This window comes from Aeromonas veronii (assembly GCF_040215105.1).
GTDB lineage: Bacteria > Pseudomonadota > Gammaproteobacteria > Enterobacterales > Aeromonadaceae > Aeromonas > Aeromonas veronii_G.
The window spans coordinates 65,001-121,893 of record NZ_CP157875.1 but is presented as its reverse complement, the minus strand read 5'-3'; the positions used below and the strand labels follow the sequence as shown (position 1 = coordinate 121,893).

General features: G+C 62.3%; 48 protein-coding genes, 1 tRNA gene and 2 rRNA genes (1 of these 51 running past the window's edge). 16 read left to right on the top strand and 35 right to left on the bottom strand.

Annotation, left to right across the window (positions count from 1 at the left end):
* The 6 genes from tnaA to norV form a co-directional block, all read right to left on the bottom strand.
* A protein-coding gene (gene tnaA / locus ABNP46_RS00555; RefSeq protein ID WP_349920537.1) for a tryptophanase crosses the window boundary here: on the bottom strand, nt 1-1,421 show its 5' portion. The gene continues 46 nt to the left of window position 1, outside the view; only the first 1,421 of its 1,467 coding nucleotides appear in the window; the start codon lies at nt 1,419-1,421; the stop codon falls past the left edge of the window.
* A 201-nt stretch (nt 1,422-1,622) separates the two neighbouring features.
* Nucleotides 1,623-1,730, bottom strand: a complete 108-nt coding sequence (gene tnaC / locus ABNP46_RS00550; RefSeq protein WP_349920536.1) for a tryptophanase leader peptide — start codon at nt 1,728-1,730, stop codon at nt 1,623-1,625.
* 128 nt (nt 1,731-1,858) lie between these two features.
* On the bottom strand, nt 1,859-3,076 hold the full coding sequence (locus tag ABNP46_RS00545) for a 4Fe-4S binding protein (protein ID WP_349920535.1): 1,218 nt from the start codon (nt 3,074-3,076) through the stop codon (nt 1,859-1,861).
* A gap of 156 nt (nt 3,077-3,232) precedes the next feature.
* On the bottom strand, nt 3,233-3,574 hold the full coding sequence (locus ABNP46_RS00540; RefSeq protein WP_349920534.1) for a DUF1971 domain-containing protein: 342 nt from the start codon (nt 3,572-3,574) through the stop codon (nt 3,233-3,235).
* A 52-nt stretch (nt 3,575-3,626) separates the two neighbouring features.
* Nucleotides 3,627-4,778 carry an NADH:flavorubredoxin reductase NorW gene (gene norW / locus ABNP46_RS00535; protein WP_349920533.1) on the bottom strand — a complete coding sequence of 384 codons (1,152 nt, stop codon included), beginning with the start codon at nt 4,776-4,778 and terminating at the stop codon, nt 3,627-3,629.
* The gene (gene norV / locus ABNP46_RS00530) at nt 4,775-6,268 is read right to left on the bottom strand and encodes an anaerobic nitric oxide reductase flavorubredoxin (RefSeq protein ID WP_349920532.1); all 1,494 of its coding nucleotides are present in this window, start codon (nt 6,266-6,268) and stop codon (nt 4,775-4,777) included. The genes norW and norV overlap by 4 nt, the downstream gene beginning before the upstream one ends.
* Nucleotides 6,269-6,437: 169 nt before the next feature.
* Between norV and norR the strand changes: the two genes are divergently transcribed.
* Nucleotides 6,438-7,964, top strand: coding sequence for a nitric oxide reductase transcriptional regulator NorR (norR, locus tag ABNP46_RS00525; protein ID WP_349920531.1), 1,527 nt, complete (start codon nt 6,438-6,440; stop codon nt 7,962-7,964).
* A gap of 78 nt (nt 7,965-8,042) precedes the next feature.
* On the opposite strand, the gene ABNP46_RS00520 is transcribed toward norR, so the two are convergent.
* Nucleotides 8,043-9,047 (bottom strand): substrate-binding domain-containing protein, encoded by a 1,005-nt coding sequence (locus ABNP46_RS00520; protein WP_349920530.1) that lies wholly within the window; start codon nt 9,045-9,047, stop codon nt 8,043-8,045.
* Between the two features lie 435 nt (nt 9,048-9,482).
* On the opposite strand from ABNP46_RS00520, the gene ABNP46_RS00515 reads away from it, so the two are divergent.
* The 6 genes from ABNP46_RS00515 (at nt 9,483) to ABNP46_RS00490 (ending at nt 15,438) form a co-directional block, all read left to right on the top strand.
* Nucleotides 9,483-10,604, top strand: a complete 1,122-nt coding sequence (locus ABNP46_RS00515) for a branched-chain amino acid ABC transporter substrate-binding protein (RefSeq protein ID WP_349920529.1) — start codon at nt 9,483-9,485, stop codon at nt 10,602-10,604.
* A 66-nt stretch (nt 10,605-10,670) separates the two neighbouring features.
* On the top strand, nt 10,671-11,597 hold the full coding sequence (livH, locus tag ABNP46_RS00510; RefSeq protein WP_349920528.1) for a high-affinity branched-chain amino acid ABC transporter permease LivH: 927 nt from the start codon (nt 10,671-10,673) through the stop codon (nt 11,595-11,597).
* Between the two features lie 97 nt (nt 11,598-11,694).
* Nucleotides 11,695-12,963, top strand: coding sequence for a high-affinity branched-chain amino acid ABC transporter permease LivM (locus tag ABNP46_RS00505; protein WP_349922331.1), 1,269 nt, complete (start codon nt 11,695-11,697; stop codon nt 12,961-12,963).
* Between the two features lie 100 nt (nt 12,964-13,063).
* On the top strand, nt 13,064-13,837 hold the full coding sequence (gene livG, locus ABNP46_RS00500; RefSeq protein ID WP_349920527.1) for a high-affinity branched-chain amino acid ABC transporter ATP-binding protein LivG: 774 nt from the start codon (nt 13,064-13,066) through the stop codon (nt 13,835-13,837).
* Nucleotides 13,838-13,848: 11 nt separating this feature from the next.
* Complete coding sequence (locus tag ABNP46_RS00495) at nt 13,849-14,550, top strand: ABC transporter ATP-binding protein (RefSeq protein WP_349920526.1); 702 nt, start codon at nt 13,849-13,851, stop codon at nt 14,548-14,550.
* 36 nt (nt 14,551-14,586) lie between these two features.
* Entirely contained in the window at nt 14,587-15,438 is an 852-nt protein-coding gene (locus tag ABNP46_RS00490) for an AraC family transcriptional regulator (RefSeq protein ID WP_349920525.1), read from the top strand.
* On the opposite strand, the gene ABNP46_RS00485 is transcribed toward ABNP46_RS00490, so the two are convergent.
* The 5 genes from ABNP46_RS00485 to ABNP46_RS00465 form a co-directional block, all read right to left on the bottom strand.
* Nucleotides 15,404-16,000, bottom strand: a complete 597-nt coding sequence (locus ABNP46_RS00485) for a LysE family translocator (protein WP_349920524.1) — start codon at nt 15,998-16,000, stop codon at nt 15,404-15,406. The two genes, ABNP46_RS00490 and ABNP46_RS00485, sit on opposite strands and share 35 nt — an antisense overlap.
* Nucleotides 16,001-16,137: 137 nt before the next feature.
* Entirely contained in the window at nt 16,138-17,880 is a 1,743-nt protein-coding gene (locus ABNP46_RS00480) for an ABC transporter ATP-binding protein (protein WP_349920523.1), read from the bottom strand.
* 2 nt (nt 17,881-17,882) lie between these two features.
* A complete protein-coding gene (locus ABNP46_RS00475; protein WP_349920522.1) occupies nt 17,883-19,688 on the bottom strand; it encodes an ABC transporter ATP-binding protein in 1,806 nt (601 codons plus the stop codon).
* Nucleotides 19,675-20,529, bottom strand: coding sequence for an AraC family transcriptional regulator (locus ABNP46_RS00470; protein ID WP_349920521.1), 855 nt, complete (start codon nt 20,527-20,529; stop codon nt 19,675-19,677). The genes ABNP46_RS00475 and ABNP46_RS00470 overlap by 14 nt, the downstream gene beginning before the upstream one ends.
* A 22-nt stretch (nt 20,530-20,551) precedes the next feature.
* Nucleotides 20,552-20,941 carry a hypothetical protein gene (locus ABNP46_RS00465; RefSeq protein ID WP_349920520.1) on the bottom strand — a complete coding sequence of 130 codons (390 nt, stop codon included), beginning with the start codon at nt 20,939-20,941 and terminating at the stop codon, nt 20,552-20,554.
* A 267-nt stretch (nt 20,942-21,208) separates the two neighbouring features.
* Between ABNP46_RS00465 and glpE the strand changes: the two genes are divergently transcribed.
* Both glpE and glpG read left to right on the top strand, forming a co-directional pair.
* Nucleotides 21,209-21,532 carry a thiosulfate sulfurtransferase GlpE gene (gene glpE, locus ABNP46_RS00460; protein WP_005330007.1) on the top strand — a complete coding sequence of 108 codons (324 nt, stop codon included), beginning with the start codon at nt 21,209-21,211 and terminating at the stop codon, nt 21,530-21,532.
* 29 nt (nt 21,533-21,561) lie between these two features.
* Nucleotides 21,562-22,395, top strand: coding sequence for a rhomboid family intramembrane serine protease GlpG (gene glpG, locus ABNP46_RS00455; protein WP_349922329.1), 834 nt, complete (start codon nt 21,562-21,564; stop codon nt 22,393-22,395).
* Between the two features lie 80 nt (nt 22,396-22,475).
* Here the strand turns inward: glpG and ABNP46_RS00450 are convergent, their stop codons facing one another.
* On the bottom strand, nt 22,476-24,893 hold the full coding sequence (locus ABNP46_RS00450; protein WP_349920519.1) for a VolA/Pla-1 family phospholipase: 2,418 nt from the start codon (nt 24,891-24,893) through the stop codon (nt 22,476-22,478).
* A 303-nt stretch (nt 24,894-25,196) separates the two neighbouring features.
* Here ABNP46_RS00450 and ubiK point away from each other — a divergent pair, with 303 nt between their 5' ends.
* A complete protein-coding gene (ubiK, locus tag ABNP46_RS00445) occupies nt 25,197-25,454 on the top strand; it encodes a ubiquinone biosynthesis accessory factor UbiK (protein ID WP_349920518.1) in 258 nt (85 codons plus the stop codon).
* Between the two features lie 224 nt (nt 25,455-25,678).
* Here the strand turns inward: ubiK and fre are convergent, their stop codons facing one another.
* The 5 genes from fre to trxA all read right to left on the bottom strand — a co-directional run bounded on the left by fre (nt 25,679) and on the right by trxA (nt 31,020).
* Nucleotides 25,679-26,377 (bottom strand): NAD(P)H-flavin reductase, encoded by a 699-nt coding sequence (gene fre / locus ABNP46_RS00440; RefSeq protein WP_349920517.1) that lies wholly within the window; start codon nt 26,375-26,377, stop codon nt 25,679-25,681.
* 217 nt (nt 26,378-26,594) lie between these two features.
* A complete protein-coding gene (gene ubiD, locus ABNP46_RS00435) occupies nt 26,595-28,064 on the bottom strand; it encodes a 4-hydroxy-3-polyprenylbenzoate decarboxylase (RefSeq protein ID WP_349920516.1) in 1,470 nt (489 codons plus the stop codon).
* A 30-nt stretch (nt 28,065-28,094) separates the two neighbouring features.
* Nucleotides 28,095-29,099: a hypothetical protein gene (locus tag ABNP46_RS00430; RefSeq protein WP_349920515.1), complete on the bottom strand. Its 1,005-nt coding sequence runs from the start codon at nt 29,097-29,099 to the stop codon at nt 28,095-28,097.
* 122 nt (nt 29,100-29,221) lie between these two features.
* Nucleotides 29,222-30,487 carry a transcription termination factor Rho gene (gene rho / locus ABNP46_RS00425; protein ID WP_042079206.1) on the bottom strand — a complete coding sequence of 422 codons (1,266 nt, stop codon included), beginning with the start codon at nt 30,485-30,487 and terminating at the stop codon, nt 29,222-29,224.
* 206 nt (nt 30,488-30,693) lie between these two features.
* Nucleotides 30,694-31,020, bottom strand: a complete 327-nt coding sequence (gene trxA / locus ABNP46_RS00420; protein WP_025328829.1) for a thioredoxin TrxA — start codon at nt 31,018-31,020, stop codon at nt 30,694-30,696.
* Between the two features lie 113 nt (nt 31,021-31,133).
* On the opposite strand from trxA, the gene rhlB reads away from it, so the two are divergent.
* From rhlB to ABNP46_RS00405, 3 genes are read left to right on the top strand one after another with little or no spacing between them, the layout of a single operon-like run.
* Nucleotides 31,134-32,420 carry an ATP-dependent RNA helicase RhlB gene (gene rhlB, locus ABNP46_RS00415; RefSeq protein WP_349920514.1) on the top strand — a complete coding sequence of 429 codons (1,287 nt, stop codon included), beginning with the start codon at nt 31,134-31,136 and terminating at the stop codon, nt 32,418-32,420.
* A gap of 14 nt (nt 32,421-32,434) precedes the next feature.
* Nucleotides 32,435-33,925 (top strand): guanosine-5'-triphosphate,3'-diphosphate diphosphatase, encoded by a 1,491-nt coding sequence (gene gppA / locus ABNP46_RS00410; protein WP_349920513.1) that lies wholly within the window; start codon nt 32,435-32,437, stop codon nt 33,923-33,925.
* A 20-nt stretch (nt 33,926-33,945) separates the two neighbouring features.
* Entirely contained in the window at nt 33,946-34,188 is a 243-nt protein-coding gene (locus tag ABNP46_RS00405) for a Rho-binding antiterminator (RefSeq protein ID WP_349920512.1), read from the top strand.
* A 54-nt stretch (nt 34,189-34,242) separates the two neighbouring features.
* Here ABNP46_RS00405 and ABNP46_RS00400 read toward each other — a convergent pair whose 3' ends face one another.
* The 4 genes from ABNP46_RS00400 to ABNP46_RS00385 form a co-directional block, all read right to left on the bottom strand.
* A complete protein-coding gene (locus ABNP46_RS00400; RefSeq protein ID WP_434476166.1) occupies nt 34,243-35,001 on the bottom strand; it encodes a class I SAM-dependent methyltransferase in 759 nt (252 codons plus the stop codon).
* 51 nt (nt 35,002-35,052) lie between these two features.
* Entirely contained in the window at nt 35,053-37,617 is a 2,565-nt protein-coding gene (locus tag ABNP46_RS00395; RefSeq protein WP_349920511.1) for a putative bifunctional diguanylate cyclase/phosphodiesterase, read from the bottom strand.
* Between the two features lie 205 nt (nt 37,618-37,822).
* Nucleotides 37,823-39,865: an oligopeptidase A gene (gene prlC, locus ABNP46_RS00390; RefSeq protein WP_349920510.1), complete on the bottom strand. Its 2,043-nt coding sequence runs from the start codon at nt 39,863-39,865 to the stop codon at nt 37,823-37,825.
* Between the two features lie 143 nt (nt 39,866-40,008).
* Entirely contained in the window at nt 40,009-41,463 is a 1,455-nt protein-coding gene (locus tag ABNP46_RS00385) for a PLP-dependent aminotransferase family protein (protein WP_349920509.1), read from the bottom strand.
* Nucleotides 41,464-41,596: 133 nt separating this feature from the next.
* On the opposite strand from ABNP46_RS00385, the gene ABNP46_RS00380 reads away from it, so the two are divergent.
* The gene (locus tag ABNP46_RS00380; RefSeq protein WP_349920508.1) at nt 41,597-42,637 is read left to right on the top strand and encodes a TlpA family protein disulfide reductase; all 1,041 of its coding nucleotides are present in this window, start codon (nt 41,597-41,599) and stop codon (nt 42,635-42,637) included.
* A gap of 66 nt (nt 42,638-42,703) precedes the next feature.
* A complete protein-coding gene (locus ABNP46_RS00375; protein ID WP_349920507.1) occupies nt 42,704-44,734 on the top strand; it encodes a protein-disulfide reductase DsbD family protein in 2,031 nt (676 codons plus the stop codon).
* Nucleotides 44,735-44,786: 52 nt separating this feature from the next.
* Here ABNP46_RS00375 and hemB read toward each other — a convergent pair whose 3' ends face one another.
* From hemB to ABNP46_RS00325, 10 genes are all read right to left on the bottom strand, one after another.
* Nucleotides 44,787-45,809: a porphobilinogen synthase gene (gene hemB, locus ABNP46_RS00370; protein ID WP_349920506.1), complete on the bottom strand. Its 1,023-nt coding sequence runs from the start codon at nt 45,807-45,809 to the stop codon at nt 44,787-44,789.
* 3 nt (nt 45,810-45,812) lie between these two features.
* Nucleotides 45,813-46,598, bottom strand: coding sequence for a TatD family hydrolase (locus tag ABNP46_RS00365; protein WP_349920505.1), 786 nt, complete (start codon nt 46,596-46,598; stop codon nt 45,813-45,815).
* A 135-nt stretch (nt 46,599-46,733) separates the two neighbouring features.
* Entirely contained in the window at nt 46,734-47,489 is a 756-nt protein-coding gene (gene tatC / locus ABNP46_RS00360) for a twin-arginine translocase subunit TatC (RefSeq protein ID WP_349920504.1), read from the bottom strand.
* Entirely contained in the window at nt 47,486-47,950 is a 465-nt protein-coding gene (gene tatB, locus ABNP46_RS00355) for a Sec-independent protein translocase protein TatB (RefSeq protein WP_349920503.1), read from the bottom strand. The genes tatC and tatB overlap by 4 nt, the downstream gene beginning before the upstream one ends.
* 3 nt (nt 47,951-47,953) lie before the next feature.
* Nucleotides 47,954-48,202 (bottom strand): Sec-independent protein translocase subunit TatA, encoded by a 249-nt coding sequence (gene tatA, locus ABNP46_RS00350; protein ID WP_349920502.1) that lies wholly within the window; start codon nt 48,200-48,202, stop codon nt 47,954-47,956.
* Between the two features lie 54 nt (nt 48,203-48,256).
* Nucleotides 48,257-49,897, bottom strand: coding sequence for a ubiquinone biosynthesis regulatory protein kinase UbiB (gene ubiB / locus ABNP46_RS00345; RefSeq protein WP_349920501.1), 1,641 nt, complete (start codon nt 49,895-49,897; stop codon nt 48,257-48,259).
* Complete coding sequence (locus tag ABNP46_RS00340; protein ID WP_349920500.1) at nt 49,897-50,505, bottom strand: ubiquinone biosynthesis accessory factor UbiJ; 609 nt, start codon at nt 50,503-50,505, stop codon at nt 49,897-49,899. The genes ubiB and ABNP46_RS00340 overlap by 1 nt, the downstream gene beginning before the upstream one ends.
* Before the next feature lie 8 nt (nt 50,506-50,513).
* Complete coding sequence (ubiE, locus tag ABNP46_RS00335) at nt 50,514-51,266, bottom strand: bifunctional demethylmenaquinone methyltransferase/2-methoxy-6-polyprenyl-1,4-benzoquinol methylase UbiE (RefSeq protein ID WP_349920499.1); 753 nt, start codon at nt 51,264-51,266, stop codon at nt 50,514-50,516.
* Nucleotides 51,267-51,419: 153 nt separating this feature from the next.
* Complete coding sequence (gene crcB / locus ABNP46_RS00330) at nt 51,420-51,797, bottom strand: fluoride efflux transporter CrcB (protein ID WP_349920498.1); 378 nt, start codon at nt 51,795-51,797, stop codon at nt 51,420-51,422.
* Nucleotides 51,798-51,887: 90 nt separating this feature from the next.
* On the bottom strand, nt 51,888-53,153 hold the full coding sequence (locus ABNP46_RS00325) for a cytosine deaminase (protein ID WP_349920497.1): 1,266 nt from the start codon (nt 53,151-53,153) through the stop codon (nt 51,888-51,890).
* A 148-nt stretch (nt 53,154-53,301) separates the two neighbouring features.
* Between ABNP46_RS00325 and ABNP46_RS00320 the strand changes: the two genes are divergently transcribed.
* Entirely contained in the window at nt 53,302-53,505 is a 204-nt protein-coding gene (locus ABNP46_RS00320) for a hypothetical protein (protein WP_349920496.1), read from the top strand.
* A 41-nt stretch (nt 53,506-53,546) separates the two neighbouring features.
* On the opposite strand, the gene ABNP46_RS00315 is transcribed toward ABNP46_RS00320, so the two are convergent.
* The 3 genes from ABNP46_RS00315 to ABNP46_RS00305 all read right to left on the bottom strand — a co-directional run bounded on the left by ABNP46_RS00315 (nt 53,547) and on the right by ABNP46_RS00305 (nt 56,792).
* Nucleotides 53,547-53,622: transfer RNA gene (locus ABNP46_RS00315), tRNA-Thr, on the bottom strand.
* A 47-nt stretch (nt 53,623-53,669) separates the two neighbouring features.
* Nucleotides 53,670-53,784: ribosomal RNA gene (gene rrf, locus ABNP46_RS00310) — 5S ribosomal RNA — on the bottom strand.
* A gap of 119 nt (nt 53,785-53,903) precedes the next feature.
* Nucleotides 53,904-56,792, bottom strand: a 23S ribosomal RNA gene (locus ABNP46_RS00305).
* Between the last annotated feature and the right edge of the window lie 101 nt (nt 56,793-56,893).

Here is a 56,893-nt window from a genome sequence, read left to right as displayed (position 1 = left end):
TGATTGTCGACTTCTTTGAGCCTAGCGGTGAAGTGGCGTAATACCGCCGGTTCGTAGATGAAGTCCAGACCCTTCACGTTGCTGGCGTTCTTCTTCACCTCGCCGAAGGCCTCGATGACGAAGTCCATGTGGGTTTGGGTATAGGTCGCACGGGGGATGGTCAGGCGCAGCAGCTCCGCCGGGCAGGGGTGCTGTTTGCCGGTGGCGGGGTCGCGCCCCAGCAGCAGGGAGCCAATCTCCACCGCCCGGATGCCGGCCACCTTGTAGAGCTCGCACGCCAACGCATGGGCCGGGAACTGATCCGCCGGGATGTGGGGCAGCAGCTTGCCCGCATCCACGAAGGCCGCATGGCCCCCGGCCTGCTGGCACACCACGCCGATGGCCTCGAGGCCATCCACCAGGTACTGCACCTGGCCGATACGATAGGCCAGCCAGTCCTGGCGCATGCCGTCACGCAGTCCCACCGCGAGCCGCTCCATGGCACCCCCTTCCAGGCCGCCGTAGGTCGGGAAGCCCTCCTGCACCACGCACAGGGTGCGGCACTCGGTGTAGACGTCCAGCATGCTGTCGTCCTTGAAGCAGAGCAGGCCGCCCATCTGTACCATGGCATCCTTCTTGGCGGACATGGCGAGACCGTCCGCGTACTTGTAGGACTCCAGGGTGATCGCCTCTATGGACCAGTCGGCGTAGCCGGGTTCGCGCTGCTGGATGAAGTAGGCGTTCTCCGCGAAGCGGGCCGAATCCATGATCACCGGGATGTCGTACTTGCGGGCGATCGCGTATACCGCCTTGAGGTTGGCAATCGACACCGGCTGGCCGCCGGCGGAGTTGCAGGTGATGGTGCTGACGATGTAGGGCACGTTGGCCGGGCCCGCCTCCAGGATCGCCTCCTCCAGTTTCACCAGATCGAAGTTGCCCTTGAAGTCGGCGGTGACCGAGGTATCGAACGCCTCCTGGGTGTAGACGTTCTTGGCCACGCAGCAGTTGATCTGGGTGTGGCCCTGGGTGGTGTCGAAGAAATAGTTGGAAAGCGCCACCATCTTCTTGCGATCCAGCCCCTTCTCCTGCTCCCGCTTCTTGATGAGCACGGGGATGTAGATCTGCTCGGCACCGCGCCCCTGGTGGGTGGGGATGGTGAGGGCATAACCGAAGATGGCCTGCACCGCCTGCTGCAGGGCGTAGTAGCTGCGGCTGCCGCTGTAGGCCTCGTCACCGCGCAGCATGGCGGCCTGCATGTCCTGGGTGATGGCACCTGTGCCGCTGTCGGTCAGCAGATCGATGAACACATCCTCGCTGTCCAGCAGGAAGGGGTTCATGCCTGCGCGGACGATCGCCTCCTCCCGGTAGGCGCGGGTGGTGCGTTTGACCGGTTCGATGACACGGATGCGGAACGGCTCGGGCAGATGCTTGAAGTTTTCCATGATATGAAGATCCATATTTCAATATTCAGGATGAATCTCACCCTCCACCAGAAATAATATTCAGGCAGATATATATGAGTGAGATCAGGGGGCACGTCAGCGTCTCGCCAATCTATTTGGCGAGCAAGCTTGAATGCTATTTAAAATCGGGATGGGTGCGGGCCATCATATTGTCAGCAATATGAAAGACACCGCGAAATATTACAGCGGGAAGAAGAAGGCGATCTTGTGATCCAGGGTGAACCATTTCGGTGAGGCGATCATGGTAGCCATGTTGTTGCTCATCTGGTTGGAATGAATAACGCTCAATTAACGTACTCCATTATGGTGTACGTTAATTGATTGGCAATTATGAAATGAACAATTTGGGATGACGCTAACAGTTTTATCGGCGTCGCTGATCTTCCTCGCCGCCCCCTGGGGCGGCGAGTGCCCAGTCAGTGGCTCAACCCGGGCAACATCTGCAGCAGGTAGGCGCGATCGGACAAGGGAGTCTGGCTGACCCAGGTATCCAGCAGGCCATGGGAGAGCAGCGGCAGCACCAGCAACAACAGGCAGAGCAGGGCCAACAGCCAGGCCGGGCTGAGCCGGCGTTGCCGGGTGCCGAGGTGGAGCGCATCGGCCCGCTTGGGGCAGGCGGCCACGCAGCTCATACAACTGGTGCACTCCAGGCTTCGCACCGCAATCAGCTGATGCACCTGGATGCGCGACGGGCAGGCCCGGCTGCACTTGTCACAGTCGTGGCCCTGGTTTCGCAGGCAACGAGCCGGGTCACGGCGGATGCGCAGGGGCGTGAGCAGCCCGAGCAGAGCCAGCCAGGCGCCATAGGGGCAGAGGTAGCGGCAGAATCCCTGCCTGAAGGCCGCCGTGAGCAGCAGCACCCAGCCCAGACACAGACCGGAGATCAGGGTCAGGTTGAAGAAGAAGGCCCCCATCTTCATGTCGGCGGCCTGATGATAGGGACTGGCGAGATAGCCCGGCAGGGCGGCGGTCGGCACCGCGATCAGCACGATGAACAGCAGGAAAGCCAGCACCAGAAATTTCTGGCCGCGCAGGACGAGATCCAGCCAGCGCGGCGGCGTCCACTCTCCCGGCAGCAGGCGCGCGCGCAGGCCGTGCAGCCACTCCCCCACCAGCCCGAGGGGGCAGAACCAGGCACAGAAAGCCCGCCCCAGCAGCAGAGCCGACAGACAGAGCACCAGCACGGTGACGGTGGCCGCCGGATGGTGGGGATCCACCAGCCCCTGGGTCAGCCAGGCCCGCAGCCCGAGCCCGCCGGCAATGGGCAGGAAGCCGTCCACCACGTCCGGACGCATCAACCAGGGGGTCATCCCCGGCCCGAGCTGCTCGATATGGACGACATATTGCACTGCCACCAATCCCCAGCACAGCATCAACAACTGCCTGGTCGTGGTTCTAAGACGCTGGCTATCCATGGAAGCCAGGATTGGCAGGGGTTGATGTCGCCGCCACAGGGCGAGCCCCGTGGCCACCAGCCCCAGCGCGAGCCAGAGCACGGAGTCCGCCGCCAGCAACCAGAGGACAGCGGCCAGCAACAGGGATAACGTCCAGCCCCAACCACGGCGACGCTGCCATAGCAGCAGGATCAGATAGACCAGACCAGTGGTCATGGTCAGGGCTTCCAACAGGCTCATGCTTCCCTCTCAGTGCTCATCCGAATCGAGGGAGCAGGATAACGAACATCTGAATTGACAATTTTGATCTGCATGGGCAGGGGGAGCGATTTCTCCCCCCTGCCCCACGCTCACGCTTTGCGACGGCCGAACGCGGTTATTGGCGGCTGTTGAACCCTATGCTTTTCGGCTATTGAACAGCGGCTGATCCGATTCGGCCTGCTCGGCCCAGAAGTGAATGTTGAAGCGGGCATCCTCCGACAGCTCGACCCTGTGCCAATACTGGGGCGGACTGGTGGCGAACTCCCCGGCCCGGATCACCAGGCTTATCTCCGGCTCCTCGGCTTGCTCGTCGGCGAAGCCGTGGTAGGTGACGCTGCCCTCCATCACGCAGAGCTGACCGAACACCCCGGCGGCGGTGTTGTGATGGGTCAGCAGGGCGGCGGGCACGTTGTCACGGGTGAAGAAGGGGGTGGAGCGACGCACCACCCAGTGGGACGGGATCAGTTTCATGGACATGGCCATTCTCCTCAATCTGGCCGGGTCATCCCGGCCTTGGCATATTGAACAATCAACGGGGCAGCTGGCGCAGCAGGGGGAAGGCAGCGCTCATCTGATCGCCTCCCACCACAAAACCGCACAGCTCTCCATCGGCACCGCGGGCCTCGGCCACCATACCCAGGTGGTTCCAGCGGCACTGCCAGGCGAGATCGTCGCCCCGGGTGCGGCCCGCCAGTTGCAGCGGGTAGTGCGGTGTCTTCACCTTCACCAGCATGGGGGGCAGGGTCAGTGCCGTCGGGGTGCCGAGCAGGGTCTTGGCCAGGGCGTTGGCCCCCAGCACGATGGGCTGCAGGAAGGGTAGCAGTTCCCCCCGCCATTCAATGCCATCCCCCAGGGCATAGATATGGGGATCGCTGGTTCCCAGGCTGTCATCGACCCGAATGCCCCGTCCCACCTCGAGTCCGGCGTTCTCGGCCAGGGCGAGATTGGGGCGCAGGCCGATGGCGGCGATCACCAGATCCTGCGAGCTGGTCTGGCCGTCATCCAGAGTGACTCGCCAGCCCTCACCGGGCAGCGGATCGATCCCGCTGATGCCCTGCCCCAATTTCAGGCTCACTCCCAGCGCGCGCAGCGCCTGTTGCAGCGGCTGACTCAGGGTCGCTGGCAGCAGGCTGGCGAGCGGGCTGGGAGCCATATCCATCAGGGTGACCGCTTTCCCTGCGCTCGCCATGTCCATCGCCAGCTCGCAGCCGATGAGGCCGGCGCCCAGTACCAGGATGCGGTTGGCCCCGCGGATCCGCTCCTCGGCGGCGGCATACTCCTGCTGGCTGTTGAGGGTGATCAGGTAGTCGCTGCCCGGGATGTCGGGACGCACCGCACTGGCCCCCGTGGCCAGCACCAGCTTGCCGTAGGGATGCTCCCCCTCGGCGGTCTGCACCAGACGGCGAACGGGGTCGATGGCGAGCACGGGGCTGTGAGGCAGCAGCGTGATGCGCTGCTGCTCGGCGAACTCTGCCCCGGAGAGCCGGGTCATGGCGGCGGCGCTGCAATCCCGGCTCACCACGTGGCTGAGATCGGGCTTGTTGTACTCGTCACCACCGTCGGCGGTGATGAGGCGGATGGGCTTCTCACCGTCGAGCTTGCGCAGGCTCTTGACCAGCTGCTGGGCGGCGAAACCGCTGCCGATCACCACTATCTCGTCACTCTTGGGAAGCAGGCTCATACGCAGGCCTCCACCGCGCAGGGTTCGAACACCTCCTTGCCGATGCCGCAGCCCGGGCAGAGGAAGCTGTCCGGCACCTGGGCCCAGGGGGTACCCGGCGCCACCAGCTGATCCGGCTCACCCAACGCCGGGTCATAGACCCACTGGCAGACGGTGCAGAGCATGGCCTGATCGTCATCCCACTCTGCAGCCACCGGTGCGGCTTGCGGCGCCGGGGTCACCGTAGCCGCCATCGCGGGAGCCGGTGCCTTTTCGGCCTGGGTTGTGGTGATCGGACGGGGCGCCTCCAGCGAATGCAGCGCCCACTGGCGAGCGATATGGCGGCCGTGCTCGCGGCATTCGGCCAGGGCAGAACCGTCAGGGCGCCACTTGGCCTTGAGGGAGAGACTGATGTCGAAGCCTGCGTCCATCAGCCGGGTCTGGATGCGATCCACGGCACCACCGGTCCAGCCGTAGCTGCCGAAGGCGGCGGCACGCTTGTTTCTAAAACGCAGGCCGGTGATCTCTTCGAGCATGCCCGCCACCTTGGGCATCATGACGTTGTTCATGGTGGAGGAGCCCACCAGAATGCCCTTGGAGCGGAACACCTGGGTCAGGATCTCGTTCTTGTCGTGGCGCGCCACGTTGTAGATCTTCACCGCCACGCCGGGGTCCACCTCGTGGATCCCCTGGGCGATGGCGTCGGCCATCATGCGGGTGTTGTTGGACATGGAGTCGTAGAACAGGGTGATGCGATCCTCCTGGTAGTTGTCCGCCCACTCCAGGTATTTGAGGATGATCTGGGTGGGATCCTCGCGCCAGACGATGCCGTGGGAGGTGGCCACCATGCTCACCGGCAGGTTGAAGCCCAGCACCTCCTTGATCTTGGCAGTCACCAGCGGGCTGAACGGGGTGAGGATGTTGGCGTAATAGCGCTGGCACTGCTCCATCAGCTCGGTCTGATCCACCTCGTCGTTGAACAGGTGCTCGTCGCAGTAGTGCTGACCGAAAGCGTCGTTGGAGAAGAGCACGGCATCCTCGGTCATGTAGGTCATCATGCTGTCGGGCCAGTGCAGCATGGGAGTCTCGATGAACACCAGTTGCTTGCCGTTGCCGATATCCAGGCTGTCACCGGTCTTGACCGGCTGGAAGTTCCACTCCGGGTGGTGATGGTGACCGGTGATGGAGTCGATGGCGTTGTGGGTGCAGTAGATGGGGGTGCCGGGGATGCGGGCCATCAGCTCGGTCAAGGCACCGGCGTGGTCCTCTTCGGCGTGGTTGATCACCACATAGTCGATGGAGGCGAGATCGATCTCGGCGGCCAGGTTCTGCACGAACTCGCGGCTGAATTTGTGATCGACGGTATCGATCAGCACGTTCTTCCCTTCACGGATGAGGTAGCTGTTGTAGCTGGTGCCCTTGTGGGTCTTGTACTCGGTGCCGTGGAAGTCGCGCACTTCCCAATCCCGTTGACCGACCCAGTGGATGTTGTTCTTGACGTGAATGCTCATCTGGCTGTTCCTTGAATGCAAAGTGTATGTTCGACTGAACTGGCTATTGCAGCGGACGTGCCAACTTGTAACTCATTGTTTTTAAACAACACACACATCAATCATTGTCATTAAGACACTTCGTCATTATAGTCAAAACAACAAACACACTGTCATTTGGACAATTACCGTGATCTCGACCGACAGCCTGGCGCGCATCGCCCTCGACCTGCAACTCGGCATCTCCCATCAGGACAGATTCCATCGTCTGATCCAGAGCGTGCGCAGCCTGCTTAACTCCGATGCCTCGGCCCTGCTGCGCTACGAGGGGGGGCAGTTCGTGCCGCTCGCCATCGACGGCCTGATGCAGGACGTGCTGGGGCGCCGTTTCGCCTTGCGGGATCATCCGCGCATGGAGGCCATCGCCCGCGCTGGCGACGTGGTGCGCTTCCCCGCCGACAGCTTGCTGCCCGACCCCTATGACGGCCTGATCCCGGATCACGACGACTTCAAGGTACATGCCTGCGTCGGCCTGCCCCTGTTCGCGGATCAGACGCTGATCGGCGCCCTGACCATAGACGGCATGAACCCGACCCAGTTCGACGACATCAGCGACGAGGAGCTGCGGCTGGTGGGCGCCCTGGCGGCGGCGGCCCTCAGCAACGCCCTCTTGCTGGAGCGGCTCGCCCGCCAGAGCAGCGAACCCATCGCACCGGGCCCGCAGGCCGGCCAGGGCCAGCCGGAGATGATTGGCCAGTCCCCCGCCATGGCGAGGTTGCGCCACGAGATAGAAGTGGTGGCGAGTTCGGAGCTGAACGTGCTGATCCTGGGGGAGACGGGGGTCGGCAAGGAGCTGATCGCCAAGGCGGTGCATCAGGGCTCCCAGCGGGCTGACAATCCCCTGGTCTACCTCAACTGCGCCGCCCTGCCCGAATCGGTGGCGGAGAGCGAACTGTTCGGGCATGTGAAGGGGGCCTTCACCGGCGCCATCCACAACCGGGCGGGCAAGTTCGAACTGGCGGACAGGGGCACCTTGTTTCTGGACGAGATCGGCGAACTCTCCCTGGCGCTGCAGGCCAAGCTGCTGCGGGTGCTGCAATACGGCGATCTGCAGCGCATCGGCGACGATACTCCCCTCAAGGTGAACGTGCGCATCCTGGCGGCCACCAACCGGGATCTGAAGCAGGCTGTGGTAGAGGGGGCCTTCCGGGCCGACCTCTACCACAGGCTGAGCGTGTTCCCGATCCATGCCCCGGCCCTGCGGGAGCGCACCGGCGACATCCCCTTGCTGGCGGGTTACTTCTGCGAGCGCTGCCGGGTCAGCCTGGGGCTGGAGCGGCTGCGCATCCAGCCCCAGGCCCTGCAACTGCTCGAGCACCACGACTGGCCGGGCAACGTGCGGGAGCTGGAACACGCCATCCATCGCGCCGCCGTGCTGGCGCGGGCCGAGCAGGGCAGCCAGACCCCCAGCCTCGCCAGCCACCACTTCACGCTGGGAAACGGTGCCCCGCCGTCCACCAGCCCCAGTGTGACGCCCATCCAGCCACCCTTGCCCGCAGGCCTGGGGCTGCGCGCCGCCACCGACGCCTTCCAGCTCGCCCTGATCGAGCGCACCCTGGCCGCCCACAATGACAATTGGGCCGCCACCGCCCGGGCCCTCGAACTCGACAGCGGCAATTTGCACCGCCTCGCCCGGCGGCTCGGCCTCAAGGCCTGACCCTCCTGCAGCAGACGATAAATCCCAAAAACAAAAACCCCCTCGCGAGGGAGGGGGTCTGGGGCAACCGGGGTGGGGTCAGCGCAGGGATTTGACCGAGCTGCGCACGATGAGCTCGGGCTGCACCGTCATGGACTCCACTTCCAGCTCCTTGTTGCGGATCCGGCTCACCAGCTGCTGCACCGCCAGCAGACCGAGTTCGGCCTTGGGGTGACGGATGGTGGTCAGCGGCGGGCTGGAGAAGCGCGCCATCTCGATGTCGTCATAGCCGATCATGGAGATGTCGTCCGGCACCTTGACCCCGGCTTCCCAGGCGGCGCAGATGGCACCGATCGCCATGGGATCGTCGAAGGCGAAGACGGCGGTGGGACGCGGCTGGAGTGCCAGGATGCGCTGCATGGCATCGTAGCCGCTCTGGCTCTCGTAATCCCCCTCGAAGATCTGCTCGTCCTTCAGGGTCAGTCCCTGCTCGGCCAGGGCGTCGCGCACCCCGTCCAGTCGCTGCTGGGTGGTGGGCTTGGCGAGATGGCCGGTGATGCAGACGATCTCCCGGTGGCCCAGCTCCAGCAGATGGCTCACCGCCAGACGCGCGCCGATGCGGGCGTTGTCGTTGATCACGTTGGCAAAATCACACTCGTTGCCCCAGTCCAGCACCACCTGCGGCACATTCTTGTGGATCCGCAGCATGTCCCGGAACTGGGTATCGATGTCGGTCCCCAGCACCAGCAGACCATCCACCCGCTTCTCCATCAGCATGCGCAGATAGTGCTGCTGACGGGGCGGCTGGTTCTCGGTGTTGCACAGGATCAGGCTGTAACCCTGCTCGAAGCAGTAGGCTTCCACTCCCTGTACCACTTCCGCGAAGAAGGGGTTGGCACTGGTAGTCACCAGCATGCCAATGGTCTTGGTCGAATTGATCTTGAGACTGCGCGCCACCGAGTTGGGCGCGTAGTTCAGCTCTGCCACCGCCTCAAGCACCTTCTGGGTCGCGTCTTCGCTGACCCGGCGGGTGTGATTGAGTACATGTGAGACGGTGGAGATGGATACGCCTGCGCGCGAGGCGACATCCTTGATAGTTGCCATCTCTGTCTCCTGAATAACAAAGGCGGAACAGTAGCAGATTTCCCGAATAAAGGCTTGGTTTTAACGGGCACTGCCAGTGAATTGTCAATCTCGGCTAATCTAGGCGGTCGTTTCTATTTGCGCAAACGAATTTTGGTCAAAATGAGAGCAGGCGCAGAACGAAATGTCGTCAGTTTTTTACTCTGAAAATTGTCACCATGACAATTTGTTGTCAGTATGTTAACTGGCGTTGGCGATATTAAATTCCACAAACGAAACTTAAACAGGGCTTTTGTTTCATAAAACCCCTGCCCTACCCGCTCCGGTTAGTATCTTTAACATCTTGTTATTGCCTGGCGAGGAATGATAGAACCTTACCTATTACCGGGCCCGCCGGATACAGGCTCGGAATGATGCCCATAAAACGAAACAATTCACTGATTAAGGGACGAATCAATGCATAACTTCAGTAAAATTGCAGTCAGAGCAGCGGTTTCTTTGGCTCTGTTTGGCTCGGTTTCCATCGCCAATGCCGCCGATACCATCAAGATCGGCATCGCCGGCCCCCTGACCGGCCCGGTCGCCCAGTACGGTGACATGCAGTTCACCGGCGGCAAGATGGCGGTCGAGCAGATCAACAAGGCGGGTGGCATCAAGGGCAAGCAGATCGAAGCCGTCATCTATGACGACGCCTGCGATCCCAAGCAGGCCGTGGCCATCGCCAACAAGGTGATCAACGACGGCGTCAAGTTCGTGGTCGGCCACCTCTGCTCCGACAACACCCTGCCCGCCTCCGACATCTATGAAGATGAAGGCGTGCTGATGATCACCCCGGCCTCCACCAACCCCAAGATCACCGAGCGTGGCTACCAGCTGACCATGCGCACCATCGGTCTGGACAGCGATCAGGGCCCGACCGCCGCCAAATACATCATCGAGCAGGTCAAACCCCAGCGCGTGGCCGTCATCCACGACAAGAAGCAGTACGGTGAAGGCATCGCCTCCAGCGTGAAAGCCGCACTGGACAAGGCCGGCGTCAAGGTCGTGGCCTTTGAGGGCATCACCGCCGGGGACAAGGACTTCTCCGCCCTGATCGCCAAGCTGCAGAAAGAGAACGTGGACTTCGTCTACTACGGTGGCTACCACCCGGAACTGGGTCTGATCCTGCGCCAGGCTGGCGAGAAGGGTCTGAAGGCCAAGTTCATGGGTCCGGAAGGGGTGGGTAACAAGGACATCTCCGCCATCGGCGGCCCGGCTTCCGAAGGCCTGCTGGTCACCCTGCCGAACAAGTACGACCTGGTGCCGGCCAACGCCCCCATCGTCGCCGCGTTCAAGGCCAAGGGTCAGGACTCCTCCGGCCCGTTCGTCTGGACCACCTATGCCGCGGTACAGACCCTGGCTGCCGGTATCGCCAAGGCGGGTGAGGATGATCCCGCTGCCGTGGCGGCTGCCATCAAGGCCGCGCCGATCGACACCGTCATGGGCCCCCTGAGCTGGGCACCGAACGGTGACCTGAAAGGCTTCGAGTTCGGCGTCTTCCAGTGGCACGCCGACGGCACCTCCACTCAACTCAAATAATCTGCCGGTCGGGGGTGACAAGCGTCACCCCCTCCTTTCTTTGCGGGCAAGTACAGGGAACGCAGTATGTCCGAACACCTTCTTTATCTGGTTCAGCAGCTGCTGAACGGATTGACCATAGGTAGCACCTATGCGTTGATCGCCATCGGCTACACCATGGTCTACGGCATCATCGGCATGATCAACTTCGCCCACGGCGAGGTCTACATGATCGGGTCCTATGTCGCCTTCATGGTGATGGCCGCCCTCATGATGATGGGCATCGACAGCACTGTCCTGCTGCTGGGAGGCGCCTTCCTGGTCAGCATCATCATCACCGGCAGTTATGGCTGGACCATAGAGCGGGTCGCCTATCGCCCGTTGCGAGGCGGCAACCGCCTCATCCCTCTCATCTCCGCCATCGGCATGTCGATCTTCTTGCAGAACATGATGCGGATGGCCCAGGGCTCGCGTGACATCGCCATGCCCAACCTGATTTCCGGGGGCTGGTCCCTCGGCGCCGAGGATGGCTTCCAGGCCAGCCTCTCCTACATGCAGCTCATCATCTTCGTGGTGACCTTCGTCACCATGCTGGCGCTGACCCAGTTCATCGGCCGCTCCCGCATGGGCCGCGCCTGCCGCGCCTGCTCGGAAGACATCAAGATGGCCAACCTGCTGGGGATAGACACCCACGTGGTCATCTCCATCACCTTCGTGCTGGGGGCCACCCTGGCCGCCGTGGCCGGGGTGCTGCTCGGCATGTATTACGGCGTGATCAACCCCTACCTCGGCTTCATGGCCGGGCTGAAGGCCTTCACCGCCGCGGTATTGGGCGGCATCGGCAGCATTCCTGGCGCCGTCATCGGCGGCCTGCTGCTCGGGGTGGTGGAAGCCCTCACCGCTGGCTACCTCAGCACCGAATACAAGGATGTGATGGCGTTCGCCCTGCTCATCTTTGTGCTGCTCTTCATGCCGACAGGCATCCTGGGCCGCCCGGAGGTCGAAAAGGTATGATGCAACATCAATTTATTCATGCACCTATCACCTGTCTGATGCCGCTGTTCATGTCCATATGCAGCATCCTGGGTCGCCCGGAGGTCGAAAAGGTATGATGAAACGTCAATTTATCCATGCCTGCATCTCCAGCCTGATGCTGCTGGTGCTCTCCTTCTGGCTGCTCGGCTTCAAGCTCGAGACGGAAGGCTCCCGCCTGCTGGTGGTGAGTCGCCTCGATGTCTCCCTGGCCTGGCTGCTGGGGGGCACCACCATCGTCTTCTGGTTCCAGATGCTGCGCGGCCAGATTTCCAAGCTGTTCCAGGCCTCCATCAGCGGCTTCTCTGTCGGCTTCACCAAGCTGGTGCTGCCCAGCCCCGAGGAGGCCCCCAAGCTCTACAACCTCACCGCCGTGCTGGTGCTGTTGTTCGCGGTGAGCTGGCCCTTCATGGCCTCCCGCGGGGCCATCGATCTCGCCACCCTGGCGCTCATCTACATCATGCTGGGTCTGGGCCTCAACGTGGTGGTGGGCCTCGCCGGCCTGCTGGATCTCGGCTACGTCGGCTTCTACGCGGTCGGTGCCTACAGCTATGCCCTGCTCAACACCTACTTCGGTCTGAGCTTCTGGGAGTGTCTGCCCATCGCCGGTCTGATGGCGGCCACCTTCGGCTTCCTGCTCGGCTTCCCGGTGCTCAGGCTGCGAGGGGACTATCTGGCCATCGTCACCCTGGGCTTTGGTGAGATCATCCGCATCCTGCTCAACAACATGACCAGCCTGACCGGCGGCCCCAACGGCATCTCCGGCATTCCCAAACCGACCCTGGGGGGCCTGGAGTTCAACCGCACCGTCAAGGACGGGGGCTTCGAGACCTTCCACGAGTTCTTCGGCATCGCCTACAACGCCAACCACAAGGTGATCTTCCTCTACCTGATGGCACTGGTGCTGGTGATCGCCACCCTGTTCGTCATCAACCGCCTGCTGCGCATGCCGCTCGGCCGCGCTTGGGAGGCGCTGCGGGAAGACGAGATCGCCTGCAAGTCCCTGGGCCTCAACCCCACCATCATCAAGCTGACCGCCTTCACCATCGGCGCCTGCTTCGCGGGGTTCGCCGGCAGCTTCTTCGCCTCGCGCCAGGGCTTCATCAGCCCGGAATCCTTCGTGTTCATCGAGTCGGCCATCGTGCTCGCCATCGTCGTGCTCGGCGGCATGGGCTCCCAGATCGGCGTGGTGCTGGCCGCCATCGTCATGACGGTGCTGCCGGAGCTGGCCCGTGAATTCAACGAATACCGCATGCTGATGTTCGGCCTGCTGATGGTGTTCATGATGATCTGGCGACCCCAGGGTCTGTTGCCCATGAGCCGTCCCCATCTGGAGATCCGCAAATGAGCAGCCATCAAAGATTGCCGACAGTCCCCGCACTGTCGATGCGCTCCCTTGCAGGAGTGCTGCCCATGAGCCGTGCCCCCCGTATGCTGGAGATCCGCAAATGAACAATCATCAGAAGTTGTTGGAAGTCTCTGATCTGTCCATGCGTTTCGGGGGATTGCTGGCGGTCAACGGCGTCAAGCTGGACGTGGACAAGGGGGAAGTGATCTCCATCATCGGTCCCAACGGCGCGGGCAAGACCACCATCTTCAACTGCCTGACCGGCTTCTACCGTCCGAGCGGCGGCGTCATCCGCTACCGGGGAGAGGAGATCCAGGGGCTGCCCGGCCACCTCATCGCCCGCAAGGGCATAGTGCGGACATTCCAGCACGTTCGTCTGTTCAAAGAGATGACAGCAGTGGAAAATCTGCTGGTAGCCCAGCATCGCCACCTCAATACCAGCTTCATCGCCGGTCTGTTCAAGACCCCGTCCTTCCGCCGCGCCGAGAAAGAGGGGCTGGAGCAGTCCGCCTTCTGGCTGGAGAAGGTGGGCCTCAAGGAGCTCGCCAACCGCGCCGCCGGCAACCTGGCCTATGGTCAGCAGCGTCGCCTCGAGATCGCCCGCTGCATGGCTACCCGTCCCGACCTGCTGATGCTGGACGAACCGGCTGCCGGCCTCAACCCCAAGGAGACCGATGAGCTCAACGAGCTTATCTCCAACCTGCGGGACGAGTTCGGGGTCTCGGTGCTGCTCATCGAGCACGACATGAAGCTGGTGATGGAGATCTCCAACCGCATTTTCGTGGTCAACCAGGGCACACCGCTGGCTCACGGCAAGCCGGATGAGATCCGCAGCAACCCGGACGTGATCAAGGCCTATCTGGGCGAGTCATAGGAAGAAGCAAGATGTTAGAACTTCGCAACGTATCGACCCATTACGGCAAGATCCAGGCGCTGCACGATGTCAGCGTCGAAGTCAAAGAGGGCGAGATAGTCACCCTGATCGGCGCCAACGGCGCCGGCAAGACCACCCTGTTGATGACGCTCTGTGGGGAACCCAAACCCAGCAGTGGCAGCATCTGGTTCGAGGGGGAGCAGATAGACTCCCTCACCACCGCCAGCATCATGCGCAAGGATATCGCCGTGGTGCCGGAGGGGCGCCGCATCTTCTCCCGCCTGACGGTGGAGGAGAACCTGATGATGGGAGCCTTCTTCGTCGACAAGCAGGAGCAGAACGGGCTGCTGGATCAGGTGTTTACCATGTTCCCCCGGCTGCATGAGCGACTGGAGCAGCGGGCCGGCACCATGTCGGGGGGCGAGCAGCAGATGCTGGCCATCGGCCGCGCCCTGATGAGCAAGCCGCGCCTGCTGCTGCTGGATGAACCCTCCCTGGGGCTGGCCCCCATCATCATCCAGCAGATCTTCGACATCATTCTGAAGCTGCGGGATCAGGGCATGACCATCTTCCTGGTGGAACAGAATGCGAACCAGGCCCTGCGGCTCGCGGATCGCGGCTATGTGCTGGAAAACGGCCGGGTGGTGCTGCAAGACACCGGTGCGGCCCTGCTGGCCAACCCGGCGGTGCGCCAGGCCTACCTCGGTGGCTGACCGCCCAGATAGGTTCACCCGGGTCGCCCAGCCAGGATGAGCCGCTCCCCTTCAGGGCCGGATCGCCACCACTTCTGGTGCGATCCGGCCCTGCCATTCATCGAGACCCGGGCGGTGCAAGATGGCCGTCAGGTCTGCTACGACAAGCACAGCCATCCCCACTTCTCCATCGGCGCCATCACCGGTGGCCACAGCCACTACCTCAACCAGCGCAGCCGACAGGAGGTCGGTACCGGCAGCCTGGTGCTGATGAACCCGGAGGAGGTGCATGCCTGCAATCCCATCGCGGATCATCCCTGGTCCTATCTGATGTTCTATCTCGACACCCGCTGGCTGCACGATCTGCAGCAGGAGGCGGGGCTCGGCGGTGACTTTCGTCCATTCGACATGACCGCCAGCCGTGACCCCGTGCTGTATCTGGGGTTGCAACAGCTGCATCACCAGCTGGTGGAGGGTCGGGACCCGCTGGCCAAGGAAGTGGCCTGCCAGATGTTCGGCCACCAGCTGCTGACCAGGCTCACCCCTGCCCGCTGGGATGACAGGCCGCCACTGCACCTGCAGCGCGCCGCCGAACTGATGCAGGATGAGAGCACCAATCCGCTCAGCCTGCAGCAGCTGAGTGCCGTCGCCGGGCTCAGCCCCTCCCACTTCGTACGCGCCTTCAATCACCATTTCGGCATGACCCCCCACGCCTATCTGCTCGACAGGCGCGTACGCCACGCCCGCCAGCTGCTCAGACTGGGGCACCCCCTGGCCGAGGTGGCGCTGGCGAGCGGCTTTGCCGATCAGGCCCACTTCCAGCGCCAGTTCAAACGGCGGGTCGCCGCCACCCCGGGGCAATACAGGTTGCAGTTCAGCCCTCTGCAAACAACAGATAGCCGGCACTGAGCAGCAGCAACAGGGCCATGACGCGGTTGAACCAGCGCAATCGCCGGGGGCTGAGCAACGCCTGTTGCAGGCAGCTGCCGACATAGGCCCAGCAGGCGATGGAGCCGAGACAGATCACCAGATACAGCGCCGTGAACACCACCATCTGACCCCACCCACCCGCGCCGCCGTAGGCCCCCATGCCCATGCTGGCGGCCAGCCAGGCCTTGGGGTTGAGCCACTGCATCAGGGCGCCATACCAGAAGGCGGGCCGTTGCCCTGACTCCCCCTCCAGTTCTCCCCCGCTCCTGACCAGCTGCCAGGCCATATACCCCAGGAAGAGAATGCCACCCCAGTGCAAGGCACCGACCACCAGGGGCCAACGGGACAGAAGGGCCCCCAGACCCAGCCCCATCAACAGGAGCAGCAGGATGAAGCCCAGGGTGGCTCCGACCACGTGGCGCAGGCTTGCACGAAAACCGTGCTGGGCCCCGCTGCCGAGAGCGACCAGGTTGACCGGGCCGGGGGAGATGGACATGGCGAGAGCAAACCCGCACATCGACAGTAACAGACTCATTTCCATGAAGAGGACTCCTTGCTGATTGAATGTCGTCAGCCTACGGAGCCGGGGATGAGGGGTATTGAAGGAAATTGCGCTCGAGCGGTCATTCACAAAAAGCCCCGCCAGAGGGCGGGGCTTGCGCGGGATCTGCGCCAGGCTCAGGCGATCTGCCATCCCTTGGCGCTGTGGCGCTGGTTCAGGAAGTCGGCGTAGCGACCCCGTAGCGAACAGAGCTGTTCGTGGGTGCCGGACTCAGCCACCCTGCCGGCTTCCAGCACCACAATCTGGTCGGCCATCGCCACGGTCGACAACTGGTGTGCGATGACGATCAGCGTGTGTCTGCCACGCAATCGTGCCAACGTCTCGGCGATGGCGGCCTGATTCTCCGCATCCAGCGCGGCGGTTGCTTCGTCCACCAGCAGTATGGGGGCTCCCTTGATCAGAGCGCGGGCGATGGAGATGCGCTGCCGCTCGCCACCGGAGAGGCGGGCACCGCCCTCCCCGACCTGCGAATCCAGCCCCTGCGGCAGGCGCGAGACGATCTCGGCCACTCCTGCCTGTCGGGCCGCCTCCATGACTTCGGCGTCCGTTGCATCCGGTTTGCCGATGCGGATGTTGTCCGCAATGCTGCCCTGGAACAGATAGGTACTCTGGAAGATCTGGCTGATCTGGCCAGCCAGGCTGGCGCTGTCGATGGCGCGCACATCGGTGCCACCGATGCGCACACTCCCCTCATCCACGTCGAAAAAGCGCGCGATCAGCTGCATCAGGGTGCTCTTGCCCGAACCCGATGCTCCGACCAGCGCCACCATCTGCCCAGGCGCGATGCACAAGTCCACCCCACGCAGCACCTCGGGCGCCCCGGCGCCATAGGAGAAGCGCACATCCCGCAGCTCCACGGAGCCATCGGACGGCGCCTCGCCGTTGACCGGCTCCGGCAGGGGTTGCTCGTCCATCACCTCGGCGACTGCCTCGAGCTGACCCCGCGCACTGCGCAGCACTTCCCCATAACCGGCGATGTCCAGCAGCGGATCGATGAACCGGTTGACCAACAACAGGGAGACCATGGTGGTGATCGCCACCTCGCCCTGCCACTGCGTTCCCAGTTGGCTGTTCAGCCACATGACGGCCGTGATGAACAGGGCCGCAAACACGGCCTGCACCGCCCAGCTGTTGAGCACCACAGAGGCGGTAGAGGCATAGATCAGCCGCGAGCCGGCCGCGTACTGTTTGTCGATGGCACGCTCCAGAAAGCCCATGCTGTCCCCCTTGCCACTGAAGGCCCGCAGCATCGACTGGGCCTGGGCGAACTCGACAATGCGCTGGCTGGTATGCGCTGCATGGTTGTGGAATGCGGCGTCGGCACGGCTGCCGAGGCGAGCGCTGATGACGAAGACTCCGGCCAGTATGGGCAGGGCCACCAACATGATGAGGCCGAGGGGCCAGTGCAGAACCAGCAGGGCCAGCACCAGTACCAGCGGCGTGACCAGACCGCTCAGAATAGGGGTAAACAGGTGGCCGGGCAGTTCGGACAGCTCAAACATGCCGTGGGTCATCACATGGTTGAGCCGTGCCGTGTTCTGCGGGGTAAACCAGCCCACCGGCAGACGGGCGATGTGATCGCCAATCCGGTGGCGGCAACCCTGCAACACCGCCACCCGAACCGCCACGCTGGCCTGCTCGACCCGACGACGCCAGGCCCAGCAGAGCAGCAGCCCTGCCGCCAGCGCAGTCAACCAGAACCCGGCCCCCCGCACATCATGCGCCAGCAGGCGTTCGAGCACGGGCACCAGAAGCGTGAGAGTCAGGCCGTTCAGGATGCCGAGGGTGATGGCCATCCAGCCATAACGACGGAAAACATGGGCATCTTCACCCAACAGTCGAAGGAAAGTCATGAGCATGGTTATACCGCCATCCGTTGTTGATCTTGCTGTTCATGTCCACCCAGCGCCCACAGGCGAGCGTAGCGGCCACCCTGCGCCAGCAGCGCGTCGTGACGACCCTGCTCGACGATGGCTCCGTCTTCTACCACCAGGATGCGATCGGCATGCATCACGGTATCGAGCCGGTGGGCGATCACCATCAGAGTCCGCCCCTTGGCGAAGCGGGAAAGGGCCTGATGGATGGCCACCTCGTTCTCGGCGTCGGCTGCGGCGGTCGCCTCGTCCAGCACCAGAACGGGCGGATCCAGCAGCACGGCGCGGGCTATGCTGACCCGTTGGGCCTCACCGCCGGAGAGCTGAGCATCCTCGCCGATGACGGAGTCATAGCCCCGTGGCAGGCTCAGGATGCGCTCGTGGATATTGGCGGCCCTGGCGGCCTCTTCAATCTGCTGATAGGTCGCGTCGGGAAGACCGAGCGCGATGTTGTCACGCACGCTGGCGTGGATCAGACGCACCTCCTGCAGCACGAAGCCTATGTGTCGATACAACTCACGGGTATCCAGGTTGCGTAAATCCACCCCACCCAACGTGATGCGCCCCTCGCTCGGATCGAAGAAGCGCAGCAGCAGGCGGGCCAGCGTGGACTTGCCCGCACCGGATGCCCCCACCACGGCCGTCACAGTACCGGCGGCCAGGGTGAAGCTCACCTTGTCGAGCGCCTTGTGGCCACCGTCATAGGCATAACTCACCTCTTCGGCGCAAACCTCTACCCCCCTCGGGTGCTCAACCTCGTCATAAGCGGGTTGCTCCAGCTGCGGCGTCTGCAACAGAGTCTGGACCCGCCCCGCGGCAGCCTTGGCGGGCTCCAGCCCGTGGGCCACAAACACCAGCAGCATCAGGGGTGCCGAGATGCAGGGGGCGACCAGCACGAACGGCAACACTTCCACCGGCGCCATCCAGCCGAGACCGACAAAGAGGGTACCGGCAGCCAGCACGACCCCCAGCACGGCGACGGGGGACATCAGGGCATTTGCGATGGCCATGATGCCCAGCATCGGCTTCAACAGGCCGAGGAAGGCTTCCAGAAAGCTCTCCACCGCCGTCCGGTAGTTGCCGTGCGCCTTGCCGCTGGTGCCGAAGGTCTTGATCACCGGGATCCCGTTGACGAACTCCACCACGGCATCGTTCACCCTGGCCTGGCCTTCACCAAAGGCACGGGTCTGCGCCTCGCTGAACTTCATGGCCGAACCGATCAACAGAAAGCCGGCGACGTAGGGCAGAATGGCGACCAGAGCCAACCCCCAATGCATCGCAAAGAGATAGACGAGTGACGCCAGGATGGCCCCCAGGGCTCGGCCCAGGGTGGTGTAGAAGTGGGCAGTCAGCTCGTGCAGGGTGCCGATGTCGTCCTGCATCGCCTGTTTCACTTCACCGGATGCGTGGGAGGTGAACCAGCCGAGAGGCACCCGGGCCAGACGGCGCGCCGCGGCAAGCCTCAGATGACGGGTGATCCTGTTGTCTGCCACATGGGCGCAGGTCTCCGCTACCAGCGACAGCAACAGACCGAGGAACAGGCCGACGAGGCTGAACATCACCATCAGCCACACCTCTCCCTTCAGCAGGGCCAGGCTCTGTACCACAGACTCCTCGCCGCCGAGCACGAACCGGGCGATTTGGGCTATGCCAGCAAGGGGGGTCAAGGTCAGCGCCGCGCCCAGGCCTGCCAGCAGGGCGGCCACGATGAGACGACCATTGATGGGCTTCAATATCTGACCCAGTGGATCCGGGGTGTTTGGCAGCGTCTCTGCCAGGTTACTGGTACTCATAGGAACTTCCTGAAGGCTTGTGCAAGGGGGCATGGATCTGGGCGGTACGCTCGGCGAGGAAGCGCTTTGGCGGAGCCCCGACCGCCTTGTGGAACATGGTGATGAAGGCACCAGAGCTGTCGTAACCAAGCTCGTCTGCAATGGCCTGGATCAGCCGACCCTGGGCCAGCATCGGCAAGGCGGTGATCACATGCATCTGACGGCGCCAGCGGCTCACGCTCAGACCGGTCTCGGCACTGAACAGGCGCGACATGTTGCGCTCGCTCATGCCGATCCTGGATGCCCATTGCTCGAGCGTCGCCCGGTCGGCGGGGGCGGCCAGCATACCGTCCGCCAGCTTGCGCAGCCGCAGATCGGCGGGCATCGGCAGGTGCAACCACTCCAGTGGGGCGGCGATGAGCTCGTCCAGCAACACCGACATCAGCCGTCCCGGTGCTCCCTCGATCCGATAGTGCTCGGGCAGCGCCGCGGTGCGCTCCAGCAGTGCTCGCATGAAGGGAGAGACCGAAATAGTGCAACAGCAGTCCGGCAGCCCGGGCACGGCATCCGGCTCGACGAATGCCACAAAGCCACACGGTTCACCGCTGCTGCTGGCCCGGTGGACCATGCCACCTGGGATCCATACCGCCCCCTGCGGCGGCACGACCCAGAATCCCGTATCCGTCTCCAGCGTGATCAAGCCGCTGTCGGCAAACAGTAGCTGTGCCTTGCGGTGCTGATGGAGCGGCAGCTCCCAGTTTTCCGTGACCCTGCCCAGGCCGATCACGACCACGGGGCGCTCAATCTTGTCGGGATAGTCGGACTCGATATCGGTCATGTCATTGTTATCGGTGATGTACATGGGAGACTCTCCGCTATCCGGTTCAGGCATTGGCCAGCAAGGCGCTGGCCTTGGCCCGCGCCTCTTCTTCGCTGGCAACGACAAACATGGGGTAACCCCAGAATTTGGCGAAGACGACCGCGAAAGCCCGCATCGCCACGCGCTTGGTCGCCTCCGGTACTATCTGCACGTGGCCAAGGGCAAACCGCCGGATCGCGTGCTTGTTGCTCTTCATCCAGAGCGCGACCGTCCGGCGATCCTCGGCCCTGGCCTTGTCGTTGCCATTGCCCGGCTCCCCGGTGGCGAGAAACACCAGGGGCTGGCCGCGGACAAGCAGGGTCGAGATGTCGGCAAGTGCCGCTTCCACGGATACCCCCCGGGCCGGTTCGTAATCCATCCAGACGATGGGGTACTCTGTTGCATCAATGTTCATGACTGGCTCCTGGGTGCAGGCAATAACGGCACCTAAATGATAATTATTATTATATCCACCTCTGTGGTGTGCTTCATTGGCGAATTCGGACATTAAAGTTCTCAATCCAGCCAACGCGACTCACCTGCACACCCAGAACCCCAGCCCGCATCTCTTGTGCCGTCACCCAGACCAAGCCACCCAAGTGCAGCTTCCTACCTTCCCTCTGCTTTATTGAGTTCGCTTGGGGTAAACTGACCCCCAATCATCTATTTGCAGGACATCTCAATGGACCAGTTTGCCCATATCAGCGCCCAGGATGCCCACCAGAAGCTGGAGGCCGGTGAGGCCCGCCTCGTGGATATTCGCGATCCCCAGTCATTCGAGACGGCCCACGCGGTCGGCGCCTTCCACCTCACCAATGGCACCCTGGTCCGCTTCATGAATGAAGTGGACTTCGATACCCCGGTGATCGTGATGTGCTATCACGGCAACAGCAGCCAGGGGGCCGCCCAGTACCTGCTGCAACAGGGCTATGACGCCGTCTACAGTCTGGACGGTGGCTTCGAGGCCTGGCGCAGGGAGTTCCCGATCCAGGCGGGCGACGCATGACAGGAGCCGGCAGTGCCTCCCCGGCCGGCATGATCCAGCTGCTGGTGCTGGACAATGCCCGCATGGCCCAGGCCCTGGTGGACTATCTGGCCACCCTGGGGATCTCCTGCGAGCTGACCCAGTCCGAGCTCGGAGTCTCGGTCTGGCTGGCGGACGAGCAGCGCCTCGCCCAGGCCCAGCTGGAAGTCAAACGCTTCCTGAGCGAGCCCAATCACCCCCGCTACATGGAGGCGTCCTGGCAGTCCGGTCGGGCGGATGCCCGCATCGACTACAGCAAGGGAATGACGGATCCGGTCACCGATTTTCTGCATCAGGCGGGGCCCCTGACCCTGGTGGTCATCATCGCCTGTCTGGCGGTCTATGCCCTCGATGCCATCGGCCTGCCCATCTTCGACGAGCTGGCGTTCCACCCCACCCTGGCCCAGTTCACCGACTGGCAGGCCTGGCGCTACATCACCCCCGCCTTCATCCACTTCTCGGTGCTGCACCTGGTGTTCAACCTGCTGTGGTGGTGGTATCTCGGGGGGCAGATAGAGCAGCGACTCGGCAGCGGCAAGCTGTTCATCCTGCTCATCGTCGGGGCGGCGCTGCCCAACGTGGCGGAGTTCTTCGCGAGCGGCCCGCTGTTTGGGGGTCTCTCCGGCGTGGTCTATGCCCTGCTCGGCTATTGCTGGCTGCGCGCCAGGCTGCAGCCGGACTGCGGCCTCTGCCTGCCACCGGCGCTGATGGGCTTCATGCTGTTCTGGCTGGTACTCGGCTTCATGGATTTGCTCGGCACGCCCACCGCCAACATCGCCCACCTGACCGGCCTGCTGGTGGGTCTGTTGCAGGGCTGGCTGGACAGGCATCACAGGCCCGCCTGATGCCCTGCCATCCTGTGTTCTGATGGCCGACAACGAAAACGCCGCCCAGAGGGCGGCGTTTTTATATGGTTGGCTGACGCTTACTGCTTGAGCAGGGTCCCATCGGTCACCTTGACCGCGGTGCCACCACTCATGAAGAAGCTGCCGAACTGGGTCTGCATCTCGCTCGTCACGGCGCCGGTCGAATCGAAGTTCTCGTCCGGTGCCAGCAAGGAGCTGTGACCACCAGCCACGAAGCGAGCCGCATGGTGGTTGGCCGCCCCCGTCGCGGTCAGGGGTTGCAACCCCATCACCTTGAACAGCGGCTCGGTCCCCGCCAGCGGCGCAGAGGCGACGCTGTTCGGGATCACCTGATCCGGCAGGCTCAGGGCGCCATCACCCACCACTTCCGTGGCAAACAGCGGGAAGTCCGCCTTGATGCCGCTCGCCAGGTTGATCGGATCAGCCGAGTCCAGCACCGACTGGGCCGCGAAGACGTAGCTCTGCAGGGTGCTGGCGGCGCTTGCCTGCGTGGTGCCATCCAGGCTCGGCAGGAACTCGTTGACGAAGCAGCTTGCCACCGCGCTCTTGCAGGTCGGGGCATAGGCAGTGAAGGCCGTCTTCAACTCGGGACTGCCGCCGGTCAGCACGCTCATCTGTATGGTCGGGCCGAAAGTGGGGGAGTTCAGCAAGAGCGGCGCTATGCCGCCACCCGGCATGGCCAGGCCGCCGGTGGTGAACTTGAACAGGGCATCGGCCGTCGGGTTGCCCAGCGGCTGGTTGGCCACCGCCAACAGGTTGGCCCCGGAAATGGCGCCGAGGGAATGACCCAGGAAGTGCACCTTGAGGCTGCCGGCGGTGCCGATGACACCCTTGGCATTGGCCAGCCCCACCGCCAGACGCAGGCCCAGCAGATCCGCCACGCTCTGTTTCAGGTTGTCCCGCGCCACCGTCAGATAGCTCAGGTTCAGATAGGGGGTCGGGTTGTCCGAGGTGGTCACCGAGTCCAGGCTACCGGTCAGGGCGAAGCCACGCTCCCCGTGCAGCGGATGATCGATCACCACCACGGCGACGTTCTTGCTTGCCTTGGCACCGGCACCGATCTGACCCAGGGCCAGGGCATAGGCATTCTCCTTCACCGAGGTGACGCCATGCTGATAGATGATGACGTCGGTGATAGCCGACAGCGGCGCCGCGGCGAAGATGCGCATCGGCACGGACTGCACCTCTTCCAGCTTGGGCAGCGGGTTGAAACGGCCGATGTTCATCTCGGGATCCAGCGCCTTGCCACCTGAGGTGAGGGTCACCCCGATCAGCTTGCTCGCCTCCGCCAGCAGCTCGGCCTGACGGGTCGGGTCGGCGATGAGCGTACCCAGCAGGGCCGGATCCACTCCCGCCCCCACCAGACCGCCGATCACCTCGCTGTCGCCCGCCTTCAGGGCATTGGCGATGGCGTACAGGCTGGGGATGGCGCCGTGCCAGGACTGGGTCTTGGCCTTGTCCCAGGAACCGGCGGTGGCCGGTGAGGAGAGGAAGTAAGGCAGCTTGACCGCACCGGTATAGACCTTGGTGGCGCTCGCCAGGCCGCTCAGAGTCGGGTTGGCGACCACGGCAGCGGCGATGGCATCCTTTTGCTCCTGAGGCAGGAATGGCTCGGCCTCCAGCTGGGTCAGGAAGGCGGCGTTCGCCGTCACCCCCAGGGTGTAGGTACCCGGCAGGCTGGTATGGCCAAGCGCATCCTGTTTCCACAGGGCCGCCGCATCCAGGGTCGGGCTCTTCAGCACGGATGCCGCCGCTCCTTTCACCGCCACCAGCACATCGGCACCGGACTGGGTACCAAACCAGTCGGAGAAGATCACGTGATCGCTGGTGATGCCGGTGGCGGCCTTGAACAGCCCCTCCTGCAGGGTGATCAGACCGTTGATGGTCTGATCCTGGGCACTGCTGCCCGGGTTGCTCTTGTAGTTGCTGTAGTCGGAGCCGGCACGCACGGCATTGCCGTTGCTGTCCTTGAGGGTATCGGTCGCCACTATCATGTAATAGGAAGAGGGATTGAGCGGCTTGAGAGGCACCAGATTCAGCTTGCCACCCGCCTCGGCCACCACGAAGTCCACCCCGTAGGTCAGCTGCTTCTTCACTCCGCTCGGGCGCAGGGCCGCGCTGTCAAACTCCAGTTCAAGCAGATAGAGCGGGGCGACGGACGCCGCAAACTCGGCTGCGGCCGGAGCCTTGATGCTGATCCCCGAGGCGGTCACGGGCACGACCTGGATGGCCTGGGTTGTGGACCAGCCATCCAGGGTGGAGAGCGCGGAGACAGGGTTGGAGAGATCCGCCGTTTCGGTGGAGAACTTCAGGGTACCGTCGGAGGCACGGGCAGCGAGGGCACTGGGGCGAACGGCATTGGAACCGCTCAGCAGGTAGTCGAGATAGCTGGAGGTATCGCCTTTGTTATCGTCACTGCCACCGCAACCGCTCAATAGCGCACTGAGGACGGCTGCATAAATCAGGTTTTTTTTCATATCCTTATCTCTTTTTATGTTGTTATCCATGATGAGCCTGACGGGGTAGGGTTCAAACCCGACCGAAACATATTAACAGCAACGCAACAATTGATAAGCCTCTGGTCGGTCATCTGATCTGCTTTTTTTGTGTACAACATCAAGGAATTGGAATTGTCACCCCGGCGGCGGAGAGTAACAGCATCCGGCGCAACACCAGACCCGACCAGAGCCAGCGTGCCCGCGAGGCGCAAAAAGCCAGCCCCGATCTCGGCAAAGGGAGGGATTTGTCGGTAGAATGGCCCATCGCTTAAGGAGAACCCCATGATCGACCCGAAAAAACTGGAAGAGATCGCCAAACAGGTACACAACGCCCTGCCCCCCGGCATTCGCAGCATGGGTGAAGAGGTGGAGAAGAAAACCCGTCAGGTACTGCAATCCCAGCTGAACAAGCTGGATCTGGTCAGCCGCGAGGAGTTCGACGTGCAGACCAAGGTGCTGCTGCGCACCCGGGAAAAGCTGACCGCCCTGGAAGCCAAGCTGGCCCAGCTGGAGCAGCAGCTCGCCGCCAAGGGCGAATAAGCCCCTTCCGCGCGCGCACGGACCAGCCCTCGGCGCACATAAAACAAACCCCAGCCAGGCTGGGGTTTGTTGTTTCTGGAACAGTGAAGAGGTTCAAGGGCCGTTGCGAGAAGCCGTCAGCAAGGCGAAGCGCAGGAACCGGAGTGTATCGATATACATGAGCACTCTTTACCGCACATAAGCGAGCAGCACCTGAGCCTTGATCACGGCTTCGCCGTCGGCGCTCAAATGAACTCGTAGGCATCCCCGAAGATGCGCTCGGGTTCGGCCCCCAGCACCTTGAACTCTTCCCGGGCGGCCCCCGCCATCTCGAAGCGACCCGCCACATAGATGTCGTAGTCATGCAGACTGACGAAGTCGTCCATGATGGCCTTGTGCACCAGCCCGGTGCGGCCGGTCCAGTCCACTTCCGGCTCCTGTACCACGGGCACGAAGGTGAGCGGGGCATAGTCTTGCGCCCACTGCTGCATCTGCGCCTGCTCGTACAGCCAGTGCGCCTGACGCACACCCCAGTAGAGGAACACCGGGCGCTTGCTGCCGGTCGCCATCAGATATTCCAGGATGGAACGGGCATAGGAGAAACCTGTGCCGCCCGCCATCAGGATCAGGGGGCGCGGGGATTCGTCCCGCAGGAAGGCCTTGCCTGCCGCCAGTTCGATCTCGATCTCCCCCTGCTCACGCATGCGCGCCAGCACCTGGCCAGCGTAGGCGTTCTCCGGGGTGGCTCCGATCTGCAACTCCAGCACACCGTCACGGGTCGGCGAGTTGGCGATGGAGAAGGGGCGCTTGTCCGAGTCACTCATCACCACCAGCAGATACTGGCCGGGCTTGAAGCTGATGGCCTGCTGCGGCGCCAGGGCCACATGCCAGATGGTGTCGACATATTCGCGCAGTTCCTCTACGCGGCACTTGATACGTTGCATTCTTGTCCTTTTGACGGGCCAGCCCGGCCCGTTTTCACTCATTGATTCACTGTGTTCTGGCGACCCGCCAGGGGTCCGGTCAGTCGAGCATACCCAATTCAGGCCGGCAATACCGCTCTTTGTGCACCGACTGGCCGGAAACAGGCGCCATTGCATCATTCAACCCGGCCCGGCACCGCCCTTTTTCATCGAACGGGCGCGCCGACCGCCTCAGCGGCTAGTCCAGGATCTTCAATTCATCCCAGATGGCGTCGATCTTCTGCTTCACCGCCTCGTCCTGGACGATGGGCTGACCCCACTCGCGGTTCGTCTCCCCCGGCCACTTGTTGGTGGCATCCAGCCCCATCTTGGAGCCGAGCCCGGAGACCGGTGAGGCGAAGTCGAGGTAATCGATGGGCGTGTGCTCGATCAGGGTGGTGTCCCGCGCCGGATCCATCCGGGTGGTGATGGCCCAGATCACGTCCTTCCAGTCCCGGGCGTTGATGTCGTCGTCGCAGACGATCACGAACTTGGTGTACATGAACTGGCGCAGGAAGGACCAAACCCCCAGCATGACCCGCTTGGCATGGCCGGGGTAGCGTTTCTTGATGGTCACCACCGCCATCCGGTAGGAGCACCCCTCCGGCGGCAGGTAGAAGTCCACGATCTCGGGGAACTGCTTCTGCAGCAGCGGCACGAACACCTCGTTCAGCGCCACCCCGAGCACCGCCGGCTCATCGGGGGGACGGCCGGTATAGGTGCTGTGATAGATGGCGTCGCGTCGCATGGTCATGTGGGTGATGGTGAACACCGGGAACTCGTCCACCTCGTTGTAGTAACCGGTGTGATCCCCATAGGGGCCTTCCGGTGCCATCTCGCCGGGCTCCAGGTAGCCTTCCAGCACGATCTCGGCGCTGGCGGGCACCTCCAGCTCGCAGCTCAGGGCCTTCACCACCTCGGTGCGACTCCCCCGCAACAGACCGGCGAAGGCGTACTCCGAGAGGGTATCCGGTACCGGCGTCACGGCGCCGAGTATGGTGGCCGGATCGGCGCCGAGCGCCACCACCACCGGGAAGCGTTCACCGGGGTGCGCCTCCTGCCACTCACGAAAATCGATGGCCCCGCCCCGATGATCCAGCCAGCGCATGATCAGCTTGTTCTTGCCGATCTTCTGCTGGCGGTAGATGCCGAGGTTCTGCCGTTTCTTGTAGGGGCCGCGGGTGATGGTCAGGCCCCAAGTCACCAGGGGGGCGACGTCACCGGGCCAGCAGTGCTGGATCGGGATCTGGTCGAGATCGACCGCGTCACCTTCCAATACCACCTGCTGACAGGGGGCCGAGGAGAGACGCTTGGTCGGCATGTTCAGCACCTGCTTGAAGATGGGCAGCTTCTCCATCAGCTCCTTGAGGCCACGGGGAGGCTCGGGCTCTTTCAGGTAGGAGAGCCAGGTGCCCACCTGACGCAGGGCGCCGACATTGGGCTGACCCATACCCATGGCGACCCGATCCGGCGTGCCGAACAAATTGGTCAGCACCGGCATGGCATAACCCTTGGGATTTTCGAACAGCAGGGCCGGGCCACCGGCACGCAGGGTGCGATCGCTGATCTCGGTCATCTCCAGATAGGGGTCTATCTCGCGCGTGATGCGCTTGAGCTGTCCGTTCTGTTCCAGCTGCGCGATAAAATCACGCAAGTCCTTGTATTTCATGCGGGTACCCTGTGTGCAGGCGATGGCGCATTATAACCCCGGCTGGCCATCCGGTGTACCCGTATCGGGCCGCAGGACGGACATGGTGTGACGCCGCTCCTGATGGGTGAGCCTGTCCGCCAGCTGGGCCAACAGCCTGGGTTCGTCCAGTTGCAGCAACACGCCGGCCACCAGACCGCTGTATTGCTGCTTGCCGAGCTCCGCCAGCAGGTATTGGCGGGCCTCGTCCGGCAGGGGGGAGAGTCGGCTCAATTGATGCAGGGCCGGGATCATCAGCCGTTCATTGCGGCTGGCGGCGATCAGCAGATCGCTCGCCGTCTGGCCATGGTAGAAGCGGGGTATGCTGCTCAATGCAGCCAGGCTGTCGTTATCCACTGGCTGACGCCACAGTTTCTGGTACAAGTCAGGGTTGCCGGTCCGCTCGATGAGATGCAGCAGCAACTGGTTGTCCGGCAGGAAGAGGGGTTGGGCGGCCAGCCGCTGGGCCTCACGACGCTGCACGGCGGTCGGCTGGCTGTCCAGCACCGTCAGCAACGCCTGCTGTTGCTGCGCCAGCTCCGGGTTGCGGCTGTAGTAGAGCTGTTTGAAATCGAAACTGTCTCGCGCCAGCTGCTGGCGATAGTTGTCCTGCCAGGCGAGCTGTTGCCAGCGGTTCAGCACCAGCCGCGCTTCGGCGGCGAAATCATAGGCGGGCAGCTGCACCAGGAAGCCGTCCACCTCCCCTTCCACCAGCCATTGCGGCGCCTTGGCGGCCTGCGCCCGCACCCAGGCATGGAGTGCAGGGCTCGGATGACTGACCGTCTTGAGACCCGCCAGCACCTGATATTGCAGGTATTCACGCTGACCCAGGGCCAGGGTCTCCAGCAGGGAGTCCATGGCGGCAAACTGTTCGAGCGCGAGCCGGCTGTGCAGGTAGTCGAGGTGCCCCTGCAGCCCTTCGTCCGCCACCAGGGGGGCATTGCGTTGCGGGGGAGAATCGGCCTGCACGGGTGCGGCCAGCAGCCACCCAATCCATAGCAAGAAAATCAGCTTCATGACGTCTCTATCCTTGTGACATCCGGCCTTGTGGCGTCCTGGCCCCATAGTACTAAGGGCACCGGCAAATAGATAAACAAAAACCGCGACCTGGGCCGCGGTTTTGTCATTCTGCTACATCATCACTTCTGCTGACGCTTCATGGAGTCGAAGAACTCGTCGTTGGTCTTGGTGGCAGAGAGTTTGTCGATGAGGAACTCGATGCTGTCGATCTCGCCCATGGGGTGAATGATCTTGCGCAGTATCCACATCTTCTGCAGCTCGTCCGGCGCAGTCAGCAGCTCTTCCTTGCGGGTGCCGGAGCGGGTGATGTCGATGGCCGGGTAAGTGCGCTTCTCGGCGATCTTGCGCGAGAGGTGCAGTTCCATGTTGCCGGTACCCTTGAACTCTTCGTAGATGACTTCATCCATCTTGGAGCCGGTGTCGATCAGCGCGGTGGCGATGATGGTCAGACTGCCGCCTTCCTCGACGTTACGGGCCGCACCGAAGAAGCGCTTGGGTCTGTGCAGGGCGTTGGCATCCACACCACCGGTCAGTACCTTGCCGGATGAGGGGATGACGGTGTTGTAGGCGCGCGCCAGACGGGTGATGGAGTCCAGCAGGATGACCACATCCTTCTTGTGCTCGACCAGGCGCTTGGCCTTCTCGATCACCATCTCGGCGACCTGGACGTGACGGGAAGCCGGCTCGTCAAAGGTGGAGGCGATGACTTCGCCCTTGACCATCCGCTGCATCTCGGTCACTTCTTCCGGACGCTCGTCGATCAGCAGCACGATCAGCTCACAATCCGGGTGGTTGTAGGCGATGCTCTGGGCGATGTTCTGCAGCAGCATGGTCTTACCGGCCTTGGGCGGTGCGACGATGAGGCCACGCTGACCCTTGCCGATGGGGGATGCGAGATCCAGCACACGGGCGGTGATGTCTTCGGTGGAGCCATTGCCGCGCTCCATGCGCAGACGCTCGTTGGCGTGCAGCGGGGTCAGGTTTTCAAACAGGATCTTGTTGCGGGAGTTTTCCGGACGATCGTAGTTGACGTCGTTGACCTTGAGCAGAGCGAAGTAGCGCTCGCCCTCTTTCGGCGGCCGGATCTTGCCGGAGATGGTGTCACCGGTGCGCAGGTTGAAGCGGCGGATCTGGCTCGGGGAGACGTAGATATCGTCCGGGCCGGCCAGGTAGGAGCCGTCTGCGCTACGCAGGAAGCCGAAGCCATCGGTCAGGATTTCCAGCACACCGTCGCCAAAGATGTCCTCACCGCCCTTGGCGTGCGCCTTGAGGATGGCAAAGATGATGTCTTTCTTGTGCGCCCGAGCCAGATTTTCCAACCCCATGGATTCGCCAAGCTGGACCAGCTCGGACACAGGAGTGTTCTTAAGTTCAGTCAGATTCATAGTGGTGAAAGTCTGTAAGCAAGGATTGAAATGAGGAGACAGTCTGCTGGATTGATGCTGATCGGATTTGACTTGCCAGGCTGATGTGAAGCAAAGAGTCAGGCAAAAAGGTTAGCAAACGAGCGATAAACTAGCACCAATCGGGATGAGCGTCTAGGTGATAAAACACAAGGAGCGCATTATTGCAATGCGCTCCTTCTTGATTATTACAGGTTACCGTCCAGGAACTCTTTCAGCTGAGTCTTGGAGAGGGCACCGACCTTGGTCGCTGCCACTTCGCCATTCTTGAACAGCAGCAGGGTCGGGATACCGCGAATGCCATACTTGGGCGGCGTGTCGGCGTTATGATCGATATTCAATTTCGCCACGGTCACGCGACCGGCATATTCTTGGGCGACTTCGTTCAGGATGGGGGCAATCATCTTGCACGGACCGCACCATTCAGCCCAGAAATCTACCAGAACGGGGCTGTCGGCTTTGATTACATCAGCCTCGAAGCTGGCATCGCTCAGCTGAACAATCTTGTCACTCATCTCCAACTCCAGTCAGTAATTAAGGCTTTATTGACGGATCAACAAAGGCAATAGTTGCCCTATTTGAAATGATCCTGTTTATTATTGCAAGCCTAACCTGATAACCTACCGCCATGAGCAAAACACATCTAACGACCGAAAAATTCGCCCAAATGGGCCTCGAACCCGAAGTTCTGGCTGGTCTGGAATCAAAGGGATTTCACTATTGCACCCCCATCCAGGCGCTGTCTCTGCCACTGCTGGTAGAAGGCCATGACCTGGCCGGTCAGGCCCAGACGGGAACCGGCAAAACCCTCGCCTTCCTGGCTGCGACCTTCAACTATCTGTTGACCCATCCGCTGACCAAGCCGCGCCTCATCAACCAGCCGCGCGCCATCATCATGGCCCCGACCCGTGAGCTGGCGGTGCAGATCCACAACGATGCCGAGAGCATGGCGGCCTCGACCGGCCTGAAGCTCGGTCTCGCCTACGGTGGCGAAGGATACGACAAGCAGCTGGCCGTGCTGGAGCAGGGTGTCGACATCCTGATCGGCACCACGGGCCGCATCATCGACTACTTCAAGTCCAAGGTCATCGATCTCGGCAACATCCAGGTCGTCGTCTTGGACGAAGCGGATCGCATGTTCGATCTCGGCTTCATCAAGGACATCCGCTTCCTGTTCCGCCGCATGCCCCCCGCCACCGAGCGTCTGAGCATGCTGTTCTCCGCCACCCTCTCCCTGCGGGTGCAGGAGCTGGCCTACGAGCACATGAACCACCCGGAACACGTGCAGGTCGAGCCGGAGCAGATGACCGGCGTGCGCATCAAGGAGGAGCTGTTCTACCCCTCCAATGAAGACAAGATGCTGCTGCTGCTCTCCCTGATGGAAGAGGAGTGGCCGGAGAAGGCCATCGTCTTCGCCAACACCAAGCATGTGTGTGAAGACGTCCACGCCTGGCTGGAGAACGACGGCCACCGCGTCGGCCTGCTGACCGGTGATGTGCCCCAGAAGAAGCGGATGAAGATCCTGGAAGAGTTCACCAAGGGTCAGCTGGACATCCTGGTCGCCACCGACGTGGCCGCCCGTGGTCTGCACATCCCTGACGTGACCCACGTCTTCAACTACGACCTGCCCGACGACGCCGAGGACTACGTACACCGCATCGGTCGTACCGGTCGCGCCGGCAAGAGCGGTCACTCCATCAGCCTGGCCTGTGAAGACTATGCCTTCAACCTGCCGGCCATCGAGGAGTACATCCATCACCCCATCCCGGTCAGCAAGTATGACCGCGAGGCGCTGCTGGATGATGTGACCGCCCCGAAACGGGTGTTCCGCAATCGTCAGCCGGTGAACCGCAACATGCGTGATCGCCAGGGTGGCAACAGCAACAACCGCCGCCGTCCGCCCCGCAAGAACTGACAGGACAGGCCCAGTTGCACAACTCGCCGCTCTATGCCGCCATCGACCTCGGCTCCAACAGCTTTCACATGCTGGTGGTGCGCGAGGTCGCCGGTGCGCTGCGCACCGTCACCAAGGTCAAGCGCAAGGTTCGCCTCGCCGCCGGTCTCGATTCGGAATTTCGCCTCAGCCGCGCCGCCATGGAGCGGGGCTGGGACTGTCTGCGTCTGTTCTCCGAGCAGTTGCAGGACATTCCGTCCGACAACATCCGGGTGGTGGGCACCGCCACCTTGCGCCTTGCCACCAACGTCGACGAGTTCCTGAGCGAAGCGGAACGGGTGCTCAACCACAGCATCGAGATCATCTCGGGCGAGGAAGAGGCCAAGACCATCTACGAGGGGGTCTCCTGGACCTCCGCCGGGGAAGGCAACCGGCTGGTGATCGACATCGGCGGCGCCAGTACCGAACTGGTGATCGGCGAGCACAGCGAGGCCAAACTCCTCAACAGCCTGCACATGGGTTGCGTCACCTGGCTCAACAATCACTTCGGTGACGGCGAGCTCTCCGAGACCCGTTTCAACCAGGCCATCGCCAGCGCCAAGACGGTGCTGGAAAACGTGGCCGAGGATTACAAGACCCTCGGCTGGCGCACCTGCGTCGGCGCCTCCGGCACCGTCCAGGCGCTGCAGGAGATCATGCTGGCCCAGGGCAAGAGCGAGCGAGTTACCCTGCCGAAGCTGCAGGAGCTGATGGGTCAGGCCATCGCCTGCGGCAAGCTGGACCAGCTTCGGCTGGAAGGGCTGGCGGCCGAGCGGCTGACCGTGTTCCCCTCCGGTCTCGCCATCCTCATAGCCATCTTCGAGACCCTCGGCATCGAGAGCATGACCCTCGCCGGTGGCGCATTGCGGGAAGGACTGATCTACGGTCTGCTCGGCAACAATCACGACTGTGACGCCCGGGATCGTACCGCCGACAGCCTGATCAACCGCTATCAGCTCGACAAGGAACATGCCGAGCGGGTACGCGACACCGCCGTCGAGGCGTTCAACCAGTTGCAGCCGGCCTGGCGTCTCTCCCGACGCTATGGTCGCCCCATACTCCGTTATGCCGCCCTGCTGCACGAGATCGGGCTCTGCATCGAGTACAAGAAGGCCCCGCAACACGCGGCCTACATCATCGACAACATCGACATGCCGGGCTTCACCCCGGCCCAGAAGAAGCTGTTGTCGGCCCTGCTGCTCAACCAGCGGGATGATTTCAAGCTGGAGCAGCTGGAGAAGCAGGGGGCCGTCACCGGTCGCCAGGCGATCCGGCTGGCCCGCATCCTGCGCATCGCCCTCATTCTCTGCATGCGTCGCACCCAGGGCACGGTACCCCGCTTCACCCTGGAAGCCAACGAGGATGCCCTGGCCCTGACCCTGCCCAAGGGCTGGCTGGACGAACACTACCTGCGGGCCAGCGAGCTCCGCCTGGAAGTGGAGCGCCAGCAGAAGATGGGCTGGGCCACCCGTTTGCTGGAAGCCTGAACACTCCCAAAGGAAGCACCATGACGGATTATCAACCCATCAGCTGTGACCTCTATGACTGGCTCGAAATCGCCGCTCGCTGGCAACTGCCGGTGACGCTCACCGACCGCAGTGGCCGGCAGTGGGAGGACAAGGTGCAGACCATAGTGGCGAAAAAGGGGATTGAATACCTGTTGCTAACCAGCGGAGAGCGGCTCAGTCTGGCGGAGCTGGCGACCCTGGCCCTCGTCTGGCAGGGGGAAGAGAAACTTGTCCGTTTCTAGTCGGACAAGTAAAGAGGGCCCGCACTGCGGGCCCTCTTCGTATGGGGGTCACGGTCAACCGGCCAGCGCCGCCATTACATAGACATCGAAGCGGTTGCTCTTGGTCTCGATGGCCATGCTGGGTTTGTGCTCGTTGAGCCAGCCCGCGTAGTCGGGCCGCTTTACCACCACCCGTCGGGTCGCCATCTTGAGCGCCGCCGGCAGCAGCGCATCCGCATCGAGATCCGGCCCCACCAGGGACTGGAACACCCGCATCTCTTTTTTCACCAGCGCGGATTTCTGCTTGTGGGGGAACATGGGATCCAGATAGATGACGTCCGGCCGTTCGCTCAATGCCAGCAGGTTGTCCACCGCCGGTCCTTGCAGCAACTGCATCCGCTCGCTCACCCAGCCCCCGATCTCGGGATCCTGGGCCGCCCGCGTCAACCCATCCTGCAGCAGGGCCGCCACCACGGGGCTGCGCTCGATCAGGGTCACCCTGCAACCGAGGGAGGCCAGTACGAAGGCATCACGGCCGAGCCCGGCGGTAGCATCCACCACGGTCGGCATGGCCCCCGCCTTCAGCCCTACCGCCTTGGCGATGGACTGGCCACGACCACCACCAAACTTGCGCCTGTGTGCCACCGCCCCTTCCACGAAGTCCACGTAGACAGCCCCCAGCTTGGGCTCGTCCAGCTTGCGCAGCTCCAGCCGCGCCTCGGTCAGTACCAGGGCGAAGGGAGCGGGAAACTCCACGTCGGCCAGGCGCTGGCGCAGGGCGTCGAGCTCCCCTTCCCGGGCGGGCACTTCACTGAAAACCTGAATACGGGGCATAACGATGACTCATGGCGGCATGGAGCCGAGCATGATAACAGAAGCGGGAGATCAGCTCACGATGGTGAGATTGGCCAGGTTCATTCCCTGCCGGTTGAGGGTCAGGTATTCCGTCAGATCCTCGAATGGCAGCGGCCGGCTGAGCAGATAGCCCTGAGTGAAGGCGCACCCTTTCTGACAAAGGAAGTTGAGTTGCTCCCGGGTTTCCACCCCCTCGATCACCACCTGCATGCCAAGGTTGTGCACTATGTTGATGATGCCGTCCAGCAGCAACCTGTCCTGTTCGTTGAAGGGAATATGGCGCACGAAGGAGCGATCTATCTTCACCAGATCCACCGGGAAGGTACGCAGATAGTTGAGCGCCGAGTAGCCGGTACCGAAATCATCGATGGCCAGCTTGCAACCCGCCTCGCGCAGGGCGTCGATCCGCACCCTGTGTTGATCGCTGCTCTCCATCAAGAGAGATTCGGTGATCTCGATGATGATGTCCTTGGGGTCCAGGCCGAAGTGACGGATCACCCGCAGCCATTCGTTGGCTTCCGGATCTATGGTCTGGAACTCCAGGGTGGAGCGGTTGATGGACATCTGCAGATCCGGGAAGCCGGATTTTTGCAGTCGTGCCAGATCCCGGCACGACTGCCACAACACCAGAGCGCCCAGCCCCTGCATCAGCCCGGCCTCCTCCGCCAGCGGGATGAAGTCCGCCGGCGAGACCTGGCCCCAATGGGGGTGATACCAGCGCACCAGCGCCTCCAGCTTGGCCACCCGGCCGCTACGGTTGTCCCAGATGGGCTGATAGGCCATGGTCAGTTGCGACAGCTTGATGGCCTCCGCCAGATCCTGCTGCATCTGGTGGCGCTGGCTCACCTCCTCCCGCATGGAGGCGCTGTAGGTGCCCAGGGTTCGGCCCTGCCGCTTGGCGACGAACAATGCCTGTTCGGCGTTGCGCAGCAGCTCGTCGCTGTCCGCCCCATCGTAGGGACAGAGTGTGATCCCCAGGGTTGCCGTCACGTAGAGGTGCTGATTGGCCAGCATGAAGGGTCTGGCGAAGCCGCCGATCACCTGTTTGGCGAACACCTCGGCCTGGCGGCGGTTGACGATGCCGGGCACCAGGAAGGCAAATTCATCCCCACCGATGCGGGCCACCAGATCCTCGGTGCGCACCCGGCTCACCAGCCGATCCGACACTTCCCGCAGCAGGGCATCACCCACGTGGTGATCCATGCTGTTGTTGACCGCCTTGAAGTTGTTGAGGTCCAGTACCATGAGGGCGAAGCGCTCCCCCCGCTCGCAGAAACGGGCAAGGCAGCGACCAAACAGCCAGCGGTTGGGCAGGCCGGTCAGGTTGTCGTAGTTCGCCTGGGCCGCGATTTTCTGCTCCGCCAGCTTGGTCTGGGAGAGATCGCTGAAGATGGCGATGTACTGGCTGATCCGGCCCCCTTCCCGCAGGGCGCTCACCATCAGTTGCTGGGGGTAGAGCTTGCCGTTCTTGCGCTTGTTCCACACCTCCCCACGCCAGATCCCCACCCGCTCCAGGGCGTGGTACATGTCGGCGTAGAAAGTCTGATCGTGCAGTCCGGATTTGAGCAGGCTGGGGCGCTGGCCGCAGGCCTCCTCCTCGCTGTAACCGGTGATCCGTTCGAATGCGGGATTCACCGAGATGATGCGGCTCTCCCCGTCACACACCAGGATGGCTTCGGAGAGGTTGTCATAGACCCGGTGGGAGAGCTTGAGCTGCTCGCTGTGACGCTTGATGGGATCGATGTTCTCCAGCACCAGCATCAGATAATCGGGGTGCAACTGCTCGTTGCGAATGAGGGTGACGGTCACGCGCCCCCACAGCACCGAACCATCCCGGTGCCGGTAGCGCTTCTCCTGGGTGAAAGCGGGGCGTTCTCCGCGCCGGATCTCCTCGTAGAGCGGGAGGCTCGCCTGCCAGTCTTCCGGGTGGTTGAACTCGGCGGCGGTGCGGTTCAGCAACTCGTCCGGACGATAACCCAGCATCTTCTCGATGGCCGGGTTGATCCAGAGAATCCGCCCGTCCAGGTCCATCTTGCCGATGCCCACGGGAGCGTGGGACATCATGGTATCCAGCACCTGCATGGCGCCCGGCCCCATGGATTGCGAAGGGGCCTGCTGCTGGTACATCAGGGCCAGCTCGCGACCGGCGATGGGGGCCAGCAGCCTCAGCAGCTGCATGATCTTGTCCATGCTCGGCATCGCCTGCTTGAACATGACGCTGCACAGCCCCAGGGTCTCCCCCTGGGCATTCTTCAGGGCGATGCCGGCATAGCCACGGATCTGCCAGAACTCCAGCACGGCGGCATGGGGAAACAGCTGGCAGGTGCAATCGTTGAACCAGGCTTCCCCTTGCTGCATGACGATCTCCCCCGGGGTACTGGCGAGGGGAAAACTGTAGGAGCCGATGTCGAGGGAGGCGGGATAGGCGGCATGAATGGTGAAGAACAGGCCGGTCTGGTCCTGTCCCGAAATCAGGACGAGATCCGCCCCCACCGAGCTGGCGATCTCACTCACAAAAGTATCGAAAAATCCCTTGCCACTCAGATGAGACAAGCTGGAGATGATTTGATAGACAGACTCGAGTGCTCGCCTCATGGCAAGTGGCTTTCTCTCCTTGGAAACTAGAACCCGACTCTACTGGAAGAGGCGGTGGCTGTGCAAACATGCTATCGGCAAGATATTAAAAAGCCTTGAAAAAAGGGACCATGCGGTCCCTTTTTATCTTAAAAATCATGCCGGGATCCCACTCTGTCCAAACCAAGTACCTGCTTGAAGCTCATCTCGGCGCAGGGCTGATACATCAGGCGGCGATACCGCTGTGTCGCAGCAACGCATCCACCTGGGGCTCTCGGCCCCGGAAGGCGCGGAACAGCTCCATGGGTTCTTTCGACCCGCCCTTCTCCAGAATATTTTTCAGGAAGGCCTGGCCGGTGGCCGCGTTGAAGATCCCCTCTTCCTCGAAGCGGGAGAAGGCATCGGCGGAGAGCACTTCCGCCCACTTGTAGCTGTAGTAACCCGCCGCATAACCGCCGGCGAAGATGTGGGAGAAGCTGTGCTGGAAGCGGTTGAACGCCGGCGGCGTCATCACGGCGACCTGGCTGCGCACCTGATCCAGCAGGGTCGGCACCAGCTCGGGATTGGCCGGATCGAACTCCTGGTGCAGACGGAAGTCGAACAGGGCGAACTCCAGCTGGCGCAGCATCTGCATGGCCGCCTGGAAGTTACGGGCGGTCAGCATCTTCTCCAGCAGATCCGCGGGCAGCGGCTCGCCTGTTTCGTAATGACCGGAGATAAAGGCCAGCGCCTCGGACTCCCAGCACCAGTTCTCCAGGAACTGGCTCGGCAACTCCACCGCATCCCAGGCCACGCCGTTGATGCCAGCGACCCCGGCCACGTCGATCTGGGTCAGCATGTGGTGAATGCCGTGGCCAAACTCGTGGAACAGGGTCACCACTTCGTCGTGGGTGAACAGGGCGGGCTTGCCATCCACGGGGCCGTTGAAGTTGCAGGTCAGATAGGCCACCGGCTTTTGCAGGGAGCCATCCTGGCGATAGCGACGACCCAGGCAGACATCCATCCAGGCGCCGCCTCGCTTGTGCTCGCGGGCATAGAGATCGAGGTAGAAGCTGCCACGCAACTCGTCCTCTCCGTCAAAGATGTCGTAGAAGCGCACGTCCGGATGCCAGGTATCGATACCGAGGCGCTCGCGCACCTTGACCCCGAATACCCGGCGCACCACCTCGAACAGCCCTTTCACCACCTTGCCGGCGGGGAAGTAGGGGCGCAGTTGCTCGTCGGAGATGGAGAACTTGTGCTGCTTGAGCTTCTCCGCGTAGTAGGGGATGTCCCAGGCCGCCAGCTCGCTCTGACCGAAGTGCTCGGCAGCGAAGGTCCGGATCTCTTCCAGCTCGGCCTTGCCCTGGGGCAGGGACTTGGCGGCGAGGTCGGTGAGGAATCCCACCACCTGTTCAGTCTTGTCCGCCATCTTGGTGGCCAAGGAGAGCTCGGCATAGTTGCCAAAGCCGAGCAGCTGGGCCAGCTCCCGGCGCAGGGTGAGCAGTTCCGTCATGATGGCGGAGTTGTCCCACTTGCCGGCGTTGGGGCCCTGATCCGAGGCGCGGGTGGTGAAGGCCTCATACAGCTCGGCACGCAGGGTGCGGCTGTCGGCATACATCATCACCGGCAGGTAGGAGGGGATGTCCAGGGTGAACAGCCAGCCCTGCTGACCCTTGTGCTCCGCCAGCTGGCGAGCGGCGGCCAGGGCGCTGGCGGGCAGACCGGCCAGTTCGGCCTCATCGGTCACCAACTTGTTCCAACCCATGGTCGCGTCCAGCACGTTGTTGCTGAAACGGGAAGCCAGGTCGGAAAGACGGGCCTGGATCTCGCCATAGCGCTGCTGCGCCTCGGCAGGCAGACCGATACCGGACAAGCGGAAATCACGCAGGGTATTCTGGATCTCCTTGCGCTGGGCACCGCTCAGCAGGGGGAAGTCGTCGCTCTCGGCCAGCTCGCGATACGCCTGATAGAGCCCTTCATGCTGGCCGACATAGGTCTGGAACTCGGAGAGCAGCGGCAGGCAGGCATCATGGGCCTCCCGCAGAGCCTCGCTGTTCTGCACGGCGTTGAGGTGGCTCACCGGCGACCAGATGCGTCCCAGCCGGTCATTGACCTCTTCCAGGGGGGCGATCAGGCTGTCCCAGGTGTGGGGCTCGCGCCGGGCCAGTACGTCATCAATCTTCTGTTTGCAGTCGGCGATGGCCTGCATGACGGCAGGCTGCACCTGTTCAGGCTGGATCTGGCTGAAGGGAGGCAGCGAGTCCATGGTCAGCAAAGGGTTGTTCATCTGCGGTACCTCTAAAATGCTCTGCAGCCCCTGCCGTCCAGAAGCTTGCTTGGACCATCTAAGATGTAGGCAGAAACCCCATTTATCAAGCCTTTGCCGCCAGTAACAGGGCCAAGTACCCACTTTTCGCGACCCATAGCCTATTAAACCGTCCGATCTGGCATAGATGGCGGGGAAAGCGCCCCCTCCTGGCCTGCGCCAGGCTCGATCTGTCGCATCAGCTGGGTGCAGCACGCCTCCAGCCCCTCTTGCGGCAGATTGGTGATCCCCAGCAGCAGACCCGATCTCGCTCGCGCCGGGTCTGCGAACCAGACGGACAAGGGGGCTGGCGCCAGTCCGACAGCCTGGGCCCGGCGCACGATGGCGACATCATCGCAGCCCTGAGGCAGGTGAAGCAGCAGCGCCAGCCCCGCCATGGTGACCGTCTCGGCGGGCACCGGCAAGGCCTGTTGCAGCGCCGCCGCCCGCGCACGGTAGATACGCTTCATCCTGCGCAAGTGACGCAGATAGTGTCCCTTGCGCATGAACTCAGCGAGCGCCCACTGGCTGGCCACCGAGGCGGCGGGGGCGAGTGCGGCGGCCACGTCCCCCATCTTGCCGGCCAGGGCCGGCGGCACCACCATGAAGCCGAGACGCAGGCCTGGGCTGATGGTCTTGCTGAAGGTACCGACATAGATGACCCGGCCATGGCGATCCAGGGAGGCCAGGGCTGGCGCCGCCCGGCCGGTGAGTTGCAGCTCGCTCAGGTAATCATCCTCGATGATCCAGCCGCCGCGACTGGCGGCCCACTCCAGCAACCGGTGGCGGCGGGCGAGGGAAAGGGTCATGCCCAGCGGCGCCTGCTGGCCGGCGGTGACTATGGCCAGCGCGGCGTCCGCCGCACGGGCTATCCCCTCATCAACATCGAGCCCCTGCGCATCGACCGGGACAGGCACAGGCGTCACACCCGCTATGGCGAGCGCCATCCGCGACAATGGATAGCCAGGATCCTCAATCCAGGCCTCTTTCCCCTGCAAGCCGAGGCCGTGGACAAGCAGCCCGAGGGCACCGCTATACCCCGAGGTGATGAGGATCTGGGCCGGCGAGCAGCTGATCCCGCGAGCCACGGACAGATAGGCGGCGACCTCGGTGCGCAGCGTCAGTTCGCCACGGGGATCCGGATAGCTGACCGTGGCCATGGCGGCCTGACTGGCAGCCTGGGCCGCCACCCGGGACCAGAGCTTGCCGGGAAAACCGTCCTGCGCAGGTACGCCGACCTGGAATACCCGAGGGAGCTCGCCGAAGGGATGTTGATAGAGCTCGGGCAAGGGGTTGGATTGCCCCCCGAGATCGGGCGGCGAGTCCATCGGCAGGCACTGGGCGACGAAGGTGCCCGCCGCCCCCTGCGAGACGATCAGCTGCTCATCGTTCAACCGCTCATAGGCGGCACGGACTGTGCCCCGCGCGACCCCGAGCTGGATACTCAGATCCCGCCATGAGGGCAGCCTGGCCCCCGCGTAGAGCGAGCCCTGGCGGATCGACTGGCCGATGGCCGTGGCGATCTGGTCAGCCAGCGAGCTCCCGGCTTCGCGCCGCAGCGCTATGTGCAGCTCAGTCATGGGCACTGGCCAATGTCCGCGACGGTACAGTGAAAACAGACATTCATGGCCCTTATTAATGGACTGTCAAACTGACTAAAATGTGTCATTAAACCATCCTCGGTACATGTTCGAAAGTCGTAAGGAGTCCATCTTGCCCCTGCCCTCACTGACCAAACCCCTCGCCACCCTGTTGCTCCTGCTCGGCATCAGCCAGCCAGTCTGGGCGGACGACAACAGCTACGACGCCGAAGGCGAGCGACGCGCCAAGAGCGCAGGCAGCGCCTTGATCGGCCAACCAGCCCCGGCGGTCAAACTGACCACTTTGGATGGCAAACAGCTCGATCTGGCCGAACTCTACGGGAAAAAGCCGGTCTATCTGAAATTCTGGGCCACCTGGTGCGTGCCTTGTCGCCAGCAGATGCCGGGCTTTGAGGCCATAGAGCAGAAGTTTGGCGACCAGATCCAGGTGATCGCCGTCAACACCGGCTTTTCTGACGACGCCGACGCCATCCGTGCCTACCGCAAGGAGCTGGGCTTGACCATGCCCATCGCCATCGATGACGGCACCCTGGCAACCGCGCTGAACCTGAGGGTCACCCCCCAGCATGTGGTGATCGGGCGCGATGGCAAGATCATGCATGTGGGCCATCTGGAGGATCAGGCGCTGCACACAGCGCTGCAACAGGCTATCTCCGAAGAGCCACAGCCCATCGCCCGGGCCACCAGCGCCAGCACTGCCCCTACCTTCGCCGTGGGCGACAAGGTGAGCGGTCTCGGCATCACCACGCTGGACGGCCGCAAGCTGGACCTAGGCGCCGCGAACCAGCAGCCGCGCGCCATCGTCTTCTTCGCCCCCTGGTGCGAATCCTACCTGGCCGAGAGTCGCCCGCAGACCGCCAAGAACTGCCAGTTCGTGCGCGAAGAGGCCGAGAAGCTGATGGCGAGCGAAAAGGGCGTCGAGTGGCTGGGGGTCTCCTCCGGACTCTGGGTCTCGGTGGCCGATCTGCAGGATTACCGGAAGAGTTCGGGCAGCACTCTGCCGCTGGCACTGAACGAAGATGATTCCCTGTTCCGTGCCTTCGGGGTGCGCGACATCCCCAGCGTGGTGCTGCTGGATAGCCAGGGCCGTATCGCCCGCATCCTGAGCCCGCAGGATCGCGACCTGGCCGACGCAATCAAGGGCCTGAAGTAACCGTCAGCCGTCATGGACACCGGCCCCACTGGCTGGTGTCTTTTTTTCTCCCGCACGAAGAGACCCATGAAACTCGACACCCTGAAGCGGTTGCTGCTTTGGCTCTGCCTGAGCGCCCCCATGCTGGCCGCAGCCGATATGCCCGGCGCCGAGGAGGTGCTGATCGCCTCTTCCCTGCATGCCGCCAGCCCCACCCCCGCCGCCAACGGCACCACCACCCTGGCGATCAGGATGACCCCCCAAGGAGAATGGCACGGCTACTGGAAACAGCCGGGGGATGTCGGCCTGGCCCCCAGGCTGACCTGGCACCTGCCCGATGGCGTCAGCGTCGGCGAGGTGGCCTATCCGCTCCCCCAGACCCTGCTGATCGACGGCATCATGAACCATGTCTACGACCAACCCTACGCGCTGCTGGCGGAGCTCTCCATCGCCGAGGGGATGGCCCTGGGCACCCAACTGCCGATCCGCCTCGACATGCAGTATCTGGCCTGCCGTCACGACGCCTGCGTCCCGGAGCGCGCCAGCCTGCAGATCACGCTGCACGTCGGCCACGGTGAACCCGATGCCGCCCTCGCCACCGACTTTGCCAAGTGGCGGCAGGCGTTGCCCAGACCGCTCGGCTCCCCCGTCGGTTTCACCATCAATGAGCAGCGGCTGCGCCTCGAGGTGCCGCTCCCCGCCAGCATAGAGGTCGACGAGCCGCACCTCTTCAGCGCCACCAGACAGGCCATCGTCGATGCCGCCCCCCAGCGGTTTGAACGCCGGGGCGATCTGCTCATCGTCGAGACCCGGGCAGGAGCCAAGCCGACCGAGGCATTCGAGGCGACCCTGGCGCTCGGCAACGGCCTGGGGCTGGATCTGGACGCCCGGCTTGCCGCCGCTCCGGCCAAAGGTGGGAGCGGTGCAACCGCCCTGCTGCTGGCGCTGGCCGGGGCGATCGCCGGTGGCCTGCTGCTGAACCTGATGCCCTGCGTCTTCCCCATCCTCAGCCTCAAGGCGATGAGCCTGGCACGGGCAGGAACCAGCGCCCGTGCCGCGCGGCGCGAAGCGCTGGCCTACACCGCCGGGGTGATGGCGACCTGCATGCTGCTCGGTGGCGTGCTGCTGGTCATGCGGGCGGGCGGTGCCCAGCTCGGTTGGGCCTTCCAGCTGCAGGATCCGCGCATGATACTGCTGTTGCTGCTGCTGACCTGCGTCATCGCCTTCAACATGGTCGGCCTGTTTGAGCTGAGCACTCTCGACGCCGGAGCCGGACTGACCCGGCGCGACGGCGCTGCCGGGGCGTTCTGGACCGGCGCCCTCGCCGCCTTCGTCGCCACCCCCTGCACTGGCCCCTTCATGGCGGCGGCACTCGGCACCGCCCTGATCCTGCCGCCCCTTGCGGGCATGCTGGTGTTCGCCGGATTGGGGTTTGGCATAGCCCTACCCTTCCTGCTGCTGGGATATGTCCCGGCCCTGCAGCGCCGGATGCCGAAACCCGGGCTCTGGATGGCAACCCTTCGCCGCCTGCTCGCCGTCCCCATGTTCCTGACCATGCTGGCGCTGTCGTGGGTGCTCGGCCAACAGGTGTCCGCCAACGCGCTGACCGCCAGCCTGGGCTGTGCCATGCTGCTGACGTTCGGCCTCTGGCTGACCGGCCTGCGTCAGCAAGCGATGAAGCCGCAGGCCTGGCTGCCGGCCGTGTTGGCTGCCGTCCTCGTCATCCCCCTCGGCCTGAGCCAGATGAGCGAGCGCGCCACCCAGTCCCAACCCGCCAACCGGCTCGCCTTCGACCCAGCCAAGCTGGAAGCCCTGAGAGCGGGGGACAAGCCGGTGTTCCTCTACTTCACCGCCGACTGGTGCATGACCTGCAAGGTCAACGAGCAAGTCGCCATCGATCGCCGCGCCACGGAACAAGCCTTGGCCGAGGCGGGCGTCGAGGTGATGCGGGGGGACTGGACCCAGGGCGATCCCGGGATCACCGCCTTCCTGGCGCAGCACGGTCGCTCCGGTGTGCCGCTCTACCTCTGGTATGTGCCTGGCCAGCGCGAGCCCAGGGTCCTACCCCAGGTGCTCGGCCCGGACAGCCTGATCGATCAGGCTCGCGCCCTGCCCTGAAAAGCAAAATGCCAGTCGCATCGACTGGCATTTTTTCATTCGCTCAAACCGTTCAGCTCCGGCGAGCGTCTTCCTGCAGCCACTGGGCCACCCGCTTGGCGAAGTAGGTGAGGATGCCGTCGGCCCCTGCCCGCTTGAAGCAGACCAGGGATTCCAGGATGCACTCCTTCTCCTTCAACCAGCCGTTCTGGATGGCGGCCATGTGCATGGCGTATTCGCCGCTCACCTGATAGGCGAAGGTCGGCACCCCGAACTGGTCCTTGACCCGGCGGATCACGTCCAGATACGGCATGCCCGGCTTGACCATGACGCTGTCGGCCCCTTCCTGGATGTCCAGTGCCACCTCGTGCAGGGCCTCGTTGTCGTTGGCCGGATCCATCTGATAGGTGGCCTTGTTGCTCTTGCCGAGGTTGCCGGCGGAGCCCACCGCATCGCGGAACGGGCCGTAGTAGCAGGAGGCGTATTTGGCGGAGTAGGCCATGATCTGCACGTTGACGAAGCCGTTCTCCTCCAGTGCGGCGCGGATCGCGCCGATGCGGCCATCCATCATGTCGGACGGTGCCACTATGTCGGCGCCGGCTGCGGCATGGGAGAGCGCCTGCTTCACCAGGATCTCGGTGGTGATGTCGTTTTGCACATAGCCTTCGTCATCGATGATGCCGTCCTGGCCGTGGGTGGTGAAGGGATCCAGCGCCACGTCGGTGATGACCCCGAGTTCCGGGAAGCGCGCCTTGAGGGCACGGGTGGCGCGCTGGGCCAAGCCGTCGGGGCTGTAAGCCTCCTCCGCCATCAGGCTCTTGCTTTGAAGCGGCGTCACCGGGAACAGGGCGATGGCGGGTACGCCGAGAGCCACCAGTTCCGCGGCGTCCTCCAGCAGCAGGTCAATGGAGAGGCGATCCACTCCGGGCATGGAGGCGACGGCCTCGCGCTGGTTCACCCCTTCCAGCACGAACACCGGATAGATGAGGTCATCGACGGTCAGCGTATTTTCACGTACCAGACGACGGCTGAAGTCATTCTTGCGCACCCGGCGCAGGCGGCGGCCCGGGAAGGCGCCCGGAAGAGTAGTTGCCATGAGTCACTCCTGGAGTGGAAGTTGGAAGAACGCGGCTGAGGTGGCCCGGGTGTGGGCCAGCAAGGCCTCGGGCGTCTCACCACGACAGGCCGCCACCACCTTGGCGATGTGCGGCAGAAAAGCGGGTTCGTTGCGTTTGGGTCTGGGCTTCAGATCCCGTGGCACCAGATAGGGAGCGTCGGTCTCTATCATCAACCGGCCGGCCGGGATCCGCGCCACCTGTTCGCGCAGCAGCTGACCACGGCGCTCGTCGCACAGCCAGCCGGTCACGCCGATATGCAGTCCCAGTGCCAGACACTCGTCCAGTTCGGCATCGGCGCCAGTGAAGCAGTGCAGCACGGCGCCGGGCAGACGCGGCAACCAGGGCCGCAGGATCTCGATGAAACGCGCGTGAGCATCCCGGCAGTGCAGGAACACCGGCATGTTCAGCTCGGCAGCCAGCGCCAGCTGGGCGTCGAATACCGCATCCTGTACCGGCCGGGGCGAGAAGTCGCGGTTGTAATCGAGACCGCACTCGCCGATGGCCACCACCTGGGGTAGAGCAGCCAGCTCACGCAAGGCGGGCAGAGTCTGTGCATCGACACTCGACGCGTCGTGGGGATGCACCCCGGCGGTGGAGAAGCAGTAGCCCGGCCAGCGGGCGGCCAAGGCGGCACTCTCCCGGCTGCCCGCCAGGCAGGTGCCGGTGAGGATCAACCCCTCGACCCCGGCATCGCGGGCACGGTTCACCAGCTCGGCCTGTTCGCCGGCAAACTGGGGACTGGTGAGGTTGATTCCGATGTCGATCATGGGGTGAGCATTTCCAGATAAAGAGGCTGTATATCAGGCATTTGAAAACCATCTACAGGATGGGGCCTTACCATACGCTTGTGCGGGGGGCATGAAAAGAGGAAGGGAGCCTGGGCTCCCCTCATCCTTCCACAATCACGGCTCTTCACCCACCTGATCTGTCTCGGCGGGATCGTCCTTCTTCACGTAGAAACGGGCGAAGAAGAGGCCGAGCTCCCACAGCGCCCACATGGGGATCGCCAGCAGGGTCTGGGAGAAGACATCGGGGGGCGTCAGCAACATGCCCACCACGAAGACCCCGACGATGACGTAGGGGCGCTTCTCCTTGAGGCTCTTGGGCGTAGTCACTCCGGTCCAGCACAGCAGTATGGTGGCGATGGGGATCTCGAACGCCACCCCGAACGCGAAGAACAGGGTCAGCACGAAGTCCAGGTAGCTGGCGATGTCGGTCGCCACCGTAACCCCGGCGGGAGCCGTGCTGGTGAAAAAGCCAAACACCAGCGGAAACACCACGTAATAGGCGAACGCCATGCCGGCATAGAAGAGCACGGCACTGGAAGCGACCAACGGCAGGACCATGCGCCGCTCATGCTGGTACAACCCGGGTGCGATGAAGGCCCAGGCTTGATACAGCAGATAGGGAATGGCCACGAAGAAGGAGACCATCAGGGTCAGCTTGATGGGCGTGATGAAGGGGGTCGCCACGTCCGTCGCTATCATGCTGGTGCCTTCCGGCAGCTGGCTGAGCAGCGGCTGGGCCACGAAGTCATAGATGTTGTTGGAGAAGTAGATGAGCCCGACAAACACCAGCAAGATGGCCAGAATGGAGCGCATCAACCGGGTTCTCAACTCCACCAGGTGGCTGATCAGGGGTTGCTCGGCCTGACTCATGACTTCACCTCCTGGTTCTCTTTCACCAGAGGAGTGGGCACGGCGTCGAGCTGAGGAACTGCCTCTACCTCAGCTTCCGCCTCAGGCAGGGCCTGGGGCGCCGGAGCGATATTGGGCTCAGGCGCTGGCGTCACCGGAGGACGGATCTCGTTCTGTGACTCGGGTTGCGGCTGGTAGGGGCGATTCACCGACTGGGCCGCCGTCTTCAACTGCTCGATGGACTCCTGCAGCTCAGGGCTCAGGTTGCTCATCTTCAGGGTTTCGGCCTTTTTAAGGTCATTGTGCAGCTCTTGCAACTTGAGCTCCTGCTCCAGCTCGGACTTCACCGAGTTGGCCGTGCTGCGAATGAGCTTGATCCAGTGGGCTGCCGTACGGATGGCGCCGGGCAGCCGTTCCGGCCCCAGCACCACCAGGGCCACCACGGCGATGACGACCAGCTCCCAAAAACCGATGTCGAACATGGCTTAGGCCTGATCTTTGTCTTTCTGCTTGGTGGTGTCGGCGCTGTTGGCCGTTTCGTTCAGTTGCTTTGGCGGAAACTCCGCATCCTTCTGCTCGGGCTTGGCATCGGCCGGATCGTCGGACAGCGCCTTCTTGAAGCCCTTGACCGCCGCACCCAGATCACCGCCGATCCCGCGCAACTTCTTGGTGCCGAACAGCAGCACCACGATGACTGCGATGATCAACAACTGCCAGATACTGATACCACCCATGATATTTCTCCAAAATTGGCGCCAGTCGGCGCATTTGAGCGTTTAGCGGAAAGATTAGTGTGAGCGGGCCTTCAGCCAGCCGAGTACCCAGCATACACCGGCGCCGGCTAGCGTTATTTGTCCCCACTCAATGTGTTGTCTCTGGGTCAGCAAGAATACACCCGCAAGCAACAGGCTGGCTCCAACCCCTAAGAGGTAGCGCGCCTGCCCCTGGCGGCGGCTGTGCTTGCGAAAATCGGCGAACATCTGATCGAAATGGTGTTGCTGATGGCGCGCCTGACGCAGGGTCTCGTAGACCAGTTCAGGCAGTTCCGGCAGCTTCTCGGCCCAGAACGGCGCCTTTTCCTTGATGGCGTTCAGCACGGCCTTGGGGCCCACCTGCTGATGCATCCAGCTCTCCAGGTAGGGCTTGGCGGTCTGCCACAGATCCAGCTGGGGATAGAGTTGACGCCCCAGCCCTTCCACGTAGAGCAGGGTCTTCTGCAGCAGCACCAGCTGTGGTTGCACCTGCATGTTGAAGCGGCGGGCGGTGTTGAACAGGTTGAGCAGCACGTGGCCGAAAGAGATCTCGGACAGGGGCTTCTCGAAGATGGGCTCCAGCACGGTGCGGATGGCGAACTCGAACTCGTCCACCTTGGTATCGGCAGGCACCCAGCCGGACTCCACGTGCAGTTCCGCCACCCGGCGATAGTCCCGGTTGAAGAAGGCGAGGAAGTTCTCCGCCAGGTAGCGCTTGTCTTCCCGGTTCAACGTCCCGACGATTCCGCAGTCGATGCCGATCCAGAGGGGGTTCTCCGGGTGCTCATACGAGACGAAGATATTGCCCGGGTGCATGTCGGCGTGGAAGAAGCTGTCCCGGAACACCTGGGTGAAGAACACCTCCACCCCACGCTCCGCCAGCAGCTTCATGTTGGTGCCGTTGGCTTCCAGCGCCTCGATGTCAGAGACCGCAATGCCGTAGATGCGCTCCATCACCAGCACCTGCTCGCGGCAGTGTTCGGTGAACACCTCGGGCACGTAGAGGGCGTCGGATCCGGTGAAGTTGCGGCGCAGCTGGATGGCGTTGGCGGCTTCCCGCATCAGGTTCAGCTCGTCGAGTATGGTCTTGCGATACTCCTCCACCACCTCCACCGGGCGCAGTCGGGCGCTCTGGGGCACGAAGCGCGCGGCCAGTTTGGCCACCGCCTGCATCAGGCGAAGGTCCGCCTCGATGATGGGCTCGATGTCCGGGCGGATCACCTTGATGACGATCTCGCGGCCGTTCTCTTTCAATCTGGCGGTGTGCACCTGGGCGATAGAGGCGGACGCCAGCGGCGTCTCGTCGAAGTCATCGAACAGGGTCTCGATGGGGCAACCCAGGCTCGCCTCTATCTGACGGCGGGCGGCCTGGCCGCAGAAGGGAGGCACCCTGTCCTGCAACAGCGCCAGCTCCTCGGCGATATCCGGCGGCAACAGATCCCGCCGGGTCGACAGCATCTGGCCGAACTTGATGAAGATGGGGCCCAGCGCCTCGAAGGCGAGGCGGATGCGGGCACCGCGATTGAGGGTCGGCTGCTTGTTCTTGAGCCAGAACAGGCTGCGGCGCAGCAGGCGTCCCGGCCAGGGTTGATAGCGGGCGGGCACCAGCTCATCGATGCCCTGCTCCAGCAGAATGCTGACGATGCGATAGAGGCGTTTGAACTCTTTTGGAGTCATCAGCTCACCCGTTGTTCGAGACGGGCCAGTCGCAACTCGACCGCCTTCATGTGCTGGGCCAGCAACTCGACATCGTCGTTGAAACTGGCGACCTCCAGCGGACCCGGCGCGACTCTGGCCTCTTCGGTCAGGTACTCCGCCAGCTGACGCTGGCTGCGACACAGCTCACGTCCCACCAGACGACGCGCCTGACGGGCACCGCTGCACAGGGTATGGGCCAGTACGTCACCGGTGTAACGGGAGAGCTCCTCCTCCCAGTCGATATCCAGCTCCCCCAGCAAAGCGCTGAAGGCCTGTACCAGCTGGGGATCGCCGCTCAGATCGAGCCGCTCCTCGCGGATATAGCGGGTCAGGGAAGAGGGATCTTTGAGCAGACCCAGGGCCGTCAGGGAGAGGCTCAGCACCGCATCGGCCTCCCCTTCAAACTGGGCCAGCACATCGAGGCGACGCTCGGAGAACACGAACCAGAGTGGCTTGAGCTCACGCAGCTCCAGCTTGAGCACCTTGCCCGCCAGCTTGCGCAGCCGCTCAGGGCTCTGCTTGTCGAGGGCCAGCAACTGGTTGAGGCTGGTTTCGATCACCGCAGTGACCATGGCATCCATCGGCATAGGCAACCTTAAAACTTGTAACCACGGTGCAGGGCGACTACGCCCTGGGTCAGGTTGTAGAAGTCCACCTGATCGAAACCGGCGCTCTCCATCATCCCCTTCAGGGTCTGCTGATCCGGGTGCATGCGAATGGACTCCGCCAGGTACTTGTAGCTCTCGCTGTCGTTCGCCACGATCTCGCCCATCTTGGGCAACAGCTTGAAGGAGTAAAGGTCATAGAGCTTGGCGATCACCTCGCTCTCGGGCTTGGAGAACTCCAGCACCAGCAGGCGTCCACCCGGCTTGAGCACCCGGTACATGGAAGCCAGCGCCTTGTCCTTGTCGGTAACGTTGCGCAGGCCGAAGCCAATGGTGATGACATCGAAGTGATTGTCCGGGAAGGGCAGCGCCTCGGCGTTGGCCTGCACGTAGGAGACGTTGTTTGCCACCCCCAGATTGCGCAGCTTGTCGCGACCCACCTTCAGCATGGAGTCGTTGATGTCCGCCAACACGACCTGACCGGTTTCACCGACGATGCGGGAGAACTTGGCAGTCAGATCACCGGTACCACCGGCCAGATCCAGCACTTTCTGTCCTTTACGCACACCGGAGCAGTCGATCGTAAAGCGCTTCCAGAGGCGGTGGATGCCGAACGACATCAGATCGTTCATCAGATCATACTTGGCCGCCACCGAATGGAAGACGCCGGCAACCAGAGTTTCCTTCTCGGTCGTCGCCACGGTTTTATAGCCAAAATGCGTAGTATTCGTCTGTTCCGACATCCCTCAAACACCCATAGAGCAAAGAATGGCCGTCAGTTTACCAGAGCAGCCAGCGTCCGGACACCTCGGAACCTGTTTACTGCCCGCTCTGGGGGCGGCCGGTCGGATGATATGGAGTGAGCCTCATCTTCCGGCAAGGGGACAAGGCATGCCTCAACCCCGGCTTGCCACCAACTGCATACCCAGCATCACCATGGCCAGGCAGAGGAAGAGGTTGAGACCCATGTTGAGCAGCGCCTTGAGATAGGCGCCCTGCTGGGCCAGCAGCACGGTATCCAGCGCGAATGAGGAAAAAGTAGTCAACGCCCCCAGAATACCCACCATGAGCAGTGGTTTCATCGGGTGATCCGGCACATAGCCGTGGCTTATCAGGGCATAGGCCAATCCCATGATGAAGGAGCCGATGACGTTGACCGCCAGGGTGCCGTAGGGAAAATGGCGCCCCAGCAGCAATGCCATCAACTCGCCCATGCCAAAACGCAGACAGGCGCCGATCGCCCCGCCGGCGGCCACACATAACCAGGTTTGCATATCGATGGATTCCGTTGTGCCAAGCCAGTATTCGGGGATTATGCAAAAGCGCCGTCAGGGATGACAGGGCCAGGATCAATTCATCCAGGGTTAACGGCGAAAATCGACCGCCTCTTCCCTCGGCAGGTGCAGGGACGTCTGCGCGGGCCGGGTCTGGGCGATCACCCGTCCTCCCCGGACGGAGTAGCGCACCGGCACCTGCCGCCGCACCGCATCGAAGCCATTCTCCGCCGGCAGGATCACCAGGTTGGCGGGCTTGCCAACCTGGATGCCGTATCTGTCCTGCACGTTCAGGGTGCGGGCGCTGTGCTCGCCGATGAGCTTGAGGCTATCGTTGATCTGCTCGTAGCCCATGATCTGACAGACATGCAGTCCCATGTGCAGTACCTGCAGCATGTTGCCCGTCCCCATGGGGTACCAGGGGTCAAACACGTCGTCATGGCCGAAGCAGACATTGATGCCCGCCTCCAGCATCTCCTTCACCCGGGTGATCCCCCGGCGTTTGGGATAGGTATCGAACCGCCCCTGCAGATGGATATTCACCAGAGGGTTTGCCACGAAGTTGATCTCCGCCATGCGCAGCAGCCGGAACAATCGGGAGGCATAGGCGCCGTTGTAGGAGTGCATGGCGGTGGTGTGGCTGGCGGTGACCCGCTGACCCATGCCGCGCTCGTATGCGAGGGTGGCCAGGGTCTCGATGAAGCGGGACTGCTCGTCGTCGATCTCGTCGCAGTGCACATCGACCAGCACCCCGTATTGCTCCGCCAATACGAAGATGTGATGCAGGCTCTGCACCCCGTACTCCCGAGTAAACTCGAAGTGAGGAATGGCGCCGATCACATCGGCCCCCAGCCTGAGTGCCTCTTCCAGCAAGGCCTTGCCGTTGGGATAGGAGAGTATCCCCTCCTGCGGGAAGGCCACTATCTGCAGCTCGATCCACTCCTTCATCTCCTCGCGCACCTCCAGCATGGCCTTCAGCGCCACCAAGTGAGGATCCGAGACGTCCACATGGGTGCGCACGAACTGGATGCCGTTGGCCATCTGCCACTTGAGCGTCTGGATGGCACGACGCTTGACGTCCTCGTGAGTCAGCAGCGCCTTGCGCTCGGCCCAGCGTTCGATCCCCTCGAACAGAGTGCCCGACAGGTTCCAGTTCGGCTCGCCCGCCGTCTGGGTGGTATCCAGGTGAATGTGAGGTTCGATGAAGGGCGCGATGGCAAGACCGCCTTCCCCGTCCAGTTCGGCAACAGAGGGGAGAGGAGTCCCCATGGGCTCGATGGCCCGGATATGGCCACCTTCACAAAGGAGCTGCCAAAAACCCGTCTGCCCGGCCAGGCTCACATTCTTTATCAGCATGTTTTTATTCCCTATTTTAGGAAAATTCCGCCTTTTTCAGCCCATAACTTAGCTTGGATCAATTTACTAGAAAAGCGTTCACATTGAATACATATGAAATCGCCACCATTGATAAATATATAAACAACACAATAAAGAGGTGACGAGGATGAAACCTGGAATGACCGAAATAAGAAGTGCCGGCCTGTTTCACGAGTACTTGCAGACGCTGGGTATCGTCAAGCCCCCTTTGACATCGATCGAAAGGAGCTGGGAATACAAACGCGGTGAAAAGCTGGTCGCGGCCATCCAGATAGAGAAGTCGGGACAAGCCCGTTTCTACCTCGACGCCAGAAAGATATCGGTGAATTGAGAATGCAAAAAAGCCTCCCGACTGGGAGGCTTTCTTTTTAATGGTGCTGATACCCAGAATCGAACTGGGGACCTCATCCTTACCAAGGATGCGCTCTACCGACTGAGCCATATCAGCACACTAACCGGTAAAGACCACGCTCATCGCGCAATCTTGAAATGGGTGCCTGGCAGTGTCCTACTCTCGCATGGCGAATGCCACACTACCATCGGCGCTACCGCGTTTCACTTCTGAGTTCGGCATGGGATCAGGTGGTTCCACGGCGCTATGGCCGCCAGGCAAATTCTTAATCTAGAAAGCTGACGTGAATAACGATGTCGCTCTTGGCTCGTCGCTATCACTGAATTTGAGTAGTTCATGCACTTGCTACAAGGCCCAGAACACTTCTTGGGTGTTGTATGGTTAAGCCTCACGGGTAATTAGTATGGGTTAGCTCAACACGTCACCGCGCTTACACACCCCACCTATCAACGTTGTGGTCTCCAACGGCCCTTTAGGACCCTCAAGGGGTCAGGGATGACTCATCTCAGGGCTCGCTTCCCGCTTAGATGCTTTCAGCGGTTATCGATTCCGAACTTAGCTACCGGGCAGTGCCACTGGCGTGACAACCCGAACACCAGAGGTTCGTTCACTCCGGTCCTCTCGTACTAGGAGCAACTCCCTTCAATCATCCAACGCCCACGGCAGATAGGGACCGAACTGTCTCACGACGTTCTGAACCCAGCTCGCGTACCACTTTAAATGGCGAACAGCCATACCCTTGGGACCGACTTCAGCCCCAGGATGTGATGAGCCGACATCGAGGTGCCAAACACCGCCGTCGATATGAACTCTTGGGCGGTATCAGCCTGTTATCCCCGGAGTACCTTTTATCCGTTGAGCGATGGCCCTTCCATTCAGAACCACCGGATCACTATGACCTACTTTCGTACCTGCTCGACCTGTCCGTCTCGCAGTTAAGCTGGCTTATGCCATTGCACTAACCTCCTGATGTCCGACCAGGATTAGCCAACCTTCGTGCTCCTCCGTTACTCTTTGGGAGGAGACCGCCCCAGTCAAACTACCCACCAGGCACTGTCCGCGAGCCCGATTCAGGGCCCTGCGTTAGAACATCAAACATACAAGGGTGGTATTTCAAGGACGGCTCCACGACAACTGGCGTCATCGCTTCAAAGCCTCCCACCTATCCTACACATGTAGGTTCAATGTTCAGTGCCAAGCTGTAGTAAAGGTTCACGGGGTCTTTCCGTCTAGCCGCGGGTACACCGCATCTTCACGGCGAATTCGATTTCACTGAGTCTCGGGTGGAGACAGCATGGCCATGGTTACACCATTCGTGCAGGTCGGAACTTACCCGACAAGGAATTTCGCTACCTTAGGACCGTTATAGTTACGGCCGCCGTTTACCGGGGCTTCGATCAAGAGCTTCGCTTGCGCTAACCCCATCAATTAACCTTCCGGCACCGGGCAGGTGTCACACCCTATACGTCCACTTTCGTGTTTGCAGAGTGCTGTGTTTTTGATAAACAGTCCCAGCCATCTGGTCACTGCGACTCCCGACAGCTCCATCCGCAAGGGACTTCACCATCAAGAGCGAACCTTCTCCCGAAGTTACGGTTCTATTTTGCCTAGTTCCTTCACCCGAGTTCTCTCAAGCGCCTTGGTATTCTCTACCCGACCACCTGTGTCGGTTTGGGGTACGATGACTTGTAATCTGAAGCTTAGAGGCTTTTCCTGGAAGCAGGGCATCAATGGCTTCCGCACCGTAGTGCGTTCGTCTCGTGTCTCAGTGTTGTGTCTCCGGATTTGCCTAGAAACACCACCTACGCACTTTCACCAGGACAACCGTCGCCTGGCCCACCTAGCCTTCTCCGTCCCCCCATCGCAATTACAAGTCGTGCAGGAATATTAACCTGCTTCCCATCGATTACGCCTTTCGGCCTCACCTTAGGGGTCGACTCACCCTGCCCCGATTAACGTTGGACAGGAACCCTTGGTCTTCCGGCGAGGAGGCTTTTCACCCCCTTTATCGTTACTTACGTCAGCATTCGCACTTCTGATATCTCCAGCATACCTCTCGATACACCTTCGCAGACTTACAGAACGCTCCCCTACCACTCACGCTTAGCGTGAATCCGCGGCTTCGGTGCCTGGTTTGAGCCCCGTTACATCTTCCGCGCAGGCCGACTCGACTAGTGAGCTATTACGCTTTCTTTAAATGATGGCTGCTTCTAAGCCAACATCCTAGCTGTCTGAGCCTTCCCACATCGTTTCCCACTTAACCAGAACTTTGGGACCTTAGCCGGCGGTCTGGGTTGTTTCCCTCTTCACGACGGACGTTAGCACCCGCCGTGTGTCTCCCGGATATTACTTACTGGTATTCGGAGTTTGCATGGGGTTGGTAAGTCGGGATGACCCCCTAGCCCAAACAGTGCTCTACCCCCAGTAGTATTCGTCCGAGGCGCTACCTAAATAGCTTTCGGGGAGAACCAGCTATCTCCGAGTTTGATTGGCCTTTCACCCCCAGCCACAGGTCATCCCCTAACTTTGCAACGTTAGTGGGTTCGGTCCTCCAGTTGATGTTACTCAACCTTCAACCTGCCCATGGCTAGATCACCCGGTTTCGGGTCTACACCTTGCAACTAGACGCCCAGTTAAGACTCGGTTTCCCTACGGCTCCCCTATACGGTTAACCTCGCTACAAAATGTAAGTCGCTGACCCATTATACAAAAGGTACGCAGTCACCCCGAAGGGCTCCCACTGCTTGTACGTACACGGTTTCAGGTTCTATTTCACTCCCCTCACAGGGGTTCTTTTCGCCTTTCCCTCACGGTACTGGTTCACTATCGGTCAGTCAGGAGTATTTAGCCTTGGAGGATGGTCCCCCCATGTTCAGACAGGATGTCACGTGTCCCGCCCTACTCGATTTCACATCAAGGTTGTTTTCGTGTACGGGGCTATCACCCTGTATCGCCGGCCTTTCCAGGACCGTTCCACTAACTTCCAAGATGCTTAAGGGCTAATCCCCGTTCGCTCGCCGCTACTGAGGGAATCTCGGTTGATTTCTTTTCCTCGGGGTACTTAGATGTTTCAGTTCTCCCGGTTCGCCTCCGTTAGCTATGTATTCACTAACGGATACCCAGCTTATGCTGGGTGGGTTTCCCCATTCGGAAATCTGTGAGTAATAGCGTCTCTTACCGACTTCTCACAGCTTATCGCAGGTTAGTACGTCCTTCATCGCCTCTGACTGCCAAGGCATCCACCATGTACGCTTAGTCACTTAACCATACAACCCCAAGAAGTGTCGTCGAAACGACGCGACTTGTTGTTGTACAACAAGGACCAAATAAAATTTGGTTTTCGCCAAGAAGTTTCCAAAGCACTTGT

What these genes read in the sequence shown, in the direction of transcription:
- ABNP46_RS00475 (WP_349920522.1), bottom strand. Translation starts at nt 19,688, where the DNA reads ATGAGTACCAGTAACCTGGCAGAGACGCTGCCAAACACCCCGGATCCA.
- norV (WP_349920532.1), bottom strand. Translation starts at nt 6,268, where the DNA reads ATGAGCATTCACGTCAAGAACAACATCCACTGGGTCGGTCAACGGGAT.
- tatA (WP_349920502.1), bottom strand. Translation starts at nt 48,202, where the DNA reads ATGGGTGGTATCAGTATCTGGCAGTTGTTGATCATCGCAGTCATCGTG.
- ABNP46_RS00545 (WP_349920535.1), bottom strand. Translation starts at nt 3,076, where the DNA reads ATGAGCCTGTTGGAAGCCCTGACCATGACCACTGGTCTGGTCTATCTG.
- trxA (WP_025328829.1), bottom strand. Translation starts at nt 31,020, where the DNA reads ATGAGTGACAAGATTGTTCAGCTGAGCGATGCCAGCTTCGAGGCTGAT.
- ABNP46_RS00430 (WP_349920515.1), bottom strand. Translation starts at nt 29,099, where the DNA reads ATGAAGCTGATTTTCTTGCTATGGATTGGGTGGCTGCTGGCCGCACCC.
- ABNP46_RS00470 (WP_349920521.1), bottom strand. Translation starts at nt 20,529, where the DNA reads ATGTACATCACCGATAACAATGACATGACCGATATCGAGTCCGACTAT.
- ABNP46_RS00325 (WP_349920497.1), bottom strand. Translation starts at nt 53,153, where the DNA reads ATGCTGATAAAGAATGTGAGCCTGGCCGGGCAGACGGGTTTTTGGCAG.
- ABNP46_RS00490 (WP_349920525.1), top strand. Translation starts at nt 14,587, where the DNA reads ATGAGCCGCTCCCCTTCAGGGCCGGATCGCCACCACTTCTGGTGCGAT.
- ABNP46_RS00505 (WP_349922331.1), top strand. Translation starts at nt 11,695, where the DNA reads ATGAAACGTCAATTTATCCATGCCTGCATCTCCAGCCTGATGCTGCTG.
- ABNP46_RS00340 (WP_349920500.1), bottom strand. Translation starts at nt 50,505, where the DNA reads ATGCCGATGGATGCCATGGTCACTGCGGTGATCGAAACCAGCCTCAAC.
- prlC (WP_349920510.1), bottom strand. Translation starts at nt 39,865, where the DNA reads ATGAACAACCCTTTGCTGACCATGGACTCGCTGCCTCCCTTCAGCCAG.
- ABNP46_RS00320 (WP_349920496.1), top strand. Translation starts at nt 53,302, where the DNA reads ATGAAACCTGGAATGACCGAAATAAGAAGTGCCGGCCTGTTTCACGAG.
- livH (WP_349920528.1), top strand. Translation starts at nt 10,671, where the DNA reads ATGTCCGAACACCTTCTTTATCTGGTTCAGCAGCTGCTGAACGGATTG.
- ABNP46_RS00485 (WP_349920524.1), bottom strand. Translation starts at nt 16,000, where the DNA reads ATGGAAATGAGTCTGTTACTGTCGATGTGCGGGTTTGCTCTCGCCATG.
- glpE (WP_005330007.1), top strand. Translation starts at nt 21,209, where the DNA reads ATGGACCAGTTTGCCCATATCAGCGCCCAGGATGCCCACCAGAAGCTG.
- crcB (WP_349920498.1), bottom strand. Translation starts at nt 51,797, where the DNA reads ATGCAAACCTGGTTATGTGTGGCCGCCGGCGGGGCGATCGGCGCCTGT.
- ABNP46_RS00540 (WP_349920534.1), bottom strand. Translation starts at nt 3,574, where the DNA reads ATGTCCATGAAACTGATCCCGTCCCACTGGGTGGTGCGTCGCTCCACC.
- ABNP46_RS00400 (WP_434476166.1), bottom strand. Translation starts at nt 35,001, where the DNA reads ATGCCCCGTATTCAGGTTTTCAGTGAAGTGCCCGCCCGGGAAGGGGAG.
- rho (WP_042079206.1), bottom strand. Translation starts at nt 30,487, where the DNA reads ATGAATCTGACTGAACTTAAGAACACTCCTGTGTCCGAGCTGGTCCAG.
- ABNP46_RS00515 (WP_349920529.1), top strand. Translation starts at nt 9,483, where the DNA reads ATGCATAACTTCAGTAAAATTGCAGTCAGAGCAGCGGTTTCTTTGGCT.
- ABNP46_RS00520 (WP_349920530.1), bottom strand. Translation starts at nt 9,047, where the DNA reads ATGGCAACTATCAAGGATGTCGCCTCGCGCGCAGGCGTATCCATCTCC.
- ubiE (WP_349920499.1), bottom strand. Translation starts at nt 51,266, where the DNA reads ATGTCGGAACAGACGAATACTACGCATTTTGGCTATAAAACCGTGGCG.
- livG (WP_349920527.1), top strand. Translation starts at nt 13,064, where the DNA reads ATGAACAATCATCAGAAGTTGTTGGAAGTCTCTGATCTGTCCATGCGT.
- ABNP46_RS00395 (WP_349920511.1), bottom strand. Translation starts at nt 37,617, where the DNA reads ATGAGGCGAGCACTCGAGTCTGTCTATCAAATCATCTCCAGCTTGTCT.
- ABNP46_RS00495 (WP_349920526.1), top strand. Translation starts at nt 13,849, where the DNA reads ATGTTAGAACTTCGCAACGTATCGACCCATTACGGCAAGATCCAGGCG.
- ubiK (WP_349920518.1), top strand. Translation starts at nt 25,197, where the DNA reads ATGATCGACCCGAAAAAACTGGAAGAGATCGCCAAACAGGTACACAAC.
- glpG (WP_349922329.1), top strand. Translation starts at nt 21,562, where the DNA reads ATGATCCAGCTGCTGGTGCTGGACAATGCCCGCATGGCCCAGGCCCTG.
- fre (WP_349920517.1), bottom strand. Translation starts at nt 26,377, where the DNA reads ATGCAACGTATCAAGTGCCGCGTAGAGGAACTGCGCGAATATGTCGAC.
- ubiB (WP_349920501.1), bottom strand. Translation starts at nt 49,897, where the DNA reads ATGACTCCAAAAGAGTTCAAACGCCTCTATCGCATCGTCAGCATTCTG.
- tatC (WP_349920504.1), bottom strand. Translation starts at nt 47,489, where the DNA reads ATGAGTCAGGCCGAGCAACCCCTGATCAGCCACCTGGTGGAGTTGAGA.
- ABNP46_RS00365 (WP_349920505.1), bottom strand. Translation starts at nt 46,598, where the DNA reads ATGATCGACATCGGAATCAACCTCACCAGTCCCCAGTTTGCCGGCGAA.
- ubiD (WP_349920516.1), bottom strand. Translation starts at nt 28,064, where the DNA reads ATGAAATACAAGGACTTGCGTGATTTTATCGCGCAGCTGGAACAGAAC.
- tatB (WP_349920503.1), bottom strand. Translation starts at nt 47,950, where the DNA reads ATGTTCGACATCGGTTTTTGGGAGCTGGTCGTCATCGCCGTGGTGGCC.
- ABNP46_RS00450 (WP_349920519.1), bottom strand. Translation starts at nt 24,893, where the DNA reads ATGAAAAAAAACCTGATTTATGCAGCCGTCCTCAGTGCGCTATTGAGC.
- rhlB (WP_349920514.1), top strand. Translation starts at nt 31,134, where the DNA reads ATGAGCAAAACACATCTAACGACCGAAAAATTCGCCCAAATGGGCCTC.
- ABNP46_RS00405 (WP_349920512.1), top strand. Translation starts at nt 33,946, where the DNA reads ATGACGGATTATCAACCCATCAGCTGTGACCTCTATGACTGGCTCGAA.
- ABNP46_RS00465 (WP_349920520.1), bottom strand. Translation starts at nt 20,941, where the DNA reads ATGAACATTGATGCAACAGAGTACCCCATCGTCTGGATGGATTACGAA.
- ABNP46_RS00385 (WP_349920509.1), bottom strand. Translation starts at nt 41,463, where the DNA reads ATGACTGAGCTGCACATAGCGCTGCGGCGCGAAGCCGGGAGCTCGCTG.
- norW (WP_349920533.1), bottom strand. Translation starts at nt 4,778, where the DNA reads ATGAGCCTGCTTCCCAAGAGTGACGAGATAGTGGTGATCGGCAGCGGT.
- hemB (WP_349920506.1), bottom strand. Translation starts at nt 45,809, where the DNA reads ATGGCAACTACTCTTCCGGGCGCCTTCCCGGGCCGCCGCCTGCGCCGG.
- ABNP46_RS00375 (WP_349920507.1), top strand. Translation starts at nt 42,704, where the DNA reads ATGAAACTCGACACCCTGAAGCGGTTGCTGCTTTGGCTCTGCCTGAGC.
- ABNP46_RS00480 (WP_349920523.1), bottom strand. Translation starts at nt 17,880, where the DNA reads ATGCTCATGACTTTCCTTCGACTGTTGGGTGAAGATGCCCATGTTTTC.